This is a genomic window from Pseudomonas nitroreducens NBRC 12694, assembly GCF_002091755.1.
In the GTDB taxonomy this organism is placed as follows: domain Bacteria; phylum Pseudomonadota; class Gammaproteobacteria; order Pseudomonadales; family Pseudomonadaceae; genus Pseudomonas; species Pseudomonas nitroreducens.
This window is the reverse complement of sequence record NZ_BDAI01000016.1, coordinates 57,672-110,787: the sequence shown is the minus strand read 5'-3', so window position 1 is coordinate 110,787 and position 53,116 is coordinate 57,672. Positions and strand designations below refer to the sequence as shown.

At 66.5% G+C, this 53,116-nt stretch carries 37 protein-coding genes and 1 riboswitch (1 of these 38 running past the window's edge); of the genes, 24 read left to right on the top strand and 13 right to left on the bottom strand.

Annotated elements, in window-relative coordinates; all coding sequences use genetic code 11:
• The coding region (locus PNI01S_RS25905) for an Ig-like domain-containing protein (protein ID WP_256576735.1) at positions 1–5,477 on the bottom strand (5,477 nt) is incomplete at its 3' end.
• Positions 5,478–5,861: 384 nt separating this feature from the next.
• On the opposite strand from PNI01S_RS25905, the gene queD reads away from it, so the two are divergent.
• Positions 5,862–6,218: a 6-carboxytetrahydropterin synthase QueD gene (gene queD / locus PNI01S_RS25900; RefSeq protein ID WP_089285886.1), complete on the top strand. Its 357-nt coding sequence runs from the start codon at positions 5,862–5,864 to the stop codon at positions 6,216–6,218.
• Between the two features lie 60 nt (positions 6,219–6,278).
• Here queD and PNI01S_RS25895 read toward each other — a convergent pair whose 3' ends face one another.
• On the bottom strand, positions 6,279–8,639 hold the full coding sequence (locus PNI01S_RS25895; RefSeq protein WP_084359697.1) for a DNA polymerase II: 2,361 nt from the start codon (positions 8,637–8,639) through the stop codon (positions 6,279–6,281).
• Between the two features lie 151 nt (positions 8,640–8,790).
• Between PNI01S_RS25895 and mltA the strand changes: the two genes are divergently transcribed.
• The gene (gene mltA, locus PNI01S_RS25890) at positions 8,791–9,942 is read left to right on the top strand and encodes a murein transglycosylase A (RefSeq protein ID WP_084359696.1); all 1,152 of its coding nucleotides are present in this window, start codon (positions 8,791–8,793) and stop codon (positions 9,940–9,942) included.
• A 184-nt stretch (positions 9,943–10,126) separates the two neighbouring features.
• Complete coding sequence (locus PNI01S_RS25885; RefSeq protein WP_084359695.1) at positions 10,127–10,366, top strand: hypothetical protein; 240 nt, start codon at positions 10,127–10,129, stop codon at positions 10,364–10,366.
• Positions 10,367–10,371: 5 nt separating this feature from the next.
• On the opposite strand, the gene qhpR is transcribed toward PNI01S_RS25885, so the two are convergent.
• Entirely contained in the window at positions 10,372–11,328 is a 957-nt protein-coding gene (gene qhpR, locus PNI01S_RS25880; protein WP_084359694.1) for an AraC-like transcriptional regulator QhpR, read from the bottom strand.
• A 190-nt stretch (positions 11,329–11,518) separates the two neighbouring features.
• Here qhpR and PNI01S_RS25875 point away from each other — a divergent pair, with 190 nt between their 5' ends.
• The 15 genes from PNI01S_RS25875 to PNI01S_RS25810 all read left to right on the top strand — a co-directional run bounded on the left by PNI01S_RS25875 (position 11,519) and on the right by PNI01S_RS25810 (position 25,294).
• Positions 11,519–12,430 (top strand): bile acid:sodium symporter family protein, encoded by a 912-nt coding sequence (locus PNI01S_RS25875; RefSeq protein ID WP_084359693.1) that lies wholly within the window; start codon positions 11,519–11,521, stop codon positions 12,428–12,430.
• Positions 12,427–13,170 carry a sulfite exporter TauE/SafE family protein gene (locus PNI01S_RS25870; RefSeq protein ID WP_084359692.1) on the top strand — a complete coding sequence of 248 codons (744 nt, stop codon included), beginning with the start codon at positions 12,427–12,429 and terminating at the stop codon, positions 13,168–13,170. Before PNI01S_RS25875 ends, PNI01S_RS25870 begins: the two co-directional genes overlap by 4 nt.
• Complete coding sequence (locus PNI01S_RS25865; protein WP_084359691.1) at positions 13,167–14,960, top strand: N-acyl-D-amino-acid deacylase family protein; 1,794 nt, start codon at positions 13,167–13,169, stop codon at positions 14,958–14,960. The genes PNI01S_RS25870 and PNI01S_RS25865 overlap by 4 nt, the downstream gene beginning before the upstream one ends.
• Before the next feature lie 216 nt (positions 14,961–15,176).
• Positions 15,177–15,317, top strand: a complete 141-nt coding sequence (locus tag PNI01S_RS28470; protein WP_157837661.1) for a hypothetical protein — start codon at positions 15,177–15,179, stop codon at positions 15,315–15,317.
• 124 nt (positions 15,318–15,441) lie between these two features.
• On the top strand, positions 15,442–16,611 hold the full coding sequence (locus PNI01S_RS25860) for an MFS transporter (RefSeq protein WP_024764743.1): 1,170 nt from the start codon (positions 15,442–15,444) through the stop codon (positions 16,609–16,611).
• A 223-nt stretch (positions 16,612–16,834) separates the two neighbouring features.
• A riboswitch (guanidine-I (ykkC/yxkD leader) is annotated at positions 16,835–16,937 on the top strand.
• A gap of 44 nt (positions 16,938–16,981) precedes the next feature.
• Entirely contained in the window at positions 16,982–17,989 is a 1,008-nt protein-coding gene (locus tag PNI01S_RS25855; protein ID WP_231387528.1) for an ABC transporter substrate-binding protein, read from the top strand.
• A 53-nt stretch (positions 17,990–18,042) separates the two neighbouring features.
• Positions 18,043–19,065: a fatty acid desaturase family protein gene (locus PNI01S_RS25850; protein WP_084359690.1), complete on the top strand. Its 1,023-nt coding sequence runs from the start codon at positions 18,043–18,045 to the stop codon at positions 19,063–19,065.
• Positions 19,066–19,067: 2 nt separating this feature from the next.
• Complete coding sequence (locus PNI01S_RS25845; RefSeq protein WP_037007159.1) at positions 19,068–19,841, top strand: SDR family NAD(P)-dependent oxidoreductase; 774 nt, start codon at positions 19,068–19,070, stop codon at positions 19,839–19,841.
• A complete protein-coding gene (locus PNI01S_RS25840; RefSeq protein WP_024764740.1) occupies positions 19,841–20,590 on the top strand; it encodes an SDR family NAD(P)-dependent oxidoreductase in 750 nt (249 codons plus the stop codon). Before PNI01S_RS25845 ends, PNI01S_RS25840 begins: the two co-directional genes overlap by 1 nt.
• Entirely contained in the window at positions 20,590–21,465 is an 876-nt protein-coding gene (locus tag PNI01S_RS25835) for a DMT family transporter (RefSeq protein ID WP_084359689.1), read from the top strand. The genes PNI01S_RS25840 and PNI01S_RS25835 overlap by 1 nt, the downstream gene beginning before the upstream one ends.
• The gene (locus PNI01S_RS25830) at positions 21,462–22,226 is read left to right on the top strand and encodes a creatininase (protein WP_024764738.1); all 765 of its coding nucleotides are present in this window, start codon (positions 21,462–21,464) and stop codon (positions 22,224–22,226) included. Before PNI01S_RS25835 ends, PNI01S_RS25830 begins: the two co-directional genes overlap by 4 nt.
• Positions 22,223–22,861: a cysteine hydrolase family protein gene (locus PNI01S_RS25825; protein ID WP_256576734.1), complete on the top strand. Its 639-nt coding sequence runs from the start codon at positions 22,223–22,225 to the stop codon at positions 22,859–22,861. Before PNI01S_RS25830 ends, PNI01S_RS25825 begins: the two co-directional genes overlap by 4 nt.
• Positions 22,849–23,616, top strand: coding sequence for a hypothetical protein (locus PNI01S_RS25820; protein WP_084359688.1), 768 nt, complete (start codon positions 22,849–22,851; stop codon positions 23,614–23,616). The genes PNI01S_RS25825 and PNI01S_RS25820 overlap by 13 nt, the downstream gene beginning before the upstream one ends.
• Positions 23,613–24,443, top strand: coding sequence for an ABC transporter permease (locus PNI01S_RS25815; RefSeq protein ID WP_024764735.1), 831 nt, complete (start codon positions 23,613–23,615; stop codon positions 24,441–24,443). The genes PNI01S_RS25820 and PNI01S_RS25815 overlap by 4 nt, the downstream gene beginning before the upstream one ends.
• Positions 24,444–24,448: 5 nt before the next feature.
• Complete coding sequence (locus PNI01S_RS25810) at positions 24,449–25,294, top strand: ABC transporter ATP-binding protein (RefSeq protein WP_024764734.1); 846 nt, start codon at positions 24,449–24,451, stop codon at positions 25,292–25,294.
• 200 nt (positions 25,295–25,494) lie between these two features.
• Here PNI01S_RS25810 and putA read toward each other — a convergent pair whose 3' ends face one another.
• Positions 25,495–29,430, bottom strand: a complete 3,936-nt coding sequence (gene putA / locus PNI01S_RS25805) for a trifunctional transcriptional regulator/proline dehydrogenase/L-glutamate gamma-semialdehyde dehydrogenase (RefSeq protein ID WP_024764733.1) — start codon at positions 29,428–29,430, stop codon at positions 25,495–25,497.
• A 299-nt stretch (positions 29,431–29,729) separates the two neighbouring features.
• Positions 29,730–30,065, bottom strand: a complete 336-nt coding sequence (locus PNI01S_RS25800) for a winged helix-turn-helix transcriptional regulator (RefSeq protein ID WP_024764732.1) — start codon at positions 30,063–30,065, stop codon at positions 29,730–29,732.
• 110 nt (positions 30,066–30,175) lie between these two features.
• Between PNI01S_RS25800 and gstA the strand changes: the two genes are divergently transcribed.
• Together gstA and PNI01S_RS25790 are read left to right on the top strand one after the other, a co-directional pair.
• Positions 30,176–30,793: a glutathione transferase GstA gene (gene gstA / locus PNI01S_RS25795; protein WP_084359687.1), complete on the top strand. Its 618-nt coding sequence runs from the start codon at positions 30,176–30,178 to the stop codon at positions 30,791–30,793.
• A 131-nt stretch (positions 30,794–30,924) separates the two neighbouring features.
• Positions 30,925–31,329, top strand: a complete 405-nt coding sequence (locus PNI01S_RS25790) for a hypothetical protein (RefSeq protein ID WP_037014971.1) — start codon at positions 30,925–30,927, stop codon at positions 31,327–31,329.
• 21 nt (positions 31,330–31,350) lie between these two features.
• Here PNI01S_RS25790 and PNI01S_RS25785 read toward each other — a convergent pair whose 3' ends face one another.
• Entirely contained in the window at positions 31,351–31,797 is a 447-nt protein-coding gene (locus tag PNI01S_RS25785; protein WP_024764729.1) for an N-acetyltransferase, read from the bottom strand.
• A gap of 380 nt (positions 31,798–32,177) precedes the next feature.
• Here PNI01S_RS25785 and PNI01S_RS25780 point away from each other — a divergent pair, with 380 nt between their 5' ends.
• Positions 32,178–32,495: an ElaB/YgaM/YqjD family protein gene (locus PNI01S_RS25780; RefSeq protein ID WP_024764728.1), complete on the top strand. Its 318-nt coding sequence runs from the start codon at positions 32,178–32,180 to the stop codon at positions 32,493–32,495.
• Between the two features lie 74 nt (positions 32,496–32,569).
• On the opposite strand, the gene PNI01S_RS25775 is transcribed toward PNI01S_RS25780, so the two are convergent.
• A complete protein-coding gene (locus PNI01S_RS25775) occupies positions 32,570–32,800 on the bottom strand; it encodes a hypothetical protein (protein ID WP_024764727.1) in 231 nt (76 codons plus the stop codon).
• A gap of 401 nt (positions 32,801–33,201) precedes the next feature.
• On the opposite strand from PNI01S_RS25775, the gene PNI01S_RS25770 reads away from it, so the two are divergent.
• Complete coding sequence (locus tag PNI01S_RS25770; protein WP_054907067.1) at positions 33,202–33,579, top strand: DUF3509 domain-containing protein; 378 nt, start codon at positions 33,202–33,204, stop codon at positions 33,577–33,579.
• Between the two features lie 2 nt (positions 33,580–33,581).
• Entirely contained in the window at positions 33,582–33,734 is a 153-nt protein-coding gene (locus PNI01S_RS28545) for a hypothetical protein (protein WP_167632575.1), read from the top strand.
• 167 nt (positions 33,735–33,901) lie between these two features.
• Here the strand turns inward: PNI01S_RS28545 and PNI01S_RS25765 are convergent, their stop codons facing one another.
• From PNI01S_RS25765 to PNI01S_RS25755, 3 genes are all read right to left on the bottom strand, one after another.
• A complete protein-coding gene (locus tag PNI01S_RS25765) occupies positions 33,902–35,512 on the bottom strand; it encodes an arylsulfatase (protein WP_084359686.1) in 1,611 nt (536 codons plus the stop codon).
• 89 nt (positions 35,513–35,601) lie between these two features.
• On the bottom strand, positions 35,602–36,429 hold the full coding sequence (locus PNI01S_RS25760) for an ABC transporter ATP-binding protein (RefSeq protein ID WP_024764724.1): 828 nt from the start codon (positions 36,427–36,429) through the stop codon (positions 35,602–35,604).
• Positions 36,426–38,027, bottom strand: coding sequence for an ABC transporter permease (locus tag PNI01S_RS25755; RefSeq protein ID WP_084359685.1), 1,602 nt, complete (start codon positions 38,025–38,027; stop codon positions 36,426–36,428). Before PNI01S_RS25755 ends, PNI01S_RS25760 begins: the two co-directional genes overlap by 4 nt.
• Positions 38,028–38,284: 257 nt before the next feature.
• Between PNI01S_RS25755 and PNI01S_RS25750 the strand changes: the two genes are divergently transcribed.
• Complete coding sequence (locus PNI01S_RS25750) at positions 38,285–39,346, top strand: ABC transporter substrate-binding protein (protein WP_084359684.1); 1,062 nt, start codon at positions 38,285–38,287, stop codon at positions 39,344–39,346.
• A 108-nt stretch (positions 39,347–39,454) separates the two neighbouring features.
• Here PNI01S_RS25750 and PNI01S_RS25745 read toward each other — a convergent pair whose 3' ends face one another.
• The 3 genes in view from PNI01S_RS25745 to PNI01S_RS25735 are tightly spaced (each overlapping or abutting the next) and all read right to left on the bottom strand, a layout consistent with a single transcriptional unit that may run on beyond the window.
• Positions 39,455–40,429: an alpha/beta hydrolase gene (locus tag PNI01S_RS25745; RefSeq protein ID WP_084359683.1), complete on the bottom strand. Its 975-nt coding sequence runs from the start codon at positions 40,427–40,429 to the stop codon at positions 39,455–39,457.
• A complete protein-coding gene (locus PNI01S_RS25740; protein ID WP_089285885.1) occupies positions 40,426–48,357 on the bottom strand; it encodes a non-ribosomal peptide synthetase in 7,932 nt (2,643 codons plus the stop codon). Before PNI01S_RS25740 ends, PNI01S_RS25745 begins: the two co-directional genes overlap by 4 nt.
• Positions 48,357–53,116: the end of a non-ribosomal peptide synthetase gene (locus PNI01S_RS25735; protein ID WP_084359682.1), read on the bottom strand. Its footprint extends 8,020 nt past the window's final position; the window shows 4,760 of its 12,780 coding nt (coding positions 8,021–12,780); its start codon lies off the right edge, out of view; its stop codon occupies positions 48,357–48,359. The genes PNI01S_RS25740 and PNI01S_RS25735 overlap by 1 nt, the downstream gene beginning before the upstream one ends.

Below are 53,116 nucleotides of genomic sequence, written 5' to 3'. Positions count from 1 at the left end.
ACTGTGTCGATGCTGAAAGTGAACGGTATGGTCGGAGCGCTAGTGTTGCCAGCTTTGTCCGTCGCAGTGGCGATGATGCTGTGCGCCCCCTGCCCCATATCCGAAACTGGTGTGAAGCTCCAGGTGCCATCGACTTTAACCGTGGTGCTGCCCAGTTCGACAGCGCCATCGGTGATTTTAATGATGCTACCAACCTTCCCGGTACCCTGGATCTCGGGACGGGTATCGTCAGTGACGCCATTAAAGCTGATGTCGCCGGTGATGCTGCCGACATCGTCAATTAGGTGGGTAATCGAGACCAGCACCTTGGAGGTATCCACAATCACGTTCAGCGGGCTGTTCTGACCGCTGCTGTTGCCGGCCTTGTCCAGCACTTCCGTGCTGAACGCATGGTTGCCATCGGACAACGCGGCGGTCGGCGTGAAGCTCCACTTGCCATCGGCACCTACATCGGCCTCGCCGATTGCCTTGCCGTTGTCGTAGATGATGACCTTGCCATTCGGCTCGGCTCCGCCGCTGAACACCGGACGGTTGTCATCGGTGGTATCACCCGCATGCAGCGGGCCAGTCACCGCACCCACATTGTCAGTCACCGCCAGGCCGGTCACATTAGCCGGTGCCGTGGTGTCGACGCTGAAGTTCCAGATTCCGGTCGGGCTGCTAACCAGCCCCACGCTATTGGTCGCAGTCGCAATTACATTGTGCGTACCATCAGCCAGGACACTTGTGGTGATTTCCCACTTGCCATTGCTATCTGCCGCCGCACTACCGATCAAGGTATTGCCGTCGTACAGCTTGACGATACTGCCCGCATCCGCCGCCCCCTTGAAGGTCGGCTGGTTGTCGTCGGTCACGTCGCCTTTCTGCAGGAAGCCGGTATACGGCCCCACATCGTCGAAGACGCTTTCGACGGTTGGCACAGTTGGCCCTACCGTCACCAAGGTGACACTGTACTTGTCGCACGGCGCGGTCTTGTTGCCCGCCACATCCATCTCAACAGCGGTCAGGTCGTTGACGCCGGAAACCAGAGGAAGTGATGGGGTCAACTTCCAGGTGCCATCAGAACCTACAGTGGCCCGGCCGATCTCATGGTTGCCGGTGCTGTCCTTGCTGAAGACGATGACGGTATCGCCAGCGGTACCCTTGCCGCTGATCTCCGGACGCGCGTCATCGGTCTCGCCACCGTTTACGATGTTGCCGGTGATCGGGCCGACATGATCTTCAACACCTGTAATCGACAGCTTGGTAAAGTCCGGCGCCGTGTAGTCGGTATCCACCGCGTAATCGTCGGACTTGACGCTGACGTTTCCTGCAGCATCGGTTGCCGTAACCGTAAAGTCATGATGACCTTCGGAAAGCGCAATGACTGGTGTGTAGCTCCAGGCTCCATTGGCATCGGCAACCGCTTCACCCAGCTTCAAACCGTTATCGTAGATGATGACCTTGGAACCGGGTTCCGCCTCACCGGAAAGGACCGGCTTGGAGTCATCGGTCACACCACCTCTGGCAATAATCCCCTGGATTTCGCCCACATTGTCGTACACCGAATCGATGCTCGGCTTGACGGGGGCACTGTAGTCAGTGGTGATGCTGAAGACGTCCGAGTTGGCGCTGGTATTTCCAGCAGCGTCGGTCGCAGTGACAGTGAAGTCATGCTTGCCTTCGGTGATCGGGGTGGTTGGCGTATAGTTCCATTGACCTGACTTGTCGGCGGTCACTTCACCCAACTTGGCGCCGTTATCGTACACCGCCACCCTGGAGCCAGCTTCGGCTTTCCCCGAGAGGGTCGGGTTCGGGTCGTCACTCACTCCGCCATTGGCGATCGGCCCCTGAACCGCGCCCACATCATCCAGAACCTGGTCGATAGTGGGCTTGCCCGGAGCAGTGGTATCAACGATGAAAGCAAACGTCGCTGGGTCGCTGACGTTGCCTGCCAGATCGGTTGCAGTGGCCTTGATGGTGTGCGCCCCTTCGGACAGAGAGGCCGTTGGCTTGAAGGTCCAGCTACCGTCCGCCGCCACCCCGGCGGTTCCCAGTTTGGTAGAACCGTCATATACGGTGATGATGCTGCCGACCTTGCCTGTACCCTGGATGGTCGGACGAGTATCGTCGGTGTAGCCGCCATTGCTGATGTCGCCAGTGATGCTGCCGACATCGTCGATCATGTGGGTGATCGAGACCAGTACCTTGGACGTATCCACGATCACGCTCAGTGGAGCGCTCTGGCCACTGCTGTTACCAGCCTGGTCGAGTACCTCCGTGCTGAACGCGTGGTCACCATTTGCCAACGCGGCGGTCGGTGTGAAGCTCCACTTGCCATCGGCACCCACATCGACTTCGCCGATTGCCTTGCCGTTGTCGTAGATGATGACCTTGCCATTTGGCTCGGCACCGCCGCTGAACACCGGGCGGTTATCGTCAGTGGTATCACCAGCGTGCAGCGGGCCAGTCACATCTCCCACGTTATCGGTGATGGCCAAACCCATCACGTTGTCCGGCGCGGTGGTGTCGACGCTGAAGTTCCACCCTCCCGTCGGTTCACTGCTTTGACCTACGCTGTTGGTGGCGGTGGCAATCACCTCATGCGGACCGTCGGCCAGTTTGTCGGTGGTGATACTCCAGTTACCACTGGCATCGACCATGGCGCTGCCGATCAGAGTGCTACCGTCATAGAGCTTGATGACGCTGCCACCATCAGCGGAGCCCTTGAAGGTCGGTGTGCTGTCGTCAGTGACATCACCTTTCTGCAGGAAGCCCTGATATGGACCGACATCGTCATGGACGCTGATGATAGTCGGTACCGATGGCGCACCGATCACAACGTCAATGCTGTACTTCGCGCTTGGATCGGTCTTGTTGCCCGCTACGTCCATCTCGACAGCGGTCAGGTCATTCGCACCGGAAACCAGCGGAAGTGTGGGGGTCAGCTTCCATGTACCGTCAGCACCTACTGTGGCGCGACCGATCTCATGGTTACCGGTACTGTCCTTGCTGAAGACGATAACGGTATCGCCAGCAGTACCCTTACCACTGATCTCAGGACGCGCATCATCGGTTTCGCCGCCATTCGGGATATTACCGGTGATCGGCGCCACATGGTCTTCCACGCCAGTAATCAACAGTTTGGTAATGTCCGGCGGGGTGGTATCGATATCAACCACGATAACGGTCGGTGGACTGGTGTTTCCAGCAGCGTCCGCCGCAGTGACACTGATGTTGTTGTTACCCTCCGGCAGTGGTTTGCTCGGCGTAACCGACCAGTTGCCGTTTTCATCCGCCGTGGCCGTGAGAACCTCTCCGGTGGGCAATGTGACCTTCACATCGGCATGAGGCTCTGTATGGCCGTCGATGGTTGGCTTGGTCTCATTGGTGATGCCGTCGCCCTTGACGCCCGTATCAGAGTCAGGGTCCAGCCAGACCTGGGGGGCATCCGGAGCAATGGTATCCACTACCACCACGAACGGGTCCGAAGACGGACTGACATTACCCGCAACATCGGTCACGGTCACCGTGATGTCATGGGCACCTTCAGACAGTGGCTTATCTTGTGGAGCTTCATAGCTCCACTTGCCATCCTGACCGACGACTGCCTCGGCAATCTTCTTGCCACCATCGTACAGGGTGATGGTCTGATTCGGCTCACCGTTGCCTGAGAAGGTGGGCCGAGTGTCGTTGGTGCTGTCGCCGCTATTGAGCGGGCCAACCTTGGGCTCGACGTTGTCGTAAACCATGTCGAGTGTGCCATCCGGACCGATCACCGGCTTGGGCGGAGTGGTCGTGTCAATGCCGACCACGATCACAGTCGGCTGACTGGCGTTTCCTGCAGCATCCGTCGCGGTGACGCTGATGCTGTTGTCACCCTCCGTAAGAGGCTTGGTCGGAGTCACTGACCAGTTACCGTCGTCGTCTGCCTTGACGTTGATCACCTCGCCGGTTGGCAGCGTCACCTTGACGTCCGCGTTCGGCTCGGTCTTGCCGTCAATGGTCGGCATGGTGTCGCTGGTGATATTGTCACCTTTGATACCGGTGTCGGACGCTGGATCCAGCCAGACCTTGGGCGCATCAGGGGCTGTGGTGTCGATATCCAGAGAAATGACTGTGGGTTGGCTAGGGTTGCCAGCGGGGTCGGTGGCAACAACAGTGATGTCGCCGGCCCCGTCCGGCAATGGCTTCGTCGGGGTGACGGACCAATCGCCATTCGCGTCGGCGGTAACAACTACGGTTTCACCGGTGGGGAATTTCACCGTGACATCTGCGCCCGGCTCAGTGTGACCATCGATGGTCGGCCTGGAGTCATTAGTGATGTTGTCACCCTTGACTCCAGTGTCCGAGTCAGGGTCCAGCCAGACTTTCGGCGCTTCCGGAGCAATGGTGTCGATGATGACCGGAACGACGATTTCGGTCTGGTTGCCCGCTGGGTCCTGCGCGATAACCTTGATGTCGTTATTGCCCTCGGGGAGCGGCTGAGTGGGCGGCGGAGCAACCCAGGTACCGTCGTCCTTTACGTCAACCGTAACGGTTTCGCCTGTCGGGTAAACGACGATGATGCTGTCGCCGGGTTCGCCGGTACCATGGATGGATGGTTCATTGCTGGGCGAGTAAGTCTGGCCATCGTGCTCGACGGCACCGCTTATCTCGGCAGTGGGAGCGGAAGGCGGAACCGTGTCTACGGCAAAGTCGATGACGTGGACAGGAGCACTGGGTTTTTCCCCTTTGCCTTCCTGGACGACATCAATGCTGTGGTTGCCGTCGTTGAGGTCAACATTGGGGGTAAATGTCCAGGTTTGGTCCGGCCCGACCGTGGTGCTGCCGATTTCCTGGCCATTGTCATAGATGTGGATGACTGCGCCCGCCTCACCCTTGCCGGAAATGACCGGACGCGGATCGTCGGTGGCGTCGCCATTGGCGATCACACCCTGCTTCGGCCCCACATGGTCGGTGATCTGGGTATCAGTGACGGAGGGGCTGGTCTTGGTGTGATGTTTGTCATCATTCTTGGTCGCTGCGGCCACACCACCCACCGCTCCTGCGCCCGCCAGAAGCGGCCATAGCAGGAAACCGGCAGATTCGTCGATCTCGCCATTGACCACCGGGGCGGCGCCCAGCGGTTCACCCCCAAGGGCAATGGGGGTCATCTCGCCATCGGCCAGCAACAGCTGGCTGTAGAAGCCCTCACCATCGGTACGCACATACGCGTACATCTGGCCGTCTTCGGATACGCCATAGAGCTGGCTGTCCATGCCGTCTGCGAAGAAGTCCTGGATGACCAGATCAGGCTTGTCGCTGCCCTGGAAAAACACCAGCAGATCCTTGCCGTCCCGCTTGACCGTGACGTTCTCCGGAGCCACTTCATTATTATCGAGTTTAAGAAGGTACTTGGTACCGACCTTTGCCTTGACCTTGCCGCCATCCTTGAACGTAACCCGCTGGGCTGCATTTTCGGAGACTTCTACCAATTGGACTTTTTCAGCGGACATCTGCATTTTCCTTATCCAGCCACAGAAATAAAACTGCGGTGGCCAGCTTAAGGCGGGAGTCATTGAGTCATTTGTAGGACAATTCGGCAGATCAATGCGGATTCGCCGCAACTACGATCGCAGTGGACTACAGAGCAAACGGACGCCTTGTGGCCGGCTATTGCTGGTGCCGTAGGAGCAAAGGAAATACCGCGAGGCAACAGGCTGGACAGCGCTTCTCCGTCGCATGGACCAGCAGATGCTGAGCTCAATCTCGAATACCGGATCCTGAGGCTGAAAATCGGATGAACCGCTGGCAGGGCCGGCGGCACGATGGTGATAAACTATGCAGCCATTTTCCGGCCGGCCCGCTCTCGGGCCGGCATTCGTCACAGAGTGCACCACGTGGAATTGTTCAAAGAATTCACCTTCGAATCCGCCCACCGCCTACCCCACGTTCCCGCCGGGCATCAGTGCGGCCGCCTGCATGGCCACTCCTTCCGAGCCGCCATCTACATCGAGGGCGAGGTCGATCCGCATACCGGCTGGATTCGTGATTTCGCCGAGATCAAGCAGATCTTCAAGCCGATCTACGATCAGCTCGACCACAACTACCTGAACGACATCCCCGGCCTGGACAACCCCACCAGCGAAAATCTCTGCCGCTGGATCTGGCAACAGCTCAAGCCGCTGCTGCCAGAGCTGTCCAAGGTGCGCGTGCACGAGACCTGCACCAGCGGTTGCGAATATCGCGGCGACTGATCCGCCCGAAGCCATGAACAAGGCCGGCAATCGCCGGCCTTGTTCATATCAGCCCGGGACTCAGAACAGGCCCATCTGCTTGTCGATCAACGCGCCGAAGTCGTCGTCCACGAACGGCAGGATGGCGTCGGCGATCGGCTGCAGCTGGCGGCTGACGTAGTGGTCGTAGTCGATGGGCGAGCTGAGCGTTTCCAGCGGCTCCGGGCCGTTGACGGTGATGACGTAGCTGATCCAGCCACCGCGCTGGTACTGCCGCGGCCGACCCTGGCGCTCGTTGTAGTCGTCGGCGATACGCGCCGCGCGCACGTGAGGCGGCACGTTGCGTTCATAGTCACCGAGCTGGCGGCGCAGGCGCTTGCGGAAAATCAGCAGCTCGTCCTGCTCGCCGGCGAGGGTGCGGTTCACGTAGTCGCGCACGTAATCGCGATACGGCTGACGCTGGAAGATGCGCAGGTAGAGTTCCTGCTGAAACTGCTGGGCCAGCGGCGACCAGTCGGTGCGCACGGTTTCCAGGCCCTTGAAGACTATTTCGTCGCTGCCGTCCTCACGCCGTACCAGGCCGGCATAGCGCTTCTTGCTGCCCTCTTCCGCGCCACGGATGGTCGGCATCAGGAAGCGTCGGAAGTGCCGCTCGAACTGGATCTCCAGCGCGCACTCCAGGCCATATTCCTCGCGCAGGTGCTGCGCCCACCACTGGTTGACGTGGCGCACCAGATCGCGCCCGATCCGTGCTGCCTCTTCTTCGCCATGGGCACGGCCAAGCCAGACGAAGGTGGAGTCTGTGTCGCCATAGATCACCCGATGCCCCTGCCCTTCGATCAGCTCGCGGGTGCGACGCATGATTTCGTGGCCACGCATGGTGATCGATGATGCCAGGCGTGGGTCGAAGAAGCGGCAGCCGCTGGAACCGAGCACGCCGTAGAAGGCGTTCATGATGATCTTCAACGCCTGGGACAGCGGCGCGTTGCCGTCGCGCTTGGCGGCGTCGCGGCCCTGCCAGACGCGCTCGACGATGGCCGGCAGGCAATGCTGCGTGCGCGAAAAGCGTCCGCCGCGGAAGCCGGGGATCGATGCCTCGTCGGACGGGTCGCTCAGCCCTTCGACCAGCCCGACGGGGTCAATCAGGAAGGTGCGGATGATCGACGGATACAGGCTCTTGTAATCCAGCACCAGCACCGATTCGTAGAGCCCCGGCCGCGAATCCATGACGAAGCCGCCGGGGCTCGCTTCCGGCGCCTTGCCACCGAGGTTCGGCGCGACGTAGCCCAGCCGGTGCATTGGCGGCAGGTACAGGTGGGTGAAGGCTGCCACCGAGCCACCACTGCGGTCGGCCGGCAGCCCGGTGACACTGGCGCGCTCCAGCAGAAAGTCGAGGATGCGGGTCTTCTCGAAGATGCGCGTGACCAGCTCGCAGTCCTTGAGGTTGTATTTCGCCAGCGCCGGCTTGTCTTCGGCGAAACGGCGGTCGATCTCGGCCATGCGGTCGTAGGGGTTGTCGATGGCCTTGCCCTCGCCCAGCAGAGTCTGCGAGACGCTTTCCAGGCTGAACGAGGAGAAACTCCAGAACGCCGAGCGCAACGCCTCGATGCCGTCGATGATCAGTCGCCCGGCCGCCGCGGCAAAGAAGTGATTGGACGAGGCATGCTGCCGCCAGCCCATCTCGTCGCCGCCACGCCCCAGGCGCAGCGGGACCTCCAGGCGCTTGGCATGCTCCTGCAGGACGCGCAGGTCGAACTGCACCAGGTTCCAGCCGATGATCGCGTCGGGATCGTGCTCGGCCAGCCACTGGTTCAGACGCTCCAGCAACTGCGCGCGGCTCTCGCAGTATTCCAGCTCAAAATCGCGTTCGCCGTCGATGCCATTGGCGGGGCCGAGCATGTACACCTGGCGCCGGCCGCAGCCCTCCAGGGCAATGGAATAGAGGTCGCCACGGATGTTGGTCTCGATGTCCAGCGAGGCCAGCTTCAGCCTTGGTCGATAATCCGGCGCGGGCCGCAGTTGCGCCGTGAGGATACTGCCGCCCTCGCCTGGCTCGCCCTGGAAGGTCACTGGAGCGGTGATGAAGCGTTCCATGAGGTAGCGTTCGGGTGGGCGAATGTCTGCCTCGAATACTTCGACGCCCGCTTCGCGCAGCTTTTTCTCGAGGTTCATCAACTGGCGGTGCTGCTGGCAGTACAAGCCCAGCACCGGACGCTGCTGGAAGTCACGCAGGCCCAGCGGGCGCAGTTCGGCACCACGCTCGCCGGCCAGCAGTTTCTCGGCGCGGGCGCGCTGCTCGGTCGGCAGGAAGGCCACCGAGGTCTGCGGCGGCAGCAGCACATGCCGGGGCCCTTCATCGGTGGCCAGCCAGAAGCCCACCTCGGTGCCTTCGGGCGTATCCCGCCAATGTCGGGTCAGGACGAAACCCTGCCTTGCCTCCACGCTCTAACCACCCGTCTGTCGAATCAGAACGCCATTCTACCGGTCCGCCCGCGGATTCGTTGCAAGGCGTGTAAATCCGACCGATGCGTTTGACGCACGCCCCGCGTCTGCCCAAGCTAGCGGGCTTTCGTTTGCCTGCCAGGACTCGCCCGTGACCGATTCGTCCCGCCACTGGACCCGCCCTCTCCTCGCCACCCTGTGTTTCGCCATCCTGCTTTCAGGCTGCGGCCTGTTCGGCAAAAAGCCCGAAGAAGCCCAGGCACCCACCTATTCCAAGGTCGCCTGGTCGGACCTGCCCCAGACCGCCGACAGCGACGTACTGCAAGGTTTCAGCGCCTGGCGCTCGGCCTGCGCGGTACGCCTGAAGAAAGATGACATCTGGGCCGCGACCTGCGCCGAAGCGGCGAATGTGCCGGCTTCCGCCCCGGCGATCCGCCAGTTCATGCAGGCCCAGTTGCAGCCCTACCAGCTGCGTTCCGGCGAAGGCAGCAGGAACGGCCTGATCACCGGCTACTACGAGCCCGTCTACCGTGGCAGCCAGCAGCGCGACGCCACGCACACCGTACCGATCTATGGCGTGCCGAAAGACCTGATCACCGTCGCGCTGGACAGCGTCTACCCGGAGCTGAAGGGCAAGCGCCTGCGCGGCAAGCTCGAAGGCAACACCCTCGTACCCTACGCTGACGCCGCCGGTATCCGCCGCGATGGGGTCAATGCGCCCGTGCTGGCCTGGCTGCCCGACCCGATGGACCTGCAGTTCCTGCAGATCCAGGGCTCCGGCCGTGTGCAGCTGGCCTCCGGTCGCCAACTGCGTCTGGGCTACGCCGAGCAGAATGGCCGCCCGTACAAGCCGGTGGGCCGCTGGCTGGTGGAACAGGGCGAGCTGAGCAAGGAAGAAGTCAGCATGGCGCGCATCCGCGACTGGGCCCGCGCCCACCCGCAGCGCGTCGACGAACTGCTGGCGAGCAATCCCAGCTACGTGTTCTTCAGCCAGCGCCCGGACAGCAACGAAGGCCCGCGAGGCTCGCTGAACGTGCCGCTGACGCCCGGCTACAGCGTGGCCATCGATCGCAAGGTGATCCCGTTGGGGAGCCTGATGTGGCTCTCCACCACCCGCCCGGATGGTGCGCCGGTGGTGCGCCCGGTCGCAGCGCAGGACACCGGCGGCGCCATCGTCGGCGAAGTGCGCGCGGACCTGTTCTGGGGCACTGGCGATGCCGCCGGGGAGCTCGCCGGGCACATGAAGCAGGACGGCCAGTTGTGGCTGCTCTGGCCAAAGGACAAGTCACTGCCGGGCGCCTGAGCGAAACGGCGTGTAACGTCGAACCCTGTACGCCCTAAGAGCCTGGAATTTTCAGACAGAGGAAATTCCTACTCATCCTACAGAGCTCCCTGAGTTCCCGACATCACCGCCAACCGGACAATGGTCGGCGAATCCAGGCACTCCCCTGGCTTCGCCGATCCTCAACCCGATCGCGGTGACCGCCATGAAGAAAAGCCAGCCTCCCCTCCATTCCCAGCGCCAGCACCGTGGCTGGCCGCTGGACTACGACGTCCTCTGCTGGATAGGCGCTATCGCCCTGGTCCTACTGTTCTTGGGCGTCGACCAGTTCTTCGTGTCGAAGCTGCCCGGCACCGGTGCCATCGAACACCCGCGCAGCATTCCCCAACGCGTCGACCTGCCCGCCGCCCATGCGCTGGCGTCGCTGGACCGCGACCGCCAATAGGTGGCTCAGTTGCCCTGACGGAATTGCCCCGGCGTCATCCCGCTCCAGCGGCGGAAAGCCTTGGCGAAAGCGCTCTCGTCGGAGAACCCCAGGCGCTCGGCCACCTCGCCCAGTCGCGAGGACTCGCGCAGCAGTTGTTCGGCCATGCCATGCAACACCTGTTCGCGCAGCAGCTTGAAGCTGGTGCCTTCCTCCGCCAGTTTGCGGTTGAGGTGGCGTCCGCTGAGCTCCAGTTGCTCGGCGACCTTCTCCTTGCCCCAGCGCGGGTTCTGCCGCAGCAGCTGCTGCACGCGCGCGGCCAGGCTCTGCGCTCCCAGACGTTCGAGCTGGGCGTCGGCCAGCGCCCGCAGGTGCTCGCGCATCAGGGCGTTGGCCTGGATCAGCGGCACGTCGAGATCAGCCACGGCAAAGCTCAGGGCATTCTCGGCACCCTCGAAGATAACCGGGCATCCCAGCACCTCGACATACCGCGTCGGCTCGCCCCGGGCGGCATGGCTGAGGATCAGTCGCTGCGGATTGACGCGATCGCCGGTGATCCAGCGAGTCAGGTGCACCAGGCTGGCCAGGGCGGCCTCCACACGCTCCTCGCGGCGCACGGTGTAGCTCGGCCGATAGACCAGGCGTACCTGCGTTGCATCCTGCTCACGCTGGAACTCGCTGCCCTCGGCGATGATCGGGTAATACTCCAGCAAGGCGTCCAGCGCCTCGCCATAGTGGTCACAGCTCATCAGCAGCGCACCGACCATGTCCAGGTGCCCCACTTGCAGCGCACTGCCCAGGCGCAGGCCCAGCAACGGATCGCCCGAAGCGGCACAAATGGCTTCCCAGAAAGCGTCCTGGCGCTGCAACGGAATGCGCGGCTCCAGGCTGGCCGCCTGCAGATCGGCAGGCACCGGCAGCCCCAGGCGCTCGGCGGCCTGCAGGATGCCCTGGGCGTAATGGACAGTAATGGTGTGCGGCATGGTCTCGAATTAACCGGTAAAGGTCCCGATTGAGCCGTTACCGGGCGGTAACGCTGCCCTATGCTTGCCAATTACAACGATAAATACAAACAAGAGTCGCCTTGCATGCCCAATCCCACCGGAGCCGCGCCCGTGCCGCCGGCTGCAGTCCATTCGCCAGTCCCCACCCTCCCTCTGTGGGAGAACGGCGATGCCTGAAGTCCACCTCGAATTCTCCGGCGGTTCGATGATCGCCTTGAACGCGATCATCGCCCTGATGATGTTCGGCGTATCGCTGGAACTGCGCCGCGACGATTTCGCCCGCATCCTGCGCCAGCCCAAGGCGCCGGTGATCGGCATGCTGGTGCAGTTCCTGCTGCTGCCGGCCGCCACCTGCCTGCTGACCATCGCCCTGCCCATCGACCCGGAACTGGCGCTGGGGATGATCCTGGTCGCCACCTGCCCCAGTGGCACCTTCTCCAACATCATGACCTGGATGGCGCGGGGCAACGTCGCCGTGTCGGCCAGCGTCACGGCGGTTTCCGGCCTCAGCGCGGGTATCTTCACACCGCTGAACTTCGCCCTGTATGCCGGCATCAACCCGGCCACCCGCGACCGCCTCACGCAGATCCACATCGACCCGCTGGAACTGGTCGGTGTGGTGCTATTGGTGCTGATCCTGCCGATGCTGCTGGGCATGGCCCTGGGCAAGCACAAGCCACAGCTCGCGCGGCGCCTGGAGAAGCCCATGCGACAGTTGTCGCTGCTGGTGATGCTGGGCTTCGTCGGCATGGCCTTCGCCAAGAACTTCCAGCAGTTCATGGCCTACTTCCACCTGTTCTTCTGGCTCGTCCTGCTGCTTAACGGCACTGCGCTGCTCCTGGGCTATAGCTGCGCGCGGCTGTGGAAGCTGCCGGACGCCGACGTGCGCGCCGTCACCCTGGAGAGCGGCATCCACAATTCGGCGCTGGGTATGGCGCTGATCCTCACCTTCTTCCCGCAGGCCGGCGGCATGCTGCTGATCGCCGCGTTCTGGGGCTGCTGGCAGTTGTTTTCCGGGTTGCTACTGGCGCAATGGTGGGCGCGCCGCGAACCACGAGGCACCGCGGTGAGCGCGTCATGAACGCTCCGGCCATCGCCCTTGGCGGTTTCATCCTGCTGGCTTACACACTGGAAGCCATCACCGGCTTCGGCAGCGTGGTGATCGCCCTGTCCCTCGGTGCGCTGCTGATGCCCATCGAAACGCTGCTGCCGATCCTGGTGCCGCTGAACATCGGCATGACCGGCTACCTGTGCTGGCGTCACCGGCGTCTGATCGATACCCGCCTGCTGCTGCGTACCGTGTTGCCGGGCATGCTGGCGGGCATGGTGATCGGCTACCTGTTGCTGCCGCATCTGGACCCGCAACCGCTCAAGCGCGGCCTGGGCGTGCTGATTCTCTGGTTCGCCGGCCGCGAACTGTGGCGCCTGCGCGCCAGTGCACCGGCACGCGGCCACACACCGAGCTGGGTGGTACGCCTGGCGACCGGGACCGCCGGTGTCTGCCACGGCCTGTTCGCATCGGGTGGGCCCTTGCTGGTCTACGCACTGGCCACCCGACCGCTGGATAAAACTCGTCTGCGCGCCACCCTGGTCTGCGTCTGGTTCACCCTCAACGGCCTGCTGACCCTGGCCTTCCTCCTCGATGGCCGCCTGCGCCCGGCGCTGCCGCAGGTGCTCGCCTACGCACCCTTGCTGCTGCTCGGCGTGTGGCTCGGTGAACGCCTACACCAGCGCTTCGAGGAACACCATTTCCGTCTCGCCATCCACTGCCTGCTGCTGGTCAGCGGCATCCTGCTGCTGTCGCCCTGGAGTCTCCTGTGAGCTACGACATCATCATCAAGAACGGCCTCTACTTCGACGGCAGCGACGCCCCCGGCAGCCTGCGCCACGTCGGCATCAAGGATGGGCGCATCGACACCCTGAGCGTCAGCCCGCTCGACGAAGGCGGCTGCCCAGAGGTCATCGACGCCAGCGGCCGCTGGGTCACCCCAGGCTTCCTGGAAATCCACTCGCACTACGACGCCGAAGCCATCGCCGCCCCGGCGCTGAAGGAGTCGGTACGCCACGGTGTGACCACCGTCTCCGTTGGTTCCTGCTCCATCAGCATGGTGCTGGGCGAGGCCGAGGACTGTTCCGACCTGTTCACCCGCGTCGAGGCCGTGCCGCGCGAGCAGGTGCTGCCGATCCTGCGTGACAAGCGCACCTGGAAGGACGCCAAGGGCTATCGCGCCTTCTACGACCAGCAACCACTGGGACCGAACCTCTGCTCCTTCCTCGGCCACTCCGAGCTGCGCGTGACAGTCATGGGGCTTGAGCGCGCCATCAGCGGCGCCAAGCCCACCGAAGCCGAACTGCAACGCATGGAAGAGCTGCTGGAGCAGGCGCTGGATGCCGGCTGTTTCGGCCTGTCGGTAATGACCACGCGCCTGGACAAGATGGACGGCGACCGCGCCTGGTCCAGCCCGCTGCCCTCCACCTTCGCCAGCTGGAAGGAATTCTCCCGCCTGTTCGCCGTGCTGCGCCGGCGCAACGCGCTGATGCAGGGCGCGCCCAACGCGGTCACCAAGATCAACGTGTTCGCCTTCCTCTACCAGGCCCACGGCTGGTTCCGCCGGCCGCTGAAGTGCTCGATGCTCACCGCGCTGGACCTCAAGTCCCAGCCCTTCATGCATCGCATCACCCGTGCCTCCGGCTGGGTCGCCAACCGCCTGCTGCGCGGCCGCTACCGCTGGCAGACCCTGCCAGCGCCCTTCGTGGTGCGCATCGAGGGGCTGAACATGAACGGCTTCGAGGAGTTTGGCGCCGGCGAAGTGCTGCGCGACATCAAGGACCCGGAAGAGCTCTACACGCGTATCCAGGACCCGGCCTTCCGTGAACGCTTCAAGAAGGACATCAAGGCCACCCTCAGCCTCGGCCTGTGGCACCGCAACCTGTCCGACTGCTGGGTGCGCGAGTGCCCGGACGCCTTGATGGTCGGGCGCAATTTCGAGGACATCGGCCGCGAGCGCGGGCTCGACCCGGTGGACGCCTTCTTCGAGCTGGCCGGTCAATACCGCAACGATCTCAAATGGACCACCTGCTACGGCAACCACCGCCCCGAGATCATGGGCAAGTTGCTGGCCAGCCCCTGGACCCAGCCGGGCTTCGCCGACTCCGGTGCGCACCTGGCCTCCCATGCGCAGTACAACTTCCCGCTGCGCATGCTCAAGTACGTGCGCGACGCCGAACTGGCCGGGCAGAGCTTCATGGATACCGGCCGCGCGGTGCACCGCCTGACGGGTGAACTCGCCGACTTCGCCGGGATCGACGCCGGCTATATCCGCGTCGGCGACCGCGCCGATCTGGTGGTGGTCAACCCGGCCGGGCTGACCGACGAGCTGGATGAAGTCAGCGAGGCACCGATGGAGGTCATCGGGCTGACGCGGCTGGTGAAGCGCAACGACGATGCAGTGGACGCCACCCTGATCAATGGCCGCGTGGCGTATCGGCGTGAAAGCGGCTTCCCCGAGGCGTTGGGCAAGGAACGCGTGTTCGGCACCTTCCTGCCGGGGCGCGACGTGCTGAGCCGGCCGCAGGAGGTGTCGGCGGGCAGCCCGGTTTACGGTCGCTGATCGCGGCTGCACCCTTGTAGGATGGGTGCAGCGCAGCGATACCCATGCTGACGGCACACGGCCTTGATGGGTATCGCTGCGCTCAACACCATCCTACGCAAAGGTTGCCTGGTGACGATGCGCATGTTGGCAGACCGCGCGGCGGGCCGAGATTGACGCTCTGACGCGCACTCACTAGAGTGCGCGTTTTCCTACATCCTACGCTGCACCCGTATCATGACCCCGTTCTGCCGCTTCGCCGACTCCTCGCTCGCCCTCCTCCGGGAGCCTCCGCGCGTGCGCAAGGTCGATGCCGTGCTGAACCTGCGTCGCAGCGTGCTGTTCGCCTTCACCTTCTCTCCTCCCGCCGGCTGCTGAGCCGGACGCTGCGCGCCTTCGCGCCGGTCATTCCGCCTTTCGAATCCGCCCACCGGCGAATCCCGGCGGGCTCGTTTGCATGTGCAGCCCTGCCGCTGGAGCGGCAGGGCAAGAGAAGGTTTCCATGAACACCCCGACCACCCTCAACAAGCCGCTGCTCGCGGTGCTGCTGTTCGCCGTTTCCATCGTCGGCCTGAGCCTGGGTGCCACCCTGCCGCTGGTGGCGCTGCGTCTGCTGGATAACGGCGCCAGCGCCCTGCAGATCGGCATTCTCTCCGCCGTACCCGCCGCCGGCATGATCCTCGCCGCCACCCTGGTCGACCGTGCCTGCCAGCTGATGAGCCGGCGCCGTCTTTATCTACTGTGCTTCGTGCTGTGCACCGCCAGCACCGTCGCCATCGAATTCAGCAGCCATTCCCTGTGGCTGCTGGCCGCCGCGCGCCTGGCGCTGGGGATCGGCATGGGCATCGCGATCATCCTCGGCGAGGCCTGGGTCAACGAGCTGTGCGGCGAGCACAACCGCGGCACCATCGTGGCGCTGTACGCGACCAGCTTCACCGCCTTCCAGTTGCTCGGCCCGACCCTGGTGGCGCTGCTCGGCGCGCAGACGCCCTGGGTCGTGCTGCTGGTCAGCGCCGGGCACCTGATTGCATTGGCCACCGTGGCGCTCGCCATGCCCGAGGACGGTATCCACGAGCACGTCGAGGAGCCGCGCAGCTTCTCCCTCGCCGGCTTCCTGCGGGTGGCACCGGCGCTGTGCATGGGCGTGCTGTTCTTCTCCTTCTTCGACAGCGTGGTGTTGTCGCTCTTCCCCGTGTACGCCTCCAGCCACGGCTACGCGGTGGGCATCGCCGCCTTCATGGCGACGGTGATCCTGCTGGGCGACATGCTCTTCCAGATGCCGCTGGGCTGGCTCTCCGACCGCCTCGACCGCTCCAGCCTGCACCTGCTGTGCGGCGTGGCGGCCATGCTGATCGGCCTCGCCCTGCCCTGGCTGATCGGCCAGCCGGCGCTGCTATGGCCGGCGCTGATGGTGCTCGGCGCGGTGGCCGGTGGCGTCTACACCCTGGCGCTGGTGCTGATCGGCCAGCGCTTCCGCGGCCGCGACCTGGTTACCGCCAACGCCGCCGCCGGCATGCTCTGGGGCGTCGGCAGCCTGCTCGGCCCCCTACTCAGCGGCAGCCTGATGGACCTCGGCCCGCAAGGCGTGCCGGTGGCACTGGCGCTGGCCGCCGGCCTGTTCGTCGCCACCGCGGCCGCCTCGCTGCGCCGCGCCACCATGCGCACCGCCTGATGCCTCAATAGAAGGCAAGGCGCATCGACTTGGTGCCAGCGTGATCAGGGCCGGCACCTGCCTGCCACTGGGGATTTCAGCTAAGCAATTGAAATCCCCAGTGGTTTTTCCGCTTCACGAAAACTGGCATTTCAATTGCTCAGTCCCCTGCAACGGGATGCATCGCCCACGGCAAGGTAGCCACCGGGTGAGCGAACGCAGCAAGGCACACACTGGAGTTGCACCACAGGCGAACTAGGGTTCCGGTCTCCGTGAGGGGATGTCTGGTCCGAGAGTTTTCCGGCCCTAGGGACAGGGCTACACGGCGGGAGAAAAGCCCGGGAGACGTGATGTCATCCCGTGCCGATTTCCAACCGTTAGGAGCAATGCCATGACCATGCCGCTTTCCCTGCGTTCCCTGCGCAAGACCCTGCTCGGTGCCTGTCTGGTTGCTGCCGCCGGGGTCGTGCCGCTGACTCTGCAAGCCGCCGAGAAGCTCAAGATCGGCACCGTCGTCTGGGCCGGTTACGCGCCCTTCTACGTCGCTGACAAGCTCGACCTCTACAAGCCCCACGGCCTCAAGGTGGAGCTGCAGTTCTTCAACGACCCCGCCCTGATCCCCACCGCCATGACCGGCGGCGCGCTGGATGGCGGCATGCTCACCTACGACCAGGTGGTCGGCGGCGTCGCCAAGGGCCAACCGTACCGCGTGGTGATGCCCATCGACTTCTCCAACGGCGGCGACGCCATCGTCGCGGACAAGTCGATCAAGTCGGTCGCCGACTTCAAGGGCAAGAAGATCGGCTTCAACCCGCTGTCGCCATCCGACTTCCTGCTCGCCTACGCGCTCAAGAGCCACGGCCTGAGCGACAAGGACGTCAGCCCGGTGAACATGACGCCCGAAGGCATCCCCGGCGCCATGGCCTCGGGCAGCCTGCCGGTGGGCGTGACCTACGAACCCAATGTCTCGCAGATCCTCGGCATGCCGGGCGGCAAGTTCCACGTCGTGTATTCGTCGAAGGACGCACCGGGCCTGATCACCGACGTGCTGGTGTTCAACCAGGAGGTCATCGGCAAACGCCAGAAAGCGATCAGCGCGATGATCCAGGGCTACGCCGACGGCCTGGCCTACATGAAGGCGCACCCGGACGAATCCGCCGAAATCATCGGCAAGGTGCTGGGCGTCAGCGCCGCCGAGGCCAAGGAACAGATGGCCGGGGTCTACAACATCCCGCTGGCGGAGATGGGCAAGAACTTCGAGAAGTCCGACGCCACCAGCTCCTTCTTCGGCAGCGGCGCGGTGATCGCCCAACTGCTCAAGGACAACAGCCAGATCCCGGCGATCCCCGACCTCGCCCAGACCTTCGACGCGCAATTCGTCCAGGCCCTCGCCCAGTAAGGCACCCACCCGACGCTCTCGCCGGGACGGCGGGAGCGCTCACGGAGGTATCCATGTCCGCGTCCCTGTACCGCTACGCCGATGGCCGGCTGCCCAACAGCCTGGCACTGGCCTATGCCTTTGGCGGCTATGCCGCCGGCTTCGCCCTGCTGTTCGCCGATAGCTGGCTGCTCAACGCCGCCGGCACCCTGTTGCTGGGCCACGCGATGATCGTCGCGGCCTACCTGATCCACGAATTCGCCCACGGCACCATCTTCGCCAAGCCGACGCACAACACCTGGGCCGGCGAGGCCTGCAGCTGGCTCTGCGGCAGTTGCTATGCCGGGTTCCAGGACCTGCGCCGCAAGCACATGCGCCACCACGTCGACCGCGCCGACGTGATCACCTTCGACACCAAGGCCTTCCTCGCCCGCTGCCCGCGCTGGGCGCGCAGCCTGGTACTGGCCGCGGAATGGGCCTACGTGCCGGCGGTGGAGCTGATCATGCATTACTACGTGATCCTGCTGCCCTTCATCACCGACAACCCGCGCCATCGCGCCAACCGCCGTCGTGTAGCGCTGACCCTGCTGGTGCGCGGCACACTGTTCGCGCTGGTGGCGGCGGTTTCGCTGAAGGCACTGGTGCTGTACTTCGTCGCCTGGACGCTGATGATCATCGTGCTGCGCTTCACCGACGCCTACCAGCACACCTACGACGCCTTCGCGGTACTGGAGGACGGCGGCAAGATCCCCGACGACAAGTCCCGCGACCGCACCTACGAGCAGATGAACACCTACTCCAACGTGGTCTCGGTGCGCTGGCCGGTGCTCGACCTGCTGTTGCTCAACTTCGCCTACCACAATGCCCACCACGAGAAGCCCGTGGCGCCCTGGTACCGCCTGCGCAAACTGCACCACGAGCTGTATGGCGACGGCTACGCCCAGGTCCTGCCGATGCACCTGCTGTTCAAGGGCTTCCATCGGCACCGCTTGCGCCGCGTGGTCGACGACCATTACGGAGAGGTGGCGCCCGAGGGCAAGGACCGCGCCGACGGCTTCTACGGCGCCGTGGGCGTCTCCTTCCTGACGGCGGTCTGAGCATGATCGACTACCGGGGCAAACGCGTGCTGATCACCGGTGCCGGAAGCGGCATCGGCAAGGGCCTGGCGCGGGCATTCGCCGAACAGGGCGCGACACTGGAACTGCTGGATCGCAACGCCACTGCCCTGGCGGCAGTTGTCGACGAGCTGGCAGCGCTGAGCGATGTGCGCAGCCACGCCCTGGACCTGGGCGACAGCGCGGCCATCGCTGGATTTGTCGCACTCCGCGAAGGCGCGCCGCTGGACGTGTTGATCAACAACGCCGGCGTCGAGTACGCCACGCCGCTGGACGACCCGGATGGCGAAGCGGACAGCCGCTGGCAGGCGCTGCTGGACAACAACGTCGCCTCGATGCTGCGCCTGACCCGCGCCCTGCTGCCGAGCCTCAAGGCGGGCAGCAGCGTGATCAACCAGGCCTCGATCTGGGGCCTGAAGGGCGTGCCGGGTTTCTCCGCCTATGTCGCCAGCAAACACGCGGTGATCGGCCTGACGCGCTCGCTGGCCTGGGAACTCGGGCCACAGCGCATCCGCGTCAACGCCGTGTGCCCCGGCTGGATTGCCACCGAGGCGGCCATGCGCTCGCTCGCGGTGATGGCCACCTCCAATGGGCGCAGCGAAACCGAGGAACTGGCGCAGATACTCGCCGCCCAGGCGGTGCCTGAGCTGCTGACGCCGGCGGACCTGGCCGGCACCTTCCTGTTCCTCGGCAGCCCGCTGGCCACCGCCCTCACCGGCCAGGCGCTGTCGGTCAGCCATGGCGAGGTCATGCACTGATGAAACCGCTCGAAGGACAGACCGCGCTGGTCACCGGCGCCACCCAGGGTATCGGCCGCGCCACGGCCCTGGCGCTGGCGGGAGCCGGGGCGACGGTATGGATCAACCACCTCGACCAACCCGAAGCCGCCACCGCGCTGGTGGCACGCATCGCCGCCTCGGGCGGACGGGCCTACGCGGCTCAGGCTGACGTTTCCGCGCCGCAGCAGGTCGAGGACCTGTTCGCCCGCGTGCTTGCCGAGGGCGACCTGCACATCCTGGTGAACAACGCCGGGATCATCCTGGAGAAACCTTTTCTCGACACCAGCGAGGACGACTGGGCCGCGCTGCTCGGCGTCGACCTCACGGCGGTCTATCGCTGCTGCCGCCACGCCCTGGCGCACATGCAGGCGCGCGGGGATGGCTGCGTGGTCAATATCGCCTCGGAACTTGGCCAGCTCGGCCGCGAGCGTTACGCCGCCTATTGCGCGGCCAAGGCCGGGGTGATCGGCCTGACCAAGGCGCTGGCCCGCGAGTTCGCCCCGCACATCCGCATCAACGGCGTGGCGCCGGGGCCGGTGGACACGCCGATGGTCTCGGTGGAGCACATGAGCGAAGCGATGATCGCCCGCGAAACGGCGATTCCCGCCGGGCGCCTGGGCAAGCCCGAGGAAATCGCGGCGGCGGTGCTGTTCCTGGTTTCGCCTGAGGCCAGTTTCTTCCACGGACAGATACTCGGCGCCAATGGCGGTGCCTGGATGGGCGCCTGATGCGCGCGGAAATCGTCCTGCTGCTGGGCGCCGCCATCTGGGGCCTGGGCTGGATGCCCCTGGCGCACTTTGCCGGCCAGGGACTTTCGGGCATGCCGCTGGTGCTCTGTACCTATGGGCTGCTTAGCGCGCTGGCCGTGCCGCTGGTGCTGAGCCAGCGCCGGCAATGGTGGCCGCAACGCAATGCCCTGCTGGCTATCTGCATGTTCGGCGGCTGGGCCACGGCGGGGCTGGTGGCGGCGCTGTCCGAGGGCGACGTGGTGCGCGCCATGCTGCTGTTCTATCTGGCGCCGGTATGGGGTCTGATCGGCGGCCGAGTGCTGTTCGGCGAACGCCTCACCCCGCCACGCCTCGGCGCGCTACTACTGGCCATGGGCGGCATCGCGCTGACCCTGGGCGTCAGCCGCGAAACCTTCCGCCCGCTGGGCGCCAGCGACTGGCTGGCGCTCTCCGCCGGCTTTGCCTTCGCCCTGAACAACCTGGCCACCCGCGCCGCCGAGCAGGTGCCGCTGACCAGCAAGGCGGTGGTCGGCTTCATCGGCAGCGCCGTGCTGGGCGGGTTGTTTTGCTGGCTGCAAGGCACACCTCTACCGGCCGTAGACGCGCAGCAATGGCTGCAACTGGCCGCCTTCGGCCTGTTCTGGCTGGCCGCCATGGGCGCGGCGCAATACGGCTTCAGCCATGTCGAGGCGAGCCGCGCTGCGGTGCTGGTGGTGATCGAACTGCTGGTGGCGGTGCTCACTGCCGCCTGGATCGGCGAGCGCGAGCTGGGCCTGCGCGAATGGCTCGGCGGCTCGCTGATACTGGCCGCGGCACTGATCGCCGCGCGCCCTTCACCCGAACCTTCCCCCACTCTCTGCGAGGCCGAATCATGACTGTCCGGATGGACCAGCTCAGCTGGGTCGAGTACGCGCGCCGGGTGCGCGAGCAATCCCCCGTGGTATTCCTGCCCTGCGGCGCCACCGAGCAGCACGGCCCGCACCTGCCGCTGGGCACCGACGCGCTGCTGGCCAGCGCGCTGTGCGAAGACGTCGCCCGGCAGGTCGACGGGCTGGTCGCGCCCGCGCTCTCCTATGGCTACAAGTCGCAGCCCAAGTGCGGCGGCGGCCAGCATTTCTGCGGCACCACCAGCCTCGACGGGCAGACGCTGATTGCGCTGGTGCGCGACGCCGTGCGCGAGTTCGCCCGCCACGGCGTGACCCGCCTGGTATTGGTGGACGGCCATTACGAGAACCAATGGTTCGTCACCGAAGGCATCCAGCTCGCCCTGCGCGAACTGGGGCCTTCCAGCCCGCTGGAAGTGATGCGCCTGGAGCATTGGGATTTCTGCAGCGAGACCACTCTGAATGACGTCTTCCCCGACGGCTTCCCCGGCTTCGCCCTGGAGCACGCCGCAGTGATCGAAACCTCGCTGATGCTGCACTACCTGCCCAACCTCGTGCGCCTGGACCTGATCCCCGACGACGGCCCCGCCGACTTCCCGCCCTACGACATGTACCCCAGCCGCACCGAGTGGGTGCCGCCGTCGGGCGTGCTCTCCTCGGCGCGCGGCTCCAGCGCCGACAAGGGCCTGCGCATGGCCCGCGACATCGTCGGCGGCATCGCCCAGGCCGTGCGCAAGGAGTTCCGCCTGTGAGCACCGCCCTGATCGTCATCGACATGCAGCGCGACTTCTGCGCCCCCGGCGGCTATGCCGACCAGGCCGGGTTGGACATCGACCGCCTGCGCGCGCCGATTCCGGCCATCTCCCGGCTGCTGGACAGCGCCCGCAGCCTTGGCCTGCTGGTGGTGCACACCCGCGAAGGCCATCGCGCCGACCTCAGCGACCTGCACGCCAGCAAGCGCCACCGCGCCGAATTCGCCGGTGCGCCGATCGGCCACCAGGGCCCGCTGGGCCGCCTGCTGGTGCGCGGCGAGTACGGCCACGACTTGATCGACGAACTGCGCCCGCTGCCCGGCGAACCGGTGGTGGACAAGCCCGGCTACAGCGCCTTTGCCTACACCGACCTGGACCTGCTGCTGCGCAGCCGCGGCATCGGCCACCTGGTGCTGTGCGGGGTGACTACCGAAGTGTGCGTTTCCTCCACCCTGCGCGCCGCGGTGGAACTGGGTTATGCCTGTACTCTGGTGAGCGATGCCTGCGGCTCGCCCAGCGCCGAACTGCATGCCGCCGCCCTGGCGATGGTCGAGGTGGAAGGCGGCCTGTTCGGTCGCGTGCAACGCAGCCCGGCCGTACTCGCCGAATGGGAGGAGTCCGCATGTCCCGTCTGAAGAGCATTCCCGCGGTGCCACCCGCTTACCTCGGCGTCTGGCAACGCACCCTGCTGACCACCACCGGCGGCACCCACGACACTCGCACCCGTGTCTACTGGCTGCAGACCGGGCGCCTGTTCGCCGACCTGCGCATTCCCCTGCCTGCGCCGCAATCGCCCGGCGAGCTGTCCGCCCAGGCGGGATTTGCCGGCATCACCGAGATCACCGGAGACATTTGCCAATGGCACCGGGCAATCGACTTCCAGCCGCCCAATGGCGGCGAGGACATCGGCCGCATGCACTTCGTAAACAGTGAGAAGGTGCTGGAAGACGGCCTGGATGGCAGTTACCACGAAGTCTGGGAGCGCCTGCCGGAATCCATCGGGCGCAATCGCGGCGTGTGGTTAAGCGCCGCCGATGGCCGCCAGGGTTGCCTGCTGCTGGCCGGCGATTGCTTCCTGTTCGCCGCCGGGCGCCGGGAGGCATTGCCGATGGCCGACTCACTGGCCGCCCTGCTGGACAGCGACCACCCGGAGTTGCTGGATTTCGAGCTGTCGTTCGGGCGCCACTACGGCGGTGAAACGCCCTGGAAGATCGAGCTGTCCACCCTGCCCGCCCGCATCGGCGCCGAGCTGCTGCCCGCCACGGCCGATCCGGACCACCCCGAACTGCTGGCCGACGTCACCTGGCTGAACAGCCTCGGCGCCACGCCGCCCGCCGGTGGCTGGCAACCCTGCGAACTGCCCCTGTTCCCCGAGGAGGTGACGCCATGACCGCCCACCAACCCCTGCCGCGCCCACTGGCGCAACCCGCCCGCCAGCGCTGGTGGGTAATTCGCGGCGACCTGCCGCGCGGCGCCTTCTGGGCATTGGCCAGCGCAGGCCTGCTGTTGCCCGTGGTGCTCTGGTGGGCCTGCGGCGCCCTGGGGCTGACCAATCCGATGTTCTTCCCCAGCCCCGATGCCGTGCTCGCACGCCTGGGCCACTGGTGGAGCGACGAAGGCCTGGTCGGCGATATCGCCATCAGCGTCTACCGGGTCATGGGCGGCTTCCTCGCCTCGGCGGTGATCGCCCTTCCCATTGGCCTTTACATCGGCACCTATCGCCCGGTGCAGGCCTTCCTCGAACCGCTCACCGACTTCATCCGCTACATGCCGGCGGTGGCCTTCATTCCGCTGGTGATGCTCTGGGTCGGCATCGACGAAGGCTCCAAGGTGCTGATCATCTTCATCGGCACTTTCTTCCAGATGGTGCTGATGGTCGCCGAGGACGTGCGCCGCGTGCCCATGGCGCAGATCGAGGCGGCGCAGACCATGGGCGCCAACCGCGCGGAAATCATCAAGCTGGTGGTACTGCCCTCGGCGCGCCCGGCGCTGCTGGACACCCTGCGCATCACCTGCGGCTGGGCCTGGACCTACCTGGTGGTGGCCGAGCTGGTGGCCGCCAATTCGGGCCTCGGCTACGCCATCCTCAAGGCGCAGCGCTACATGCAGACCGACAAGATCTTCGCCGGCATCCTGCTGATCGGCGTCATCGGCCTGCTCACCGACCAGGCGTTCCGCTGGCTCGGCCGGGCAGCCTTCCCCTGGATGAAGAGGTAACCGGCATGAGCCAGAGCAAGATCGCCATCCGCCACGTCGACAAGGTCTTCAGCAGCCAGGGCCGCCAGGTGCAGGCACTGCAGGACATCAACCTGGATATCCGCGCCAACGAGTTCGTTACCTTCGTCGGCGCCTCGGGCTGCGGCAAGTCCACCCTGCTGCGCAGCATCGGCGGATTGGAGCGCCACAGCGGCGGCGAAATCCTGGTCGATGGCCGCGCCGTGGACGGCCCCGGCATCGACCGCGCCATGGTGTTCCAGCACTACAGCCTCTACCCCTGGCTGAAGGTGATGGACAACATCAAGTTCTGCCGCCGGCTCAAGGTGGTGTCCGACACCGTGCGCAGCGATGCCGATGTGGAAGTCGCCAGTGGCCGCGCCGATGCGCTGCTCAACCTGATGGGCCTGTCGGCTTTCGCCCAGGCCTACCCCAGCCAGCTTTCCGGCGGCATGCAGCAGCGCGTGGCGATTGCCCGTGCCTTGATGCCCAAGCCGCAGATTCTGCTGATGGACGAGCCCTTCGGCGCACTGGATGCACAGACCCGCGAGGTCATGCACGACCTGATCCGCCACGTGCACCGGCTGGAGAACAGCACCATCCTGTTCGTCACCCACGACGTCGACGAGGCGATCTACCTGGGTGGCCGCGTAGTGCTGATGGCGCCGCGCCCCGGGCGCATCGACAGCGTCTACGAGGTGCCGCTGCCCGCCGAGCGGAATCAGGACATGAAGATGTCGGCTGAATTCATCGCGCTGAAGAAACAGATCCTCGCGCGTATCCGCGAGACCTCGGGCATGAGTACCGACCTGGAACTGCTGGAGCAACTGACCCGCACCGCGGCGCCGGTCTGATGTTGTGGGAAGGGAATCGGCGGAGCGGGTAGCTCCGCCGTTGTGCCGGGCACGAAGCCCGAAACGAATTGCGCCGAAGGCGCGAGGGGAACGGTCTGCCGGGAGCGGATAGCCCCACCCGAAGGCTGGCAGGCCGGATGGCCGCAGGAGCGGCCGAAAGCTTGCCGCAAGCGCCCGGTGAGGCGCTTGCGGCATCGACCTCAGCCGATGGTCATCAGGCTGGCGTTGCCACCGGCGGCAGCAGTGTTGACGCTCAGCGCGCGTTCGATCAGCAGGCGTTCCAGCGGGATATCGGTTTCCCCGCGGTTCAACCCGGTCACGCCGACGATGGCGCCCTTACGCTGCGAAGCCAGTTCGCACACTGCACGCAACTGATCGGAATCGCCGTGGTGCAGGATGGCGTCGAACACCTTGTCGGTCGTGCTCCAGTCGGCGACCAGCTCGATGCGCTGGGCGACTTCCTTCGGCAGTTCCTTCACCACGGCGGCGTTGGACTCGGCAACCAGCGCACGGCTGCCCACCGCGAGCACGGCGGCCAGCTGCGCGAGCAGGTCGGCGCGGTCTTCCGCCAGGCACAGCACGTGCTCGCGCGGCAGCAGGGTGTAGCTGTTGCGCTCACCGGTCGGGCCGGTCAGTACCTGCTGGGTGAAGCTCTGCGAGAGAGCGGCATAGCCGGCCAGTTGCGCCGCCAGGGCGGTGTCCTTCTGCGCCCACTGGGCGAGTGCTTCCACGGCCTTCTCGGCATCCTTCGGACGCGGCAGCGCCTGCGCGCCGTCGCCCTTGAGCTGGTTGGCCACGGCCTCCTGCGGGCGGGTCGAGAGCAGGCGGTACAGGTACAGCGGGCCGCCGGCCTTCGGACCGGTGCCGGACAGGCCTTCACCACCGAAGGGCTGCACGCCGACCACGGCGCCAACCACGTTGCGGTTGACGTACAGGTTGCCGACATGGGCGCTGCCCACGACCTGGGCGATGGTCTCGTCGATGCGGGTGTGCACGCCGAGGGTCAGGCCGTAACCGGATTCGTTGATCTGCGCGAGCAGCTGGTCCAGCTCGGCTCGCTCGTAACGCACCACGTGCAGTACCGGGCCGAAGATTTCGCGCTTGAGCTCGCTGAAGCTCTCCAGCTCGATCAGGGTCGGCACGACGAAGGTGCCGCGCTTGATCTCCTCGGCATCCACGCGGGCGCTCTGGAATACCTTGCGGCCTTTGTCGCGCATCACCTGGATATGCTTGTCGATATTGCCCTTGGCTTCTTCGTCTATCACCGGGCCGATATCGGTGTGCAGGCGCTCCGGCGCACCGACGCGGTACTCGGCCATGGCGCCCTTGAGCATGGCGATCACGCGGTCGGCGGCGTCTTCCTGCACGCACAGCACGCGCAGCGCGGAGCAGCGCTGGCCGGCGCTGTCGAAGGCGGAGTTGACCACGTCCACCACCACCTGCTCGGCCAGCGCCGAGGAGTCGACGATCATGGCGTTGAGGCCGCCGGTTTCGGCGATCAGCGGGATGGTACGGCCCTGGGCGTCGAGACGGCCGGCGATGTTGCGCTGGAGGATGCCGGCCACTTCGGTGGAACCGGTGAACATCACGCCACGCACGCGCTCGTCGCCGACCAGACGGGCACCGACGGTCTCGCCACGGCCCGGCAGCAGTTGCACGGCACCGGCGGGTACGCCGGCTTCGAGCAGGATGCGCACGGCTTGCGCGGCGATCAGCGGCGTCTGCTCGGCGGGCTTGGCCAGCACGGTGTTGCCGGCGGCCAGGGCGGCGGCCACCTGGCCGCTGAAGATCGCCAGCGGGAAGTTCCACGGGCTGATGCAGACCACCGGGCCCAGCGGGCGGTGGCTGTCGTTGGCGAAGTGGGTGCTGGCCTGGGCGCCGTAGTAGCGCAGGAAGTCCACGGCCTCGCGCACTTCGGCGATGGCGTTGGCGAAGGTCTTGCCCGACTCGCGCACCAGCACGCCCATCAGCGACTGGATCTCGGCTTCCATCAGGTCGGCGGCGCGCTGCAGGATGGCGCCGCGCTCGGCCGGCTGGGTCGATTGCCAGATCTGCGCGCTGGACAGCGCGCCGAGGATGGCGTTGTTCACGTCGGCTTCGCTGGCTTCACGCACGTGGCCGACCACGTCGCGCAGGTCGGCCGGGTTGCGCACCGGTTGCGCTTCGCCCGGCGCCGCGTCGGCCAGGCCGAGGATCGGCTCGGCGACGTAGGCGTGGTTGGTGCTCGACAGCAGCGCCGAGGACAGCGAACCCAGGCGGTGTTCGTTGGCCAGGTCGATGCCGGCGGAGTTCAGGCGGGCATCGCCGTAGAGGTCACGCGGCAGCGGAATGCGCGGGTGCGGAAGGCCCAGGGTGCCTTCCTGCGCCGCCATCTGCTCGACCTGCAGCACCGGGTCCAGCACCAGGTCCTTGAGCGAAATGCTGTGGTCGGCGATGCGGTTGACAAAGGAGGTGTTGGCGCCGTTTTCCAGCAGGCGGCGCACCAGGTACGCCAGCAGCGTTTCGTGGCTGCCCACCGGTGCGTAGATGCGGCACGGGCGGTTGAACTTGCCGTCGGCAACCTTGCCCACCACCTGTTCGTACAGCGGCTCGCCCATGCCGTGGAGGCACTGGAACTCGTACTGGCCCGGGTAGTAGTTCTGCCCGGCCAACTGGTAGATGGCCGACAGCGAGTGGGCGTTGTGGGTGGCGAACTGCGGGTAGATGGCTTCCGGCACGGCCAGCAGCTTGCGCGCGCAGGCCAGGTAGGAAACGTCGGTGTACGGCTTGCGGGTGTAGACCGGGTAGCCTTCCAGGCCGTTGACCTGGGCCAGCTTGATCTCGCTGTCCCAGTAGGCGCCCTTCACCAGGCGGATCATCAGGCGGTGGCGGCTGCGCTTGGCCAGGTCGATGACGTAGTCGATCACGTACGGGCAGCGCTTCTGGTAGGCCTGGATGACGAAGCCGATACCGTTCCAGCCGGCCAGCGACGGCTCGAAGCACAGGCGCTCGAGCAGGTCGAGGGAGATTTCCAGGCGGTCGGCTTCCTCGGCGTCGATGTTGATGCCGATGTCGTAGTCGCGGGCCATCTTCACCAGGCCGAGCACGGTCGGGTACAACTCGTCCATTACGCGGTCGTACTGGGCGCGGCTGTAGCGCGGGTGCAGGGCGGAAAGCTTGATCGAGATGCCCGGACCTTCGTAGATGCCGCGGCCATGGGAAGCCTTGCCGATGGCGTGGATGGCCTGCTCGTAGGAGGCCAGGTAGCGCTTGGCGTCTTCTTCGGTCAGCGCGGCTTCGCCGAGCATGTCGTAGGAGTAGCGGAAGCCGCGGGATTCCATGTTGGCGGCGTTGGCCAGGGCTTCGGCGATGGTCTCGCCGGTGACGAACTGCTCGCCCATCAGGCGCATGGCCATGTCCACGCCCTTGCGGATCAGCGGCTCGCCGGACTTGCCGATGATGCGGTTGAGCGCCGAGGACATGCCGGTCTCGGTATGGGTCGAGACCAGCTTGCCGGTGATCAGCAGGCCCCAGGAAGCGGCGTTGACGAACATCGACGGGCTCTGGCCCAGGTGCTGGCTCCAGTTGCCGTTGCTGATCTTGTCGCGGATCAGCGCGTCACGGGTGGCCTTGTCCGGGATACGCAGCAGCGCCTCGGCCAGGCACATCAGCGCCACACCCTCCTGGGAAGACAGGGAGAACTCCTGCAGCAGGCCCTGCACCAGCCCCTGGCGGCCACCGGCGTTCTTCTGGTTGCGCAGCTTCTCGGCGATGCCCAGCGCCATCTTGTTGGCGGCGGCGGCCTGCTCCTTCGGCAGCCGCGCCAGGTCCAGCAGCATCGGCAGCGCCTCGGTTTCCGGGCGGCGATAGGCGGCGGTGATGGCCGCGCGCAGCACCGACTGCGGCAGGATGCTCTCGGCGAAATCGAGGAAGACCTGCAACCCTTGTTCGTTCAGCGAATCCAGCGACTCATCGCCCGCGGCCGCGGCCAGACCGGACTGTTCGGCCGGCGTGAGGCCGCCTTCCACCTGCTCCAGGTAGGAGAAGATAGCCTGCTTGATCAGCCAGTGCGGGGTACGGTCGAGTTGCTGGGCAGCCAGCTTGAGGCGCTCGCGGGTGGCGTCGTCGAGCTTCACGCCAAGGGTGGTGGTGGCCATGGGGCTTCCTGTTGTTAGAAGGTGTGCCTGAAAACGGCGCAAGGTTATACCGCCGAATTGCAAGGTGCAACCAGGTGCAACCCAATAAAAACAAGCCTTTGGTCGTACGCGCGAATCCGGTGCAACCGGTGACATTTCCCACACCCGGCGCTACCAAACGGAGCATGCCAACGGCCTCGCCCGGCTGCAACCCGCAAGGACCGGCCGGACGGCAGGAAGAAAGCAGTGTTCGTGCCAGGGTTGGAAAAGGTGCAACCCGGAGCATTCCCGGTGCTCAGTTGTAGAAGCGTTCCATCAGGCTACACGGCCTCCCGGGCCGCCGGGCGCGCCTTGAGCCACAGACCGAAGGTCTTCACCACCTCCACCACCGGCCGCAGCCGCGCGCCGTCGGCGCTCAGGCAATACTCGACGCGGGGCGGAACCTCGGGGTAAACGGTGCGGGTCACCAGCCCTGCCTCTTCCAGCGCACGCAGTTCGGCGGTGAGCACCCGTTGGGAAATTTCCGGCATGTCGCGTCGCAACTCGTTGAAGCGCTTGCTGCCATCGAGTAGGTACGACACCAGCAACAGGCGCCAGCGGCCGCCAATCACGCGCATGGCTTCTTCGACCGAGCAGCCCGAAACGTTCTTCTTCATCTGTCCTTCCCGGTAACCTTTTTGTGCCCAGGCCACAAAAAAGTGCGTTCTTACGCGCAGCATCGGGGTCGGGAATACTGGCCGCCCACTTCAAACCAGGGCCCGACCCGATGAAACTCTACTTCGCCCCCAATGCCTGCTCTCTCGCTGCACACATCGTTCTGCGCGAGCTGGGCCTGCCGTTTTCGCTGGTGCGCGTGGACAACCGGACCAAACGCACCGCCGATGGCCAGGACTTCTACCGCATCAATCCGAAGGGCTATGTAGCAGCGCTGCAGCTGGAAGACGGCACTGTGCTGACCGAGGGCGCGGCGATTCTACAGTACCTCGCCGACCTGCAACCCGAGGCGGGCCTCGCCCCCGCCAACGGCACCCTTGAGCGCACGCACCTGCAGGCGCAGCTGAACTTCATCGGCAGCGAACTGCACGCGGGGATGAGCCCGCTGTTCGACAGCGAGATCCCCGAGCCGGTGAAGGACCTGCTTCGCTCGAAACTGGCCCGGCGCCTGGGTTACCTGGAGCAGGAGCTGGCAGCGAACGGCCAGGTCGCCGGTGACAGCTTCAGCATTGCCGATGCGTACCTGTTCACCGTGCTGGGCTGGTCCGAGCAACTGAAGGTCGATCTCGGCGTTTATCCGGCGATCCGCCGCTTCCGCCAGGCGGTCGCAACGCGCCCGGCGGTGATCGAGGCGTTGCGCGCCGAAGCAGAGGTCCCGGCTGTCGCCTGAGGTGCCAGACCGTGCAACCGCTCGGCGGAAAATCCGCCGAGCCATCGCGCAAGCTGCGCCTTCCGTGGTCCATCACACTAGCCCGGCCCGTCATGCGCCGGGATTTGTGCATTGAGCCCAGGAGAAACCGGATGAGCGCTGACCCTGAGAGTTTCGCCAACGCCTACCAGAATGCCCTGGTGGCAGTGGCCCTGCCCGCCTTCGCACGTGCCAGCGAATTCGCCCGCCAGCACGGCCTGGAATGCAGCGTGGAATTGCTGGATGGCCGCCGCGACCTGCCGGAGCTGAGCCTGAAGGTGCGCAACTCCTGCCGCGACGCCGAATGCATCTGCCGCATCAGCGCCGACCCGCAGACCCAGCGTCTCTGCCATGAGAACCGCTGCGGGGAAACCGACGCCGATGTGAAGCAGGTGATCGGCTCTATCGCCTCACTCAACGAACTGGTGCTGGACACCCGTCTCCTGGAGTTCTTCCAGAGCGCGTTCGCCCTGCACCTGGACTATGCCTCCAGCCGGCACGCCAGCAGTTTCTGGTAGCCCGCTGCGCACCTCTCCCGCCTAGCACCCGCAGGAAATCGCCCGTGCCGTCCAGCCCATGAGGGTTTCGGGGTGCCCGGTGTGCTCGTCCTGCCGCTCCTCCAGCACGACGAAGCCGTGCCGCTGGTAGAAGGCCACGGCACCGGTATTGTTGGAATAGACCGCCAGCTCCAGCATCGGCAGGTGAATCTTGGCGTCGCTCAGCAGGACCGAGCCGATGCCCTTGCCCTGGCATTCCGGGGCGACGAACAAGGCCGCCAGTGCGCCGTCATGCAGGCTGTAGAAACCACAGATGCAGCCATCGTTCTCGACGACCCGCGAGGCAGCGGCCGGCAGGTAGATATCCCGCATGTCCTGCAGGCGTTCGCGCCAGAAGTCGGCGCGAATGAAGTCGTGAGCCTGCTGCGAAGCTCGCAGCCAGATATCCAGCACCCGGTCCATGTCGTCGTCGCGAAAGTCGCGGATCATCATCGGCTGCAATCCCCCGGTTCGTTGAAGTGCTCGTGGCGTGGCGGGCGGCATCCTCGCACAAGGGATCATCGCTGCGCGCCCCCGCGCACTGCCGCCAATCGTCGCACCTGCTCGCACCCGTTTCGCCGTGACCCGATGCCTGCAAGCGCCTCCTGCACTCAAGCACGCCGGGCGCCCACCGTCAGGTTCCACTCATCAGAATCAGTGAACGGCTGTCGAGCGTCGGACTCTTCCGAATGGCTCCGCCAATCGGCAAAAGCGCGAGGTAGCGCGTCCACGGCTCGACGCCTGCGGTGGCGGAAATCAGTCGAGCAGCAACGCGAAGCCGAACGCCCCTTCCGCCCCCATTCCAACCCGAACAGACAAGGAGACACTCCATGGGCAGCTATCGATGGTTCCCCTCCAGCCGCACCAGCGGCGTGCAGGAACTGCAATCACTGGTCGATGACCTGGAAAACCTGCTGGTCAGCGGCCGAGACCTGACGGCCGACCAGCTCCCGGCGTTCAAGGCGAAATTGCGCGATCTGGTGGACGAGAGCCGGGAGACCAGTGAACACCTGATCCACCGCAGTCGCCGGGCCATCCGTGCCGGCAGCGAATATGCCGGCGAACATCCCTGGCAGACGGCGGCAATACTGGCCGCCGCCGCAGGCCTGCTGGCAGCGGCCTGCGCCTTGAGCCGCAATCAGCATTGATGCCCGTGCGGTGGTCAGCGGCCCGCTCGCTCGCCACCGCGCGCCGGTCCCGATGCTCAGCGGCGTGGCGTTCGCTAAGAATCGATAAAGCTGTCGATCAGCTCCAGGCCCAGGCTGCGGACGCGCCCGGCGCTGCTCAACTCGTCGCCATGGATGCCGACCACGGTGACACAGGGCATATCCGCCAACTGGCTGCCGAAGCGGATCGAATAGCGGCCGCCGGCCTCCCGGAAGCAGGAGAAATCGAACAGCGGATAGGCTTCGTGGAGAACCGCTTCCACATCCAGGCGTCGCAACTGCGTCATGGCCACCTCCTCTCCTCTGGCTGAACCCTGCCTGCCCGAGCGCCGGAGAGAAATGCTGGCGATTGGCCCAGGCACCGAGGCTCACTGGCCATGGCGGGCGAAGCGCCAGCCATGGCAAGCGGTACTGGCGGCCGAATGCACACCTGGAATCGAGGCGGATTTCAGACGGAAGGCGTGCCGCGCAAATGAGCAAGCGAAGCGCCGCGCCGTGCATTTTCCAGCCCCTTGCTGGTGCGCCCTTGCATCCTGCAAATGACCATTGGCCAGCATCGGTTAGGCATTTGCAGCAATAACAACCTGTTAAGCAGATGAAACAGCTTTCCCCGGCCTGGCATGGCTGATGCGAGGTTCCTGGCTCAGGCCGGCGCTCCGGCCTCTGCCAACCACCGGGAGGGAACGACATGTCCAGTTGCCGCAATGCCGCCATCGAGCACCTGAGTCACCTGTTCAGCGACTATCGCCCCCAGTTCGCCACCAGGCCCGACGGTACGCTGCTGATCAACCTGCGCAATGCCGCGGGCAAGCGTCTCATCTCTCGGGTCATCCAGCAGGAAGAGCAATCCAGCGCGGTGCTGCTGAACAACCTGGTGGAGCGCATCCGCCGCGACCTGATGACCGTGGAAGGGCCGCTGGAAGAGGACAACGTCGACTGGTTCCTCAAGCGCATCGAGTTGCAGACCTTCGTCCCCGTCAACCCGACCCACCGGCCGCGCAAGGTGGTGGTGGCCGGCGTGCGCCTGCGTGCCCTTGCCGACAAACAGGCCCGGCAAGCGAGGTGAGCATGAAAAACCCGGTGGATATCCCCGACCTCGATCCGCAAGTGAGCCGCGAGGAGTCACTGGAGGAATGGGTGGACATCGAACCGGAGGACAGCCGGCAGGAACCCCACCTGTCCGCCGCCCACCAGGACGGCCTCAAGGATGGGCCCGCCTGAGCGAGCCAGGCACAGCAGCAAAATAACCGGGCCAGGTCGGCTCGAAGCGCATGCCGGTGCCGCCGTCAGTCCGAGCAGTCGGGCGGCTACCGGCTTTTTCATGCCGGAGCGTTTCAACGCCCCTCCCGCCGGACTGCGGGCAGGAAAGGACGCCGAGGCGCCGGCCTTCAGCGCGCCAGGAACGGCGGCGGTGCGTCGATCACACCGGTCTCGTTGACGTACTGCTTGTAGTGCTCGATCAATGCCTCCAGGCGCGCAGGTTCGCTCTTGGCGAGGTCCCGCGTCTCGCCCGGGTCGCTGGCCAGATCGTAGAGCTGCCAGGTGGCCGGGCCGACCGGAGCCGGCAGGTATACCGCCTTCCAGTCGCCCTGGCGGATGGCGCGCATGCCGAACAGCTCCCAGCCGGTGACGGTCTTCTCGTCGTGGGCCTGTTCGGTCTCGCCGGAGAGCCAGCCCAGCCAGGACTTGCCGCGCACTTCGGCGACCTCGCGGCCGTGCCAGTGCTTGCCCGGATGGCGCACGCCGGCCAGGTCGAGGATGGTCGGGGTGATGTCCATCACGGTGGAGAACGAGTGGCTGACCTCGCCCTGGCGTTTCAGCGCCGGGTAGCGCACCAGTGCCGGCACGCGAATGCCGCCCTCGGTGGTGAAGGCCTTGTACAGGCGCGACGGCGCGGTGGCCGCCTGGGCCCAGCGCGGGCCGTACCAGATGTAGGAGTTGGCGCGGCCGATGTTCTCCAGGCTGTTGTCGTAGTGCTGGTCGAGGAAGCTCAGCAGGTCCGGGCCGAAGCGCGGGAAGGCCTCCAGCAGCGCACCTTCGGCGCCGTTATCGGACATGAACAGGACGAAGGTATTGTCCAGCTCACCCTGCTGGCGCAGGTACTCGACGACCCGGCCGACGTTCCAGTCCAGGCGCTCGACCATCGCCGCGTAGACCTCCATGGCCCGCGCCGATTTCGCCTTCTCCCCGTCGCTCAGGCGCGCCCACTCCTTGCTGATCGCTTGTACCGGATGCGCCTGCACGTCGGCGTCGATCAGGCCCAGCTGCTTGAGCCGTTCCAGGCGTTCCAGGCGCAGCGCCTCGGGGCCGGCGTCGTAGCGGCCCCGGTACTTGTCGACCACCTCCTTGGGCGCCTGCAGCGGCCAGTGCGGCGCGGAAAACGGCAAATAGGCGAAGAACGGCCGGCTCTGGTCGCGCTCCTTGAGATAGTCGATCAGCTTGTCGCCAAAGGCGTCGGAGGAATAGAAGTCCGCCGGCAGCTCGTCGATGAACTGGTCGTCCTCGACATACAGGGCCGGCGTGCCCTTGAGGATGCGCGGCGTGGTCTCGTCGTACGGCGGCTCGAAACCATAGTGGTTGGCGGCGCCCGGCAACAACGAGAAGGAACGCTCGAAGCCGCGTGCATGGGGTGCCTGTTCGAGCTTCAGGCCCAGGTGCCATTTGCCGGACAACAGCGTCTGGTAGCCGGCCTCGCGCAGCAGTTCGGGCAACGCCACGACGCGGTCGTTCAGGTAACCCTCGTAGCCCGGCTTGCCTTCCAGCTCCGGCGTCAGCGCCTCGGCCATGGTGCCGATGCCGGCAATGTGGTGGTCGGTGCCGGTGAGCAGCATCGAGCGCGTCGGCGAGCAGGTCGGCGCGGTGTGGAAGTCGGTCAGGCGCAGGCCTTCGAGGGCCAGGGCGTCCAGGTGTGGCGTGGCGATCTCGCCACCGAAGGCGCCGAGGTCGGAGAAACCGAGGTCGTCGGCGACAATGACGAGGAAGTTGGGGCGTTTGCTCATGGCGGGTCTCATGGTTGAGGTCAGTGTTTCCAGAGCACCCTCACCCCAGCCCTCTCCCGGAGGGAGAGGGCTGGGGTGAGGGTTTTCGGTCAGCAGGCAAGAAACTCTAACGGCAGGTCTTCCACGCGCTTGGGCTGCGGCGCGACGTAGTCGCCCTCTCCCGTCAGCTCGTGCAGCAGCGCCTCGCGCTGGCGCAGGAAGTCGTAGCCGCCGCGCTCGCGCGGGTGCTCCAGCGGCACCTCGACGATGCGCTTGATCCGCCCCGGCCGCGGCGCCATCACCACCACGCGGTCGGCGAGGAACAGCGCCTCCTCCACGTCGTGGGTCACCAGCACCGTGGTGATGCGTTCGCGCTGGCGGATGCGCTGCAGTTCCTCCTGCAGTTGCTGGCGAGTCAGCGCATCCAGGGCGCCGAAGGGCTCATCCAGCAGCAGGATGCGCGGGCTGGCCACCAGCCCGCGGGCGATGGCCACGCGCTGCGCCATGCCGCCGGAGAGTTGGTGCGGGTAGGCCCGGGCGAAGGCCGTCAGGCCCACCAGCTGGAGATAATCGGCGACCCTGGCAGCCTTGCCGGTCTCGCTCAGCGGTTCGTTGACCAGACCGAGGGCGACGTTCTGCTCCACAGTCAGCCAGGGGAACAGACGATGCTCCTGGAACACGATGCCGCGCTCGCCGCCGATGCCGTCGATGGGCTTGCCGTCGATGCGGATCTCGCCCTGGAACTCGCGATCGAGCCCCACCAGCAGGCGCAGCAAGGTGGACTTGCCGCAACCACTGGCACCGACGATGGCGATGAACTCGCCGTCGGCGACCTCCAGGTCGAAGCGCTCGATGGCCTGCAGCTCGCGGCCGTCCACGGGGAAACTCTTGGCGACCTGGCGAAAGCTCACCAGGGCCGGGGAAGCGAATGCGTTCATGCGTGTCTCCAGCGCGTCACCCGCGCTTCGATGCGCTGGCCGACGGCAGCCAGCAGAGCTCCAGTCAGGCCCACCAGCAACATGCCGGCGCCGACCAGGTCCATGCGGAAGAGTTGTTGCGCGCCGATCATCAGGCTGCCGATACCGCCGTCCGAGGGCATGAAGTATTCGGCGCCGATGGTGCCGAGCCAGGCGTAGATCAGCGCCAGGCGCACCCCGGCGAACACCGACGGCGCAGCGCCGGGCAGCACCAGCCGGCGCAGCCGTTGCCAGGGCGACAGGCGCAGCGCGATGGCCGCCTCGGTCAGTTGCGCCGGCAGGCTGGCGATGCCGCGCTGGGTCGCCAGCAGCAGCGGAAAGAACGCGGCCAGGCCGACGAACACCATCTTGGCCAGCTCGCCCAGGCCGAACCAGGCGGTGAGCAGCGGCACCCAGGCGAAGATCGCCACCTGCCGCAACGCGGCAAAAGACGGACCGAGCAGTCTTTCCGCCGGGCGCCACAACCCCAGCCCCAAGCCAAGCAGGAAGCCCAGCGAGCCGCCCAGCAGCAGGCCGGCGAGTGTACGTTGCAGACTCGCCAGCAGCGCTATGGTCAGGCTGCTGTCCAGCAGGCCATCCCAGAGAGCGACAGCGACTGACGCGGGGCTGGCGAGGATGGCCGGATCGACCCACTGCAGCGCGCTCGCCGCCTGCCAGATGGCCAGCAGGCCCAGTGGCAGAAGCCAGGGCTGCAGGCGCTCCCAGCCCTTGCCCGACGTGCTGCGGCGGAACTCTCCGGCCGCCTGCTGCGGCCAGTGCACCAGGCGCCGGTCCAGCGCCTGGACGCCTCTGTCCATCGCCGCGCCGACCAGGCCGATGACCAGGATGCAGACGAACACGATGTCGAGCATGAACAGCTGCCGCGCCTGCACCATCAGGTAGCCGATGCCTTCACTGGAAGCCAGCAGCTCCACGGCCAGCAGCGAGGTCCAGCCTTGCGCCAGTGCCAGGCGCACACCGGTAAGGAACGCGGGAAGCGCCGCCGGCAGGATCAACCGCCACAGCAACAGGTGGCGCGGCAGGCGCAGCACGGCGGCGGCCTCGCGCAGGCGCGGCTGGGCATCGCGCACGCCGACGAGGGTGTGCAGCGTCACCGGCACGATGATGGCCTTGATCAGCACCACCAGCTTGAGCAGCTCGCCAATGCCGAAGAACAGCATGAACAACGGAATCCAGGCCAGGGTCGGGACCTGCGCCAGGGCACTGAAGGTGGGCAGCACCAGGCGCTCGGCAAGGCGGCTGAAGCCGAGCCAGGCGCCCAGGGCGAGCCCGCTGAAAATGCCAGCCAGCAGCCCCCAGGCGAGGCGCTTGAGGCTGACGCCCAACTGCTGCCACAGCTCGCCGGCGAGCAGCTCGCGGCCGGCCTGGAGGACCAGTTCCGGTGTCGGCAGAATCTGCGCGGACATCCAGTGGCGATGGCTGGCGATCCACCAGAGCACGCCGATGGTCAACGGCAACAACCATGGCAAGCCGGCCTGCAGCCAGCGCCAGGACGGCCGCGAGAACCCCAGGCGCGGCGGGGGAAGAGCAAGGCGATAGGGCTTCGATATATTCTTCATTGGAATATTAATAGTATTTTCAATGCATTAATGAGCTAACCCAGGCCATTTAAGGGAAGCCCCCGGCGCTCATCCAATGCATTCGGCGAATATTTTTTATGCCGCCAGGGCATCTGCCGGTGAAGCCCTGTGGTTGTTCGCTTAGCTCGAAAAATTACTAAAAAATGCATTTTTATTATTTTGTTGATGGAAAGCCCCATGCTTTTAGTGCAGGCGCCGGAGCCACATGCGCTCCCCCACTGCAGGAGGCAGGCGCCATGAAGGCCCTCACTGATCAATTGCTCTCCCTTTTCGCTGCGCCAGTGCTGGCCGGCCTGCTCGGCGCCTATCCGCTGGTGACCCAGGCCGCCGAGCCGGTAAAGGAAATCCGCATCGCCGTACCAGACGTCAGCGCCGGGCAGAAACATTCCGGCGGCGGCGTGGTGGACGTGCTCTACGCCCGCCAACTGCTGGAAAAGGAATTCGCCGCCGACGGCATCCAGATCAAGTGGAGCTTCTTCAAGGGCGCGGGCCCGGTAGTCAACGAAGCCTTCGCCAATGGCCAGGTGGACTTCGCCTACCTGGGCGATCTGGCGGCGATCATCGGCAAGTCCAGCGGGCTGGACAGCCGCGTGCTGGCCGCCACCGCGCGCGGCGTCAACCATTACCTGGGCGTGCAGCCGGGTTCGGGGATCAAGACCCTGGCCGACCTCAAGGGTAAGCGCGTGGGGATCTTCCGTGGCACCGCCAGCCAGCTGTCGTTCGACAACGCCCTGGCCAGCGCCGGGCTTTCCGAGAAGGACCTGAAGGTGATCAACCTCGACTTCAGCGCCGCCCTCGCCGCCCTGGCGGCCAAGCAGATCGATGCCACCTGGGGTCTTGCCGGCCTGTTCGCGCTACGCGACAAGGGCCTGGCGGAAATCCCGCTGAGCACCCACGACCTCGGCGGCGCCGGCACCCTGCAAGCGCTGCTGGTGGGCAACGGCGAGTTCGTCGACGCTCATCCGGACATCACCGAACGCCTGCTCAAGGTGCAGCTGCAGGCAGTGCAGTGGGCCAGCACGGAGGGCAACCGTGACGCGTTCATCGACCTGGTATCGCAGCAGGCCGGCTACCCGACGGTGATCTTCAAGAGCGAATTCCAGGGCCGGCCGCTGGCAGACGTCCTGTCGCCGAAGCTGGATGCCGATTTCCTCGGCCGCCTGGATGCATCGATCACCGCAGCGAAGAGCTACGGCCTGATCCGCCGTGACTTCAAGGCTGCCGACTGGGCCAGCCCGGCGCTGCAGGACGCCGCCAGCCGCGAGGTGGCTTCGCAGCCGGTGGCAGCACTCCAATAGCCAGCCCCGTGCTCTTCGTGGGAGCGAGCTTGCTCGCGAACCGCACTCTGCCGATATTCCGGCTCGGGCGGCGGAGGTTCGCGAGCACGCTCGCTCCTACAGGGAAGCTCACCAGCGCGCCGCCAGAAACTCCGCCACCCGCCGGTAATACCCGTCGACTTCCGGCACCAGGTTGCCCATCCGCAGGAAGTCATGGGTCATCCCGCAGCAGCGCTCGGCTTCCACCTCCACGCCCTGCGCCACCAGCGCATGGGCGTAGGCCAGGCCTTCGTCCAGCAACGGATCGAATTCCGCGGCCAACAGCAGCGCCGGAGCGCTGCCTTGCAGGGCCGCTCCCGCATGCAACGGCGAGCAACGCCAATCGCGGCGCTGAGAAACGTCGGGCACGTACTGCTCGTAGAACCAGTCCAGGCTGGCTGTTTCCAGCAGATAGCCTTCGGCGAACAGCTCCTGGGATTCGCTGCGCTTGCTGGCATCCGCCGCGGGATAGAACAGCAACTGGGCGCAGGGCTGCTCGACGCCCTCGCCCGCCAGCTCGGCGCAGAGCACCGTGGCCAGGGTGGCGCCGGCGCTGTCGCCGCCCACCGCCAGGCGGCGCGCGTTCAAGCCCAGGCTGGCGGCAGAAGCCAGCAGCCAGTTCCAGGCATCGCGGGCGTCGTGGGTAGCCGCCGGGAAAGGCGCCTCCGGTGCCAGTCGGTAGCCCAGCGAAATCACCGAGCAACCGCAGTGCTTCGCCAGCAGCCGGCACAAGCCATCGTGGGAATCCAGGCTGCCGACCGTGTAGCCGCCGCCGTGGAAATACAGGATCGCCGCGTCGCCCGCCCCGTTTCCGGTGAAAGCGGGCCGATACAACCGTGCGGGCAGTTCACGGCCATCCCGCGCAGGAATCCGCAATGCCTCCACCGGCATCGACGGCGCCCCGGCCTTGAGCGATTCGGACGACGCTTCGAAGTCCTCCCGCGCCTGCCCTACCGGCAGTTCATGCAGTGCCGGACGACCACTGCGGCGGCCCTCGTCGACCATATCGAGAAACGCGGAAATCTCCGGGTGCAGCATGCCGACCTCTGTCATCAATGCGTTCATACCGTGGCCTTTTCCTTGGCGCTTTCGACCTGCGCACAGCAGTGGCCGATCACACCGTCCAGTTCTTCACGCAGCGTCGCCATCAGCGCCTCGATGCGCGACGGGCGGAACACCCGGCGGCTGAACATGCAGCGCAGGGTCAGTTCGCCGTCATAGACCTGGCCGACGATCTCCAGCCAGTTGTTCATCGGCGTGCTGGCGGCGTAGGTGTCGCCGGGCTTCTCCTGCAGCGGCACGAACAGCGCCTGGTCATCGAAGCTCTGGTCGAACTGGCCGAGGTAGTTGAAGGTGACGCGCGGCTCGGCGCGGGCGGCGAGCTGGCGGCGCAGCGCGCTGTCGCCCAGGTAGCGCAAGGCGCCGTAGCCGATGCCCTTGTCCGGTACCGCGCGCAGTTGCTGGCGGATGGTCGGGATGGACTGGGCGTAACCGCCCTGCCCCGGCGTCAGGCGCAGCGGGAACAGGCTGGTGAACCAGCCGAGCGTGCGGCTGTGGTCGACGCTGTCGAGAATGTCCTCGCGGCCATGGCCTTCCAGGCCGATCAGCACCGACTCGCTGTCGCACCACTGGCACAGCGTGCGGCCCAGGGCAGTCAGCAGCAGGTCGTTGATCTGCGTGCGGTAGGCCTCCGGAGCTACCTTCAGCAGGCGCTGGGTCTGCTCGCGGTCCAGGCGCAGGAACGACTGCTCCAGGTGCGCCATGCGCTCGGCGCCGCGCGGGTTGTCGCGCAGCGGCTCGCCCAGGCCGGTGGTGTCGGTCTGCTCCAGCCAGTACGGCAGGTCGGCTTGCGCCAGTTGGCTGTCGGCATACTCGCGCAGGCCTTCGGCCCAGGCGCGATAAGTGCTGGTGCGCTCGAAACGCGGCGCCGGCTCGCCGGTAAGCTGCGCGGCGTAGCGCTGCTGCAACTCCTCCAGCAGGATGCGCCAGGACACGCCGTCCACGCCCAGGTGGTGGATCACCAGCAGCAGGCGCTGGGTGCCATCGGCCATGTCGGTGAGCACGCCGCGCAGCAGACGACCTTCGCTCAGGTCCAGGCTGCGCTGCGCCTGGTTGGCGATCAGCAACGCCTCCTCGGCATTCGCCGCCTGACGCTGCCAGAGCAACGCGCCGGTGATCTCGCTGGCCTCGCAATAGCGCTGGCGCCACACGCCGTCCGCGCCACGGGCGAAGGACAGGCGCAGGCTGCCGTGCTCGGCCAGCAAGCCTTGCAGAGCCGCTTCCAGCGCAGCCGCGTCGAGACGCTGGCGACACTCCAGCAGCACCGCCTGGTTGAAGTGGTTGGGCTCCTCCAGCTGCTGCTCGAACATCCATTGCTGGATCGGCACCAGGCCGAAGGATTCGCCGTCATCGGCGACCGCCACGGCCGCTGTCGGCGCGTCCTCGGCCACGCTCTCGGCGCGCTCCAACAGGCCGGCGATGGTCTGGTACTGCAACAGGTCGCGCAGACGGATTTCCACGCCCTCGCCCAGCGCCTGGCGGGCGCGGGAGACGATCTGCAGGCTGAGGATGGAATCTCCGCCGAGGTCGAAGAAGTTGTCGCGGATGCCGACGCGCTCCACTTGCAGCACATCCTGCCAGATGTCGGCCAGGGCCTGCTCGCGCGCGTTGCGCGGCGCCTCGTAGGCCTCGCCCTGCCAGGTCGGCTCGGGCAGCGCCTTGCGGTCGATCTTGCCGTTGGGCGACAGCGGGAAGCGCGCAAGCTTGAGAATCTGCGCCGGTACCATGTAGTCCGGCACCTGGGCGCGGAGGAAGCTGCGCAACGCGTCGCCTTCCACCTCACCGACCACGTAGCCCACCAGTTGCTTGCCGCTGATACCGTCGCGAGCGACCACCAGCGCCTCACTGACCTGCGGGTGATCCTGCAGGCGCGCCTCGATCTCGCCCAGTTCGATGCGGAAGCCGCGAATCTTCACCTGATGGTCGATCCGGCCCACGTAGTCGATCACGCCATCGGCGCGGCCGCGTACCAGGTCGCCGGAGCGGTACAAGCGCCCGCCGTTCGTATCGAACGGATCGGCGACAAAGCGCTCGGCGGTCAGGCCGGCACGCTCGTGGTAGCCACGCGCCAGGCCGTCGCCGCCGATGTACAGCTCGCCCGCCACGCCCAGTGGAACCTGGCGCAGTTGCTCGTCGAGGATGTACAGCTTGCGCGCGCCGACACCCTTGCCGATGGGGGCATACGCCGCATCGCAGGCCGTGGTGCGGTCCGCTTTCCACAGCAGCGGCGTGACCACGGTTTCCGTGGGGCCGTAGCCATTGATCAGGTGCTCGGCGCGCAGCGCGCGTTTGGCCAGCTCGAAGCTGGCATTGGGCACCGCATCACCACCGAAGCAGTAGATGCGCACCGGCGGCGGGTTGCCGTCACGCAGGGCGTGCTCGGCCAGTTGCTGCAGGTAGACCGGCGGGAAGGCCGCCACGCTCACCTGCTTGTCGTGCAGCACACGGTAGGTCTGCTCCGGCGTCCACAGCTCATCGCCGCGCAGCACCAGGCTGCCGCCGTGCACCAGGGTGGTCAGCCAGCGCTCGTGGGCGCCGTCGAAGGCGAAGGACATGAAGTGCAGCTCGCGGGTCGCCGCGTCCATCCGGTACAGCTCGCCGATGGCCGCGCAGTGCATGGCCAGCGGACCATGACTGACCGCCACGCCCTTGGGCTTGCCGGTGGAGCCGGAGGTGTAGATCAGGTAGGCGAGGTTTTCCGGCTCCAGCGCCACCACCGGCAGGTCGCTGTCTTCGCTAGAAAGATCAAGGCCGTCCAGCTCCAGGCACTGCACCCCTGCCGGCAGCGGCAGGCGTTCGCGCAGGCGGCTATCGGTGATCAGCAGCGCGATGCCGGCGTCACTCATCTGGAATTCCAGGCGCTCGCGCGGGTACTCGGCGTCCAGCGGTACGTAGGCACCGCCGGCCTTGAGCACCGCCAGCAGCACCAACGGAATGCGCACGCTGCGCGGCAGGGCCACGCCGACCCGGATTTCCGGGCCGACGCCCAGCGCCATCAGGCGATGGGCCAGGCGGTTGGAGTCGCGCTCCAGCGCCGCGTAGTCGATCTCCTCGTCGCCACAGATCAGCGCCACCTCATCGCCGCGCAGAGCGGCCTGACGCGCAATCGCCAGATGCACCGGCTCGGCTGGCGGCAGCGACTGGTGCGGGCCACGGCAGGCGGCCAGGGCCGCGCGGTCATCGGCGGACAGGCACTGCAGCTCGCCGACGCGCTTGCCGGCGCCGTGCAGCAGGCTGTCCAGCACCTGTTCCAGGTTGCCGCGCAGGCGCGCCACGGCCGGTGCGCTGAAGTGCGCGCGCAGGTACTGGTACTCGATCTCCAGCCTGTCGCCGACGCGCACCGCGAGGTCCATCGGAATGCTGGTCTCGTCCTTGGATTTCAGCTCGCCGAAACGCGGGCCCTGGGCGCTGCGCAGCACTTCGTCGACCGGGTAGTTCTCGAACACGATGATGCTGTCGAACAGCGCCTGCCCGGCCTGGCCGGCCCAGCGCTGGATGTCGTACAGCGGCGTGTGCTCGAACTCGCGCACGTCCAGGTTGTAGGCCTGCAGCTCACGCAGCCAGTCACCCAGATCGGCCTGTTCGGCCGGCGCCTGGACGATGGGCAGCGTGTTGATGAACAGGCCCAGCAGGCTGTCGGCACCGGCCAGTTGCGCCGGGCGCCCGGCCACGGTGGCGCCGAAGGCCACGCGCTGCTGGCCAGTGTAGCGTTGCAGCAGGAGAATCCACGCCGCCTGCACCAGGGTGTTCAGCGTCACCCGCTGGCTACGGGCGAAGGCTTTCAGGCGTTCGGTGGCCGCCGCGTCGTAGCGGCTGTATTCCAGGCCGTGGCCGCTGCCTTCGGCCGGGCGCGCCAGGCTGTCGGCCAGCACGGTGGGCTGGGCGAAGCCTTGCAGGCGCGCGCCCCAGAAGTCCTGGGCCTGCTGCGGGTCCTGGGCTTGCAGCCAGTGGATGTAGTCGCGGTAGCGGCCCTGCTCGGCGATGCTTTCGCCGTTGTAGCGGCGCAGGGCTTCGGCGAACAGCTGGGCGTTGCTCCAGCCGTCGAGCAGGATGTGGTGGTGGGTGTAGACCAGCTGGTGGCTGTCCTCGGTGCTGCGCACGAGCACCAGGCGCAGCAGCGGCGGACGCTCCAGGTCGAAGCTGCGGCTGCGTTCGGCGGCAGCCAGCTCGTCCAGTGCTGCATCCATGTCCTCGCGGCCACGCCAGTCCAGGACTTCCAGCGGCAGCTCGACACGTTTGTGCACGGCCTGAAGCGGCTTATCGAGGCCCTGCCAGTGCACGCCGGCGCGCAGGTTGTCATGGGCATCCAGCGCAGCCTGCCAGGCGCCGCGGAAGCGCTCGACGTCCAGCCCCTGCACTTCCACGCGCAGCTGGTTGACGTAGACGCCCCCCTCGCTGCCGTCCACGCCGTGGAACAGCATGCCCTGCTGCATGGGCGACAGCGGATAGAGGTCTTCGATCTCGTCGGGGTTCAGACCGAGCGCGGCCAGTTGGGCGGCATTCGGTGCCTCTATCTGAGCCGCGGCAACTGGCACCTCGGCGTGCACCATGTCACCGGCCACACGGGCCAGTGCCTGCAGCGTCTGGTGCTGGAACAGGTCCTTCGGGCTCAGCTGCAACCCGGCGGCACGCGCGCGGCTGACCACCTGGATGGAAACGATGGAGTCGCCGCCCAGTTCGAAGAAGTTGTCGTCCAGGCCGACCCGTTCCAGGCCCAGCACCGCGCACCAGATGGCCGCCAGGGTCTGCTCGCGCTCGCTCTCCGGCGCGCGGTAGCTTTTCTGCAGCAGACTGAAGTCTGGTTCCGGCAGGGCCTTGCGGTCCAGCTTGCCGTTGGGCGTGAGCGGCATGCGCTCCAGCAGGACGATCTGCGCCGGGACCATGTAGTCCGGCAGCTCTTCCAGCAGCGCGGCACGCAGGTCGGTATCGATCTGCCCGGTGACGTAGCCGACCAGTTGCTTGACCTGCCCCGCATCGCGAGCGATCACCACTGCCTCGCGCACGCCGGGTTGGCCGAGCAGGCGCGACTCGATCTCGCCCAGTTCGATACGGAAGCCGCGAATCTTCACCTGGTGGTCGAGGCGGCCGAGGTACTCCAGCACACCATCTGCCCGCCAGCGCGCCAGGTCGCCGGTGCGGTACATGCGCCGGCCTGGCTGGCCGTATAAACCAGCGTAGGGATCAGCGACGAAGCGCTCGGCGGTCAGCTCGGGGCGCCCATGGTAGCCGCGCGCCAGGCCGTCGCCGGCAATGTACAGCTCGCCGGCCACGCCAATGGGCGCCGGCTGCAGTTCGCCGTCGAGGATATACAGCTGGGTGTTGGCGATAGGCTTGCCGAGCAGTGCGCGGGCGCCCTTGTCGATCTTCCAGGCCGCCGACCAGATGGTGGTTTCGGTGGGGCCGTAGAGGTTCCAAAGAGCCTCGGTCTGCGTGGTGAGCTTGTCCGCCAGCTCGGCGGACAACGCCTCGCCGCCGCAGAAGAAGCGGCAACCATTCAGGCGCGGGAAGTCTTCGTGGCCGCTGAGCAGCGTCCAGGTGCTCGGCGTCGCCTGGATCACCGTCACGCCCTGCTCCAGTGCCACGCCCAGCAGGCGCGCCGGGTCGCGGGCGACGTCGCGGTCTACCAGCACCACGCGGCCGCCGACCAGCAGCGGCAGGTACAGCTCCAGCGCGGAAATATCGAAGGACAGCGAGGTGAGCGCGAGCACGCGGTCCCGCGCATCCAGGCCCGGTTCGCTGGCCATGCTGAGCATGAAGTTGACCACCCCGCCGTGGCGCACCGCGACGCCCTTGGGCTTGCCGGTGGAGCCGGAGGTGTAGATGAGGTAGGCGAGATCGTCCGGGCGAGCGAGGTTGTGCAGATCGCTGTCGGCGTAGCCTTCCAGTTGTGCCCAGTCGCGGTCCAGGCAGAACGCGCGGGCGCCGGTCTGCGGCAGCTCGCCGAGCAGGTGCTGCTGGGTCAGCAGCAGGCGCACGTCGCCGTCGTCGAGCATGTGCGCCAGGCGTTCGGCGGGGAATTCCGGGTCCAGCGGCACGTAGGCGCCGCCGGCCTTGAGCACGGCGAGCAAAGCCACCGGCAGTTCGACGGAGCGCTCCAGCGCCACGCCGATGCGGCTGTCCGGGCCGACACCCTGCTCACGCAGCCAGTGCGCGAGGCGATTGGCGCGGCTGTTCAGCTCGGCGTAGCTGAAGCTGCGCTGGCCATCGGTCAGCGCGATGTCGTTCGGCGTGCGCGCCGCCTGCTGCTCGATCAGTTGGTGCAGGCAGGCATCGCGCGGATACTCCACGTCGGTGGCGTTCCAGCCGTAGAGCAATTGTTCACGCTCGCGGCCATCGAGCAACGGCAGGCGCGCGACCGGGCAATGCGGATCGGCGACGATACCGCGCAGCAGGTTGAGGAAATGCCCGCAGAGGCGTGAGAGGGTCGCCTCATCGAACTGGTCGGTGGCGTACATGAACTGCCCGCGCACCTGGCCGTCGCGGCTTTCCTCGGTGTTCAGGGTCAGGTCGAATTTGGCGATGCCGCTGTCCAGCTCCAGGCTTTCCAGCTGCAGGCCGCCGGGCAGCTCGCGCAGGGTATCGCGGCGGCTCGGCTGGTGGTTGCAGGCCACCTGGAACAGCGGGTTGTAGCTCAGGCTGCGCTCGGGCTGCAGCGCATCCACCAGTTGCTCGAAGGGCAGGTCCGGGTTGGACTGGGCGCCGAGCACCGCTTCACGGGTGCGGGCCAGGAAGGCGTTGAAGGATTCGTCGCCATCGATGCGTGCCGTCAGCACCTGGGTGTTGACGAAGAAGCCGATCAGCCGCTCACTCTCGGCACGGCCACGGCCGGCAATGGGCACGCCGACGCGCAGCTCGCGCTGGCCGCTGTAGCGCGACAGCAGCAGCTGGTACGCAGCGAGGATCAACATGAACAACGTGGCGCCCTGCCCTCGCGCCAGGTCGCGCAGCGCTTCGCTCAGCTCGCGAGGCAGCTCGAAGTCGAAAGTGGCGCCGCGATAACTCTGCACCAGCGGACGCGGCCGGTCGCCCGGCAGGGTCAGCAGCAGCGATTCGTCGCCCAACTGCTCCTTCCAGTACGCCAGTTGCCGCTCGCCCTCGCCGGCCGCCAGCCACAGGCGCTGCCAGCGGGCGATGTCGCTGTACTGGATCGGCAGCTCGGCCAGGTCGGCTTTCGCGCCTTGCACCTCGGCGCTGTACAGCACCGCGAACTCGTCAATCAGTACCCCGATGGACCAGCCGTCGGCGATGATGTGATGCAGGTTCACCAGCAGCAGCGCTTCACCCGGCAGTCGCGCCAGGTGCAGGCGCAGCAGCGGGCCTGCGGCGAGGTCGAAGGAACGCTGCGCACAATCGTTAAGCCATTGCCGCGCCTCGGCTTCGCTACCGAAATCCTTCGCCTCCAGCTGCGCCGACCCAGGCGGCAGGATGCACTGCATCACCGCGCCATCTGCCGCCATACCCGGCCCACCTTGCGGCGGATGACGCTGCGCGTCATTCGCCCTACCAGAGCGGTCCTCTGCCGAGCGCAGAACCTCGTCATCCGGCTCCCGTAGGGCGCATAACGCGCCAGCGTTATCCGCCGAGGCATGGTGCCCAGGCTGTGCCGTGCGGAACACGGTGCGCAGGCTTTCATGGCGCGCGATCAGCGCGGTGAAGGCACGCTCCAGCGCGCCTTCGTCCAGCGTGCCGCGCAGGCGTACGGCGGCCGGGATGTTGTAGGCGGCGCTGTGCGGCTCCATCTGCCAGAGGAACCACAGGCGCGCCTGGGCCGCCGACAGTGGCGCGTGTTCGCGCCCCTCGCGGAGGATCGGCAGGCGCGACAGGCTCACGCCCTTCTCGCGAAGCTGGCGCAGGAAGACGATCTGTTTGTCCTCGGAGAGCGCGCCAAGGCGCTCCGCGACCTGCTTCAGCTGAGCGTCCATCGGGTGGGTCATTACAGGTTCTCCAGCTCGCCGAGCAGTTCGTCCATCAGGTCCAGTTCCTCTTCCGCACTGGCGGAGCTCGCGCGCTGGGCTTCGATCCAGGCGGCCAGCGCCTCGATATTGCTCAGCTCGAACAGGCGATGCAGCGGCAACTCAAGGCCCAGGCGCTGACGCAGGGTCAGGCCGACCTGGGTGAGCAGCAGCGAATGGCCGCCCAGCTCGAAGAAGTCGTCGTGCAGGCCGACGCGATCCACTTGCAGCACGTGCTGCCAGATACCGGCCAGCTCGACTTCCAGGTCGCTGCGCGGCGCCACGTACTCGCGCTGGCTCGCGCTCAGTTGCGGGTCCGGCAGGGCCTTGCGGTCCAGCTTGCCGTTGGGCGACAGCGGCATGGCGTCGAGGGCGATGATCCGCGACGGCACCATGTAGTCCGGCAGTTCGCCTTGCAGCGCCTGGCGCAGGGCTTCGGGCTCGGCGCTGGCGACGACGTAGGCCAGCAGCACACCGTCCTTCGCCACCACCACCGCTTCGCTGACCTCCGGCTGCGCTTGCAGGCGCGCCTCGATCTCGCCCAGCTCGATGCGCAGGCCGCGAATCTTCACCTGGTGGTCGAGGCGGCCGAGGTACTCGATGGCACCGTCTTCGCGCTGGCGAGCCAAATCGCCGGTGCGGTACAGCCGCTCAGCGCTGCCAAACGGATCGGCAATGAAACGCTCAGCCGTCAGACCGGGGCGCGCGTGGTAACCGCGCGCCAGACCCACGCCGCCAATGTACAGCTCGCCGGCCACGCCCTGCGGCACCGGCTCCAGGCGCTCGTCCAGCAGCACCAGGCGCAGGTTGTCGATAGGCCGGCCGATGGGCACCACGTGCCGCGCGTTGGCATCAATGCAGGCCCAGAAGCTGACGTCGATCGCCGCCTCCGTCGGGCCGTAGAGGTTGTGCAGTTTCGCGCTGCTGCGCTGACGGAACTGCTGTTGCAGCTCGTAGGGCAGCGCCTCGCCGGAGCACATCACCTGCAGCAGCGAGGTGCAGCGCTCCAGTTCGCCGGAAGCGACGAAGGCCTGCAGCATCGACGGCACGAAGTGCAGCGTGGTGACCCTCCCCGCCTCGATCACCCGGCGCAGCGCCGACGGGTCGCGGTGCGCACCGGGCGCGGCGACCACCAGCGCCGCACCGGTCATGAGCGGCCAGAAGAACTCCCACACCGACACGTCGAAGCTGAACGGGGTCTTCTGCAACACGCGGTCGGAGGCATCCAGCGCGTAGGCTTTCTGCATCCAGTGCAAGCGGTTGACCAATGCGCGATGGCTGTTGCCGGCGCCCTTGGGTTTACCGGTGGAACCGGAGGTGTAGATGAGGTACGCGAGGCTCTGCGGGCTGCCTTGGATGACGGGGTTCTGCTCGGAAGCCGTGGCGATTTCGCTCCACTGGCTGTCCAGGCACAGGGTTTCCGCAGCCGTCTGCGGCAGGCGTTCCAACAGGTATTGCTGGGTCAGCAGAAGATTGACGCCGCTGTCGCCCAGCATGTGTTGCAGGCGGTCCTGCGGGTAGTCCGGGTCCATCGGCACATAGGCGCCGCCGGCCTTGACGATGCCCAGCAGGGCCACCACCAGCTCCACCGAACGCTCTGCGGCCACACCGACCAGTACGTCCGGGCCGACACCCTGGCCGCGCAGCCAGTGCGCAAGCTGGTTGGCGCGGGCGTTGAGCTGGGCGTAGCTCAGGCGCTGTTCGCCGAATTGCAGGGCCAGCGCATCCGGGGTCGCGGCAACCTGGCGTTCGATCAGCTCCTGCAGCTGCACGTCTGCCGGGAATGTCGCCTCGGTGTCGTTGAAGCGTTGCAGCAGCGCGTTGCGCTCCGCGTCGGCCAGCTGGCTGACGCGACCCAGCGGGCGCTCGGCGTCTTCCACCAGAGCCAGCAGCAGGCGCTCGAAGTGGCCGCGCAGCTGTTCGATCTGGCTCGCGCTGAAGCGGTCGGCACGGTAGGTGTAGCGCACGTCCAGCTGCTCGCCGGCACTGGCCACCAGGGCCAGGGCGTAGTTGGTGCCGTCCACCGGGCGATGGCCGAGGATGCGCAGCTCATCGCCAGTGGACGACGACAGTGCCGCATCCATGGGGAAGTTTTCGAACACGATGAGGCTGTCGAACATCGCCTGCCCGCCACGGCCGGCCCAGCGCTGGATGTCGTACAGCGGCGTGTGCTCGAACTCGCGCACGTCGAGGTTGAAGTCCTGCAATTGGCGCAGCCAGTCGCCGACGCGCTGGGCGTCGTCCGGGGTCTGCAGGATCGGCAGGGTGTTGATGAACAACCCGAGGCTCTCCTCCGCTCCCGGCAAGCTGGCCGGGCGACCGGCGACGGTGGCGCCGAAGGTCACGCTGCGCTGGCCGCAGTAGCGTTGCAGCAGCAGCGCCCAGGCGCCCTGCACCAGGGTGTTGAGGGTGATGCGCTGGGCCTGGGCAAAGCGTTGCAGCGGCGCCGAGTCGAGACGGCTGTGCAGCTCGCGCAACGGTTCCTCGCGGAAGCTCGCGTTGCAGGCGATGGCCAGCAGGGTCGGCTCCTCGAAGCCTTTCAGGCGTTCGCGCCAGAAGGTTTCACCGATAGCGCCGTCCTGGGCATGCAACCAGCCGATGTAGTCACCGTACTGCGCGGCGGGCGCCGGCAGCGACTCGCCACGGTAGAGGGCGAGCACTTCGCCGATCAGCCGCGCGCTGCTCCAGCCGTCCAGCAGCAGGTGGTGACAGGTCCAGATCAGGTGGTAGCGGCGCTCACCGAGACGCACCAGCGCCAGGCGTTGCAGCGGCGGCTGGGCCAGGTCGAAGCCGAGGTTGCGCTGGGCGTCGGCGACGCTTTCCAACTGCTGCTCGCTGACCTGCTGGTCGCGCCAATCGAAGGACTGCACCGGCAACTGCACCTCACGCAGGACGAACTGCAACGGCGCCGCATCCGCGCTGGCGAGGAAGCCGGTGCGCAGGTTGGCGTGGCGGGCGATGACCGCGCGCCAGGCGCCGAGGAAGCGGGCTTCATCGAGGCCGTCAAGATCGACGCGCAGCTGGTTGACGTAGAGCGAAGAGCCCGGCACGTCGAGGGCGTGGAACAGCATGCCCTGCTGCATCGGCGACAGCGGATAGAGGTCTTCCACGCCGGCCGGCAGCGGCAGTGCATCGAGCTGTGGCTGGTCGAGGCCGAGCAGCGGCAGTTCGCTGGCTTGCAGCGGGAGTGGCGTATTCAGGCAATAAGCGACCAGCGCCTGCAATTCGGCGCGCAGCAGCGCTTGCAGCTCGTCGATGTCGGCAGCGTCGAACATGAAGCGGCTGTAGGTGACTTCCAGGCTCAGCTCACCGCCCAGCACGCGGCCGGCGTAGACCAGTGCATTGCCTAGCGCCGCATTCAGCGGTTGGCTGCGGCCGACGCCTTCGAAAGCCGGCAGGAAGTCGGCGTCGGCAAACGCCTGGTCGAGCTGGCCGAGGTAGTTGAAGGTGACCTGCGGCGCCGGTAGGTCACGCAGGCTGGCGGCATGCTGGCTGAGGTAGCGCAGTTGGCCGTAGCCGATGCCGGCGCGCGGCAGGTTGCGCAGGTGCTCGCGGGTAGCGCGCAGGTCCGCGCCCGGCTCGCCGCCGGCTTGCAGGCGCAGCGGATACAGCGCGGTGAACCAGCCCACGGAACGGCTCAGGTCCAGCGTCGCTTCGCCATCGAAGGCATCCCGGCCGTGGCCTTCCATGTCCACCAGCGCGGAGGTTTCGCCGGTCCAGGCGCACAGCGCGCGGGCCAACGCTGTCAGCAGCAGGTCGTTGATCTGCACGCGCTGCGCCTTCAGTGCCGGGCCGAGCAGTTGGCGGGTGGTGTCGGCATCAAGGCTGAAGCGCGCGTTGGCGGCCTCCTTCCAGGTGGCCGGGGCGTCGCTGCGCGCGCGGTTCAGACGCGGCGCATCGCGCAGTTCGGCCTGCCAGTAGTCGAGCTCGGCGGCAGCGTTATTGACGGCCGCCTGCTGGCGAGCGCTCCAGGCCTGGTAGCTGTCGCTGCGCGGCAGCGCGGCGGGCGTGCGGCCGGCGCGCAGTTCGCGGTAGGCGTACTGCAGGTCTTCCAGCAGGATGCGCCAGGACACACCATCCACCGCCAGGTGGTGGATCACCAGCAGCAGGCGCTCGCCACCGCTTTCCAGCGTGACGTGCATGGCACGCAGCAGCGGGCCGTTGGCGATATCCAGGCTGGCCTGGGCGTCGTCGCACAGGCGCTCCAGGGTGCGAGCGTCGGCAGCGCGGCGGCGCCAGAGCAGGGTCATATCGAGCGGGCCGTGTTCGGCGTAACGCTGGCGGCTGCCGTCGAAGCGCAGGCGCAGTGCGTCGTGCTGGCCAACCAGCCAGTGCAGCGCGCGGGCCAGTGCGTCGCTGTCCAAAGCATCGCGTGGTTGCAGCAGCAGCGCCTGGTTCCAGTGGTGACGCTGGGCGCTCGGTACGCGTTCGAAGAAGCGCGCCTGCACCGGCGACAGGGCGACCTCGCCAGTGACGGCGGCCATCGGCGCGGGCGCCGCAACGGCAGCCGGTGCGCGGCTTTCCAGCCACTGCGCGAGTTGGCGGACGCTCTGCCGCTCGAACAGCTGTTTCGGGCTGAGCTTGTAACCCAGCTTGCGGATGCGCGCGATGATCTGCAGGCTGAGGATGGAGTCGCCGCCCAGCTCGAAGAAGTTATCCTCGGCGCCAACGCGCTCGACCTTCAGCACCGCCTGCCAGATGTCGGCGATGCGCTGTTCCAGTTCGGAGAGCGGTGCGCTGT

Excerpts from the sequence above, each read along its gene's own strand:
- PNI01S_RS25790 (WP_037014971.1), top strand. The coding sequence starts at position 30,925 with ATGAGCGCTGACCCTGAGAGTTTCGCCAACGCCTACCAGAATGCCCTG.
- qhpR (WP_084359694.1), bottom strand. The coding sequence starts at position 11,328 with ATGCCGCACACCATTACTGTCCATTACGCCCAGGGCATCCTGCAGGCC.
- PNI01S_RS25800 (WP_024764732.1), bottom strand. The coding sequence starts at position 30,065 with ATGAAGAAGAACGTTTCGGGCTGCTCGGTCGAAGAAGCCATGCGCGTG.
- PNI01S_RS25785 (WP_024764729.1), bottom strand. The coding sequence starts at position 31,797 with ATGATCCGCGACTTTCGCGACGACGACATGGACCGGGTGCTGGATATC.
- PNI01S_RS28470 (WP_157837661.1), top strand. The coding sequence starts at position 15,177 with ATGACCCCGTTCTGCCGCTTCGCCGACTCCTCGCTCGCCCTCCTCCGG.
- PNI01S_RS25740 (WP_089285885.1), bottom strand. The coding sequence starts at position 48,357 with ATGACCCACCCGATGGACGCTCAGCTGAAGCAGGTCGCGGAGCGCCTT.
- PNI01S_RS25770 (WP_054907067.1), top strand. The coding sequence starts at position 33,202 with ATGTCCAGTTGCCGCAATGCCGCCATCGAGCACCTGAGTCACCTGTTC.
- PNI01S_RS25745 (WP_084359683.1), bottom strand. The coding sequence starts at position 40,429 with ATGAACGCATTGATGACAGAGGTCGGCATGCTGCACCCGGAGATTTCC.
- PNI01S_RS25755 (WP_084359685.1), bottom strand. The coding sequence starts at position 38,027 with ATGAAGAATATATCGAAGCCCTATCGCCTTGCTCTTCCCCCGCCGCGC.
- PNI01S_RS25765 (WP_084359686.1), bottom strand. The coding sequence starts at position 35,512 with ATGAGCAAACGCCCCAACTTCCTCGTCATTGTCGCCGACGACCTCGGT.
- putA (WP_024764733.1), bottom strand. The coding sequence starts at position 29,430 with ATGGCCACCACCACCCTTGGCGTGAAGCTCGACGACGCCACCCGCGAG.
- PNI01S_RS28545 (WP_167632575.1), top strand. The coding sequence starts at position 33,582 with ATGAAAAACCCGGTGGATATCCCCGACCTCGATCCGCAAGTGAGCCGC.
- PNI01S_RS25870 (WP_084359692.1), top strand. The coding sequence starts at position 12,427 with ATGAACGCTCCGGCCATCGCCCTTGGCGGTTTCATCCTGCTGGCTTAC.
- PNI01S_RS25860 (WP_024764743.1), top strand. The coding sequence starts at position 15,442 with ATGAACACCCCGACCACCCTCAACAAGCCGCTGCTCGCGGTGCTGCTG.
- gstA (WP_084359687.1), top strand. The coding sequence starts at position 30,176 with ATGAAACTCTACTTCGCCCCCAATGCCTGCTCTCTCGCTGCACACATC.
- PNI01S_RS25835 (WP_084359689.1), top strand. The coding sequence starts at position 20,590 with ATGCGCGCGGAAATCGTCCTGCTGCTGGGCGCCGCCATCTGGGGCCTG.
- PNI01S_RS25855 (WP_231387528.1), top strand. The coding sequence starts at position 16,982 with ATGACCATGCCGCTTTCCCTGCGTTCCCTGCGCAAGACCCTGCTCGGT.
- PNI01S_RS25750 (WP_084359684.1), top strand. The coding sequence starts at position 38,285 with ATGAAGGCCCTCACTGATCAATTGCTCTCCCTTTTCGCTGCGCCAGTG.
- PNI01S_RS25845 (WP_037007159.1), top strand. The coding sequence starts at position 19,068 with ATGATCGACTACCGGGGCAAACGCGTGCTGATCACCGGTGCCGGAAGC.
- PNI01S_RS25850 (WP_084359690.1), top strand. The coding sequence starts at position 18,043 with ATGTCCGCGTCCCTGTACCGCTACGCCGATGGCCGGCTGCCCAACAGC.
- PNI01S_RS25875 (WP_084359693.1), top strand. The coding sequence starts at position 11,519 with ATGCCTGAAGTCCACCTCGAATTCTCCGGCGGTTCGATGATCGCCTTG.
- PNI01S_RS25840 (WP_024764740.1), top strand. The coding sequence starts at position 19,841 with ATGAAACCGCTCGAAGGACAGACCGCGCTGGTCACCGGCGCCACCCAG.
- PNI01S_RS25815 (WP_024764735.1), top strand. The coding sequence starts at position 23,613 with ATGACCGCCCACCAACCCCTGCCGCGCCCACTGGCGCAACCCGCCCGC.
- PNI01S_RS25775 (WP_024764727.1), bottom strand. The coding sequence starts at position 32,800 with ATGACGCAGTTGCGACGCCTGGATGTGGAAGCGGTTCTCCACGAAGCC.
- PNI01S_RS25830 (WP_024764738.1), top strand. The coding sequence starts at position 21,462 with ATGACTGTCCGGATGGACCAGCTCAGCTGGGTCGAGTACGCGCGCCGG.
- PNI01S_RS25810 (WP_024764734.1), top strand. The coding sequence starts at position 24,449 with ATGAGCCAGAGCAAGATCGCCATCCGCCACGTCGACAAGGTCTTCAGC.
- PNI01S_RS25780 (WP_024764728.1), top strand. The coding sequence starts at position 32,178 with ATGGGCAGCTATCGATGGTTCCCCTCCAGCCGCACCAGCGGCGTGCAG.
- PNI01S_RS25820 (WP_084359688.1), top strand. The coding sequence starts at position 22,849 with ATGTCCCGTCTGAAGAGCATTCCCGCGGTGCCACCCGCTTACCTCGGC.
- PNI01S_RS25760 (WP_024764724.1), bottom strand. The coding sequence starts at position 36,429 with ATGAACGCATTCGCTTCCCCGGCCCTGGTGAGCTTTCGCCAGGTCGCC.
- PNI01S_RS25885 (WP_084359695.1), top strand. The coding sequence starts at position 10,127 with ATGAAGAAAAGCCAGCCTCCCCTCCATTCCCAGCGCCAGCACCGTGGC.